The sequence below is a fragment of the Variovorax sp. W2I14 genome, from assembly GCF_050435205.1.
In the GTDB taxonomy this organism is placed as follows: domain Bacteria; phylum Pseudomonadota; class Gammaproteobacteria; order Burkholderiales; family Burkholderiaceae_C; genus Variovorax; species Variovorax paradoxus_C.
The window spans coordinates 1,862,409-1,917,097 of the sequence record NZ_JBNDJX010000001.1 but is presented as its reverse complement, the minus strand read 5'-3'; the positions used below and the strand labels follow the sequence as shown (position 1 = coordinate 1,917,097).

Sequence of the window (54,689 nt, the reverse complement as noted above, 5' to 3'; positions counted from 1 at the left end):
CTGAAGATGTCGCGGCCCAGAGGATCGACGCCGAACCAGTGCGTGGCCGAGGGGCCGCTGTTCAGCATGTCGTAGTCGAAGAAGTTCTCGGGATCGAAGGGCACGATCCACGGCGCGAACACCGCGATGAACACCAGCAGCAGCACGAAGATGGCGGCCACGATGCCCACCGGCTGCTTCTTGAAACGGCGCCAGCATTCGCCCCAGGGCGTGCGGACCTTTCCGGCGTTCTGAAGCGTGGCGACCGGGGAGGTCGGAAGAATGGTTTCGGCAGGCACGCCGGAAGCTTGCGTCATGGCTGCTTGCTCACTTGTAGCGAATGGTCGGGTTGATGTAGCCGTACAGCACATCGACCACCAGGTTGATCAAAATGAATTCGAGCGAGAACAGCAGCACCAGCGTCTGGATGACGGGGTAGTCGCGCATCTGCACGGCATCGACCAGCAGGCGGCCGAGGCCGGGCCAGTTGAAGACCGCCTCCACAAGGATGGAGCCGCCCAGCAGGAAGCCGAACTGCAGGCCCATCATCGTGACCACGGGGATCAGCGCATTGCGCAGCGTGTGCTTGAACACCACGCTGGATTCGCGCACGCCCTTGGCGCGCGCGGTGCGAACGAAGTCTTCCTGGATTACCTCGACGAACGAGGCGCGCGTGAAGCGGGCCATCACGGCCGCGACGGCTGCACCGAGCGTGATCGAGGGCAGGATGTAGTGTTTCCAGGTGCTGGCTCCCACCGTGGGCAGCCAGCCGAGTTGCACCGAGAAGATCTGCATCAGCAGCATGCCCAATGCAAATGCAGGAAAGGAGATGCCCGATACCGCCAGCGTCATGCCGATGCGGTCCGGCCATTTGTTGCGGTACACGGCAGAGACGATGCCGATGCCCATGCCGAAGATCACCGCCCACACCATGCTGGTGATGGTCAGCATCACGGTCGGGAAGAAGCGCTCCGCGATCTCGGTCGACACCGGCCGCCGGCTGCGGATCGAGGTGCCGAAGTCGCCTTGCAGCATGTGGGTGAAGAAGCTCACGAACTGCTGGGGCAGCGGCTTGTCGAGGCCGAGCTCCGTGCGCACCATGGCGATCGTCTGCTCGTCGGCATCCTGGCCGGCGGCGAGTCGCGCGGGGTCGCCGGGCAGCATGTGAACGAACAGGAAAACCAGCACCGCCACGATGAGCAGTGTGGGAATCAAGCCCAGCAGGCGTTTGAGAAGGTAATTCAGCATGGGGTGCGGATGCCGCAACGGGCGACGGCGCGCGGCCGTCGCCCGAGGGGCAGTCGATCAGGGAACGGGAAGAGAGGGCCGGCGATCAGTTCGACGTGGCGATGGCGTCGACGTTGATGTTGCCGTCAGGCATCACGAACACACCCGACAGGCGCTTGGCATGGGCCGAGAGGTTCTGCTCGGTAACCAGCGGAATGCGCGGCAGGTCCTTGTAGAGCTGCTCCTGGGCTGCCTTGTAGAGCGCGGCCTTCTCTTTGTCGTCCACCGCAACCAGCGCCTTGGCGATGTTGCCGTCGACCAGGTCGTTCTTGTAGTACGCGTAGTTGGCAAGCTTCGGCGGCCAGGCTTCCGAAGCGAACAGCGGACGCAGCGCCCAGTCGGCTTCACCGGTCGACGAGGACCAGCCCACGTAGTACATGCGCACCTTGGCGGTGGCAGGGTCGGACCAGGTCTCGACCAACTCATTGCGCTGGCCCACTTCGAGCGCCTGCACCTGCAGCTTGATGCCCACCTGTGCAAGCTGCTGCTGCACGAACTGGATCACCTTCTGCGAGGTCGTGTTGTTGTAGTGGCTCCAGAGCACCGACTCGAAACCGTTCGGGAAACCGGCTTCCGTCAGCAGCTGCTTGGCCTTCTTCACGTCGTAGGGAATGGGCGCCATCTTCTCGGCGAACTTCACGCCCTGTGGCACGAAGCCCTGCGCCGGGAAGGCATAGCCGCCGAAAGCCACCTTGGCGAGCGCTTCCTTGTTGATGGCGTAGCCGATGGCCTCGCGCACCTTCGGGTTGTCATAGGGCTTCTGCATCACGTTGAGTGTGAGGAAGCGCGTGATGATCGAAGGCGTGGCCACCACTTCGAGCTTGTCGCTCTTCTTCAGCAGCTCGGCCTGCTCATAGGGAATTGGATACGCGAAGTCGGCTTCGCCAGTCTGCAGCATTGCAGCGCGCGTGTTGTTCTCGAGCACCGGCTTCCACTGCAGGTTGTCGATCTTCGGATAGCCCTTCTTCCAGTAGCCGTCGAACTTCTTGGCCTTCACGGCTTCGGTCTGCTTCCACTCGACGAATTCGAAGGGGCCGGTGCCCACGGGGTGGAACGCGATGTCCTTGTTGCCCCACTTCTTCAACGCGGTGGGCGAAATCATCGCGGCCGAGGCGTGGGCCAGCGAGTTGATGAAGGGGCCGAAGGGCTCCTTGAGCGTGATGCGCACGGTGGTCGGGTTCAGCGCCTCGACCTTGCCCACGCGGTTGAACTGGTTGTAGCGCAGGAGCTTGTTGTCCTGGTTCAGCACGCGGTCGAGCGTGAACTTCACGGCTTCGGCGTTGAAGTCGGTGCCGTCGTGGAACTTGACGCCGCTGCGCAGCTTGATGGTGTAGACCAGGCCGTCCTTGGACACGTCGTAGCTCTCGGCGAGCACGTTCTGCACCTTCAGGTCCTTGTCGAACTGGAACAGGCCTTCATAGAAGGACTTGGTCACCGCGGTGGTGATGGTGGTGTTGGTGTTGTACGGGTCCAGCGTTTCGGGCTGGTAGCCGATCGACAGCACCACGTCTTTGGAGGCCAGGGCCGTGCCCGATGCAGCCAGTGCCGCCAGGCCCAGCAGTGCGGATGCCCATCGCAGGGAAGAAGAAGATTGCTTCATGGAAGAACTCCAGTCGGTTCGTGAGAAAAAAAGCAGGAGGGCCTGCGGGATGAAAAATCGGAAATCAGAACGCGCCGCCGATGGCGTGCCGTGCCACGAAATGCCCTGGCGCAACCTGCACTAGGGGCGGCACATCGGGCTCGTCGCCCACCGCGCGAATCGGGCTCGGGATTTCGCCTTCGAGCAGCGCGCGCGGCTTGTGGCGGCGCGATGGGTCGGCCACCGGCACCGCCGCCATCAGCTTGCGGGTGTAGGCGTGCTGCGGTGCTTCGAACACCGCGCGGCGCGGACCGATCTCCACGATCTGGCCGAGGTACATCACGGCCACGCGGTGGCTGATGCGCTCGACCACCGCCATGTCATGCGAGATGAAAAGGAACGCGACGCCCAGTTCGCGCTGCAGGTCGAGCATGAGGTTGACGATCTGCGCCTGAATGGACACGTCCAGCGCCGACACCGATTCGTCCGCCACCACCACCTTCGGATTGAGCGCGAGCGCGCGCGCAATCGCGATGCGTTGCCGCTGTCCGCCCGAGAACTCGTGCGGATAACGCTGCGCCACTTCAGGCGGCAGGCCGACCTTCTGCAGCAGCCAGTCGACGCGCTGCTGCGCCTCGGCACCCTTGGCGATGTTGTGAATGAGCAGTGGCTCCATGATCGAAAAGCCCACCGTCACGCGCGGATCGAGCGAGGCGAACGGGTCCTGGAAGATGAACTGGATGTTCCGGCGCAGCGCCTGCAGCTCGCGCGTGGGGAGCTCGCGGATGTTCTGCCCGCCGAACTCGATGGCGCCGCTCTGGCTCTCGACCAGGCGCAGCAGCGAGCGGCCCGTGGTCGACTTGCCGCAGCCCGACTCGCCGACCAGCGCCAGCGTCTCGCCGGGGTACAGGTCGAAGCTGATCTTTTCCACCGCATGAACACGGCGCTTCACGCGGCCGAAGAGGCCGCTGCGCACGTCGAAGCGCGTCACGAGGTCGCGCACGCGCAGGATCGGGCCGGCGTCGTCGCGCACGGTGGTCTGCGGCGTGGCGGGTGTGGAGGGCACCGCCTCGGGCGTGCCTTCGGTGCGCAGCAGCTCGAACTTGGCCGGCAGATCCGTGCCCTGCATCGCGCCGAGCTTGGGCACGGCCGACAGCAGCGCCTTCGTGTACGGGTGCTGCGGCGCGGCGAACACGGTTTCGGAGGCGCCCGCTTCGACCTTGTCGCCGCGGTACATCACGAGCACGCGGTCGGCAATTTCGGCCACCACGCCCATGTCGTGCGTGATGAAGAGCACGCCCATGCGCATCTCCTTCTGCAGTTCGCGGATGAGCTGAAGAATCTGCGCCTGGATCGTCACGTCGAGCGCGGTGGTGGGCTCGTCGGCGATCAGCAACTGCGGCTTGCAGGAGAGCGCCATCGCGATCATCACGCGCTGGCGCATGCCGCCCGAGAGCTGATGTGGAAAGCGGTCGAGCACGTTGCGCGCTTCGGGAATGCGCACGAGTTCGAGCATGCGCAGCGCCTCTGCGCGCGCGGCCGCGTTGCTCTTACCCTGGTGGATGCGGATGGCCTCGGCGATCTGGTCGCCCGCGGTGAACACCGGGTTCAACGAGGTCATCGGCTCCTGAAAAATCATCGCGATGTCCGCACCGCGGATGCCGCGCATCGTGCTGTCGCGTGCCTGCGCGAGGTCGAGCACTTCGCCGTTGCGGCGGCGAAACGCCATGCTGCCGCCGAGGATGCGCCCGCCGCCGTGTTCCACAAGCCGCATCAGCGCGAGCGAAGTGACCGATTTGCCCGAGCCCGATTCGCCCACCACCGCGAGCGTTTCGCCATGGTCGACGTGGAAGGACAGGTGCTTGACGGCATCGACGGTGCGCTCGGAGGTCGAGAAGCGCACGGTGAGGTCGTCGACGGCGAGAACGCGGCCGTCCGGCAGGTTGAGGGCAGGGGAGGACATGGGTGTGCGAGAGAAAGAGGGGGCGTGCAGCGTCAGGCGAAGATGGCCGTGATCGGCGCTTCGTCGCCGCGCGCGTGGCCGCGGTACATGCCTTCGGTGTTGAAGGCGAGGCTCAGGTTGCCGTGGCGGTCGACGGCGATCAGCCCGCCGGTGCCGCCGATGGCGGGAAGCGACTGGTGCACCACGGCGTGCGTGGCCGCTTCGAGCGTCGCGCCGCCGTAGGCCATGCGCGCGCAGATGTCGTGGGCCGCAGCAACGCGGATGAACATTTCGCCGCTGCCGGTGCAGGAGATGGCGGCCGTGCGGTCGTCGGCATAGGTGCCGGAGCCGATGAGCGGGGAATCGCCGATGCGGCCGACGCGCTTGTTGGTCATGCCGCCCGTCGAGGTGGCGGCGGCGAGATGGCCGTGCATGTCGAGCGCGACCGCGCCGACGGTGCCGAACTTCTTGTCTTCATCGAGCGGCGGCGTCATGGCAGCGCCTTCGTGGTCGGTGACCACTCGGCCGGTGTCGCGCACGCGGTAGAGCTGCTGGCGGCGCGCCTCGGTCGAGAAGAAGAAGGGCTCGACCATTTCGAGCCCGCGATCGCGCGCGAAGGCTTCGGCACCCGCGCCGGCCAGCAGCACGTGCGCGCCGTCTTCGAGCACGGCACGCGCGGCGCGCACCGGGCGGCGCACGTGGCACACGCCGGCGATGGCACCGGCGGCGAGCGTCGCGCCGTCCATCACGGCGGCGTCGAGTTCGTGCGTTTCCTCGTGTGTGAAGACCGCGCCGTGCCCTGCGTTGAACAGCGGGCACTCTTCGAGCAGTTCGACCGCAAGGCAGGTGGCGTCTAGCGCGGAGGCGCCCTTGAGCAGCGCCGCCTGCGCGGCGCGCACGATGTTCTGCAGCGCGTCGTGGTACGCCTGCGCCTGCGCGGTGTTGGTCGTGGCGGCGCTGATGGTGCCGGCACCGCCGTGAATGGCGATGACGGGCGTGGTGTTCTTCATCAAGGAGCTTTCTTCTTTTTCTTGGCCGTGCCCTTCAGGGCAGCAGCGTCGGATGTGGCGGCAGTGCGCGCGGCGATACCGTCGATGCGCGGGAGCCCGTTCGCGCCGTGCAGCCAGGGTCGCAGCACCTGCAGCGTGCGGCGGGCGGACTGCACCGGGTCGGGCGCCCGCAGCGCGACGGCGCTGGTCAGCGCCTCGACCAGCGCGAGCACGCTGGTCTCGCAGTTCGGGCGGTAGTTGGTTTCGGTCTGGCAATAGAGCGCCACGTCGGCCAGCGGTGCCATCGGCGAGGTTGGCCGATCGGTGAGCGCGATCACGCTGCAGCCTTGTTCGCGCGCGACCTGCGCGAGCAACACGGTGTCGGTCAGGTAGCGCGGAAAGGTGAGGCCGATGAACACGTCCTCCGGCCCTGCGTGCATCAGTGCGCGGGCCGCATGCGTGACGCCGCTCACGCCTGGCAGCAGGCGCACGTCGCGGCAACTGCTGTCCAGTCCGTGCTGCAGCAGGCCCGCGAGCCAGCCGCTCGCGCCGAAGCCCGCGATGTAGACCGACCGCGCCTTGCCGATGTGTTCCACCGCGGCTTCGCAGGCGGCGTAGTCCAGCGTCTGGCGCGTGGCTTCGATGTTGCGGCGGCTCTCGTCGAGCGCGGTCGCGAACACCTCGGCCACCGTGCTCGGATGCTCGAGATTGCCGCGCAGCCGCTCCACCGGCGCCACCAGCGACTCGAAGCCGCGCACGAGCTCGGCGCGGAAGGTGGCGTAGCCGTCGAAGTCCAGCGCGCGGGCGAACCGGTTGGCCGTGGCCACGGAGACGCCTGCGGCGGTTGCGAGTTCGTCGATGGGCAGCGTGGCGACCTGCAGCGGGTGCTCCAGCACGTAGTCGGCCACCTGCCGATGCGAACGCGTCAGCCGCGGCAAGGCCTGCGCAATGCGCTGGGCCACGGTGGTGCCTGGGGTGTCGACAGGGGTGCTCATGAAGGTGCGGAGGAGCCCGAAAGTGTGCGGATTTTGAAAACTGGTTTACAAATATAAGTCAGGACGGAAAATTTTCTGTCATTTTTGATCGAGTTTGCAAGGAACGGGCCAGCGGCGCAGAAAGCACGGAACGGTGACTGCGGCACCTTTTTCCCTCTGGGAAGGCGTGTTCGAACTTCGCCGCTCGATCGGCTTCTAGGTGTTTCCCCGGGGGTGTGCGTTGGACGGGGCAATGAAGACGCGGGGCGCCGCGCCGAGTCGGCTTACGGACCGTTCATGCGATGCGCAAAGCGCTACCGGCACATCGAATACCCGCCCGTCTCCAGATGAAAGTGGTCCCTGTGCGCCGCGTTGTAGTCCGGACCCAGCACGCCATCGAAGAACCGGCAGGCACCGCGATGCGCATCGCGCAGCAGCAGGTCTGCCGGGTCGCCGTTGCCGGACCAGTCCCGCCGCACGGTGATGCGCTGCCCGCCGGCAAGCGTCAGGCCGGCCACATCGAACGCATCCGCCGTCGCGTGCCGGCTGCGCGAAGCGCCCGGCACCGCGCCTTCGCCCCTATTCACGTTGCGGCACGCATAGCTCCCCAGATGCTCGATGGCCACCACCGGCTCGCCAAAGCGCTGCTTCGCGGCCGGCTGCAGCGCGTGCTTTTCCCACATGAAGAAGGACAGCGCTATCGGGCAGCTCAGCGAGGGCGACGTGCCCAGCCGCACACCGGCCGAGCGCAGCCGCACGGCATTCTCGAAGCCGCAGCCTTCGCCGGTCACGCGATCGGGCAGCAGGTCGTATTGCATGCCGGTTCGCGCGAGCGCCGCGAGGCAGCGCGTGGGTTCGCGGCGGGCGCGTGCGAGCTTGAAGCCGGTGAGCCAGTCGGGCTCGGCCGCCACGTCGAGTGGCGCCCATGGATTGAAGCGCTCCGGCACCTCGACGGCGCCGCTCATCACGGCCCACGTGCCCGCGGCGAGCGCGGCGCAGAACGCAAGGCCGACCCAGAGGCCGCGGCGCGACGATGAGGTGGAGCCTGAAGTCATCGCCCCGTTCGCGCCCTGGGCGTCAGGCGGCGTCCTTCTGCATGAAAACACTCAGCGGGTCTTCCGGATACCGCCCGAAGCGCTCGCGCCGCGCGTATCCCGAGCGCGCATAGAACGACAGCGCCGCAGGCTGGCTCACGCCCGTCTCCAGCCTGAACACGGCACAGCCCCGGGCCATCGCTTCCGCTTCGAGAAACGCCAGCAACTTGTCGGCGATGCCTTGCCCGCGGTTCTCCGGCCGCACGTACATCCGCTTCAACTCGCCATATTCAGGCTCGATGACGATGGCCGCGCAGCCGATGGCCGTGCCTGCTTCATCGCGTGCCACCGCGAACAGCACATTGGCTGCCGACAACGCCGCGATGTCGATGCCGTAATGGCTCTCCGGCGGATACAGCGGCTTCTGGAACGCATCGAGGTCGTCGATGAGCTGGATCACGTCGGGCTGGTCGGGGTTTTCAATGGCGATTCGCATCGGCCGATATTACTTAGCCGAATTCGGCAAGGCCCGACGCGCAAAGGGGTTCAATGCCCCGGCGAACAATGACCCAACGGCGTGCCGGTCGGCGCGTCGCTTCATTCATTCTTCGAAGGAGTAGTGCTTTGGAATACCGTCATCTGGGCAAATCGGGCCTCAAGGTCCCCGTATTGAGTTTCGGCACCGGCACGTTCGGGGGCAAGGGCGAGTTCTTCAGCGCCTGGGGCAGCACCGACGTGGCCGAGGCGCGCAAGCTCATCGACATCTGCATCGACGCGGGCGTCAGCATGTTCGACAGCGCGGACATCTATTCCGACGGCGCCGCCGAATCGGTGCTCGGCGAGGCCATCAAGGGCCGGCCGCGCGACAAGCTCATCCTCTCGACCAAGGCCACGTTCCGCAACGGCCCGGGAGCGAACGAGGCGGGGTCGTCGCGCCACCATCTCGTGCGGGCGGTCGACAGTGCGTTGAAGCGCCTGGGCACCGACTACATCGACCTGTTCCAGCTGCATGGCTTCGACGCGAGCACGCCTGTCGAAGAGACCGTGTCCACGCTCGACGACCTCGTGCGCGCGGGCAAGCTGCGCTATGTGGGCGCGTCGAATTTCTCGGGCTGGCATTTGATGAAGTCGCTGGCCGTGTCGGAGCGCTACGGCTATGCGCGGTATGTGGCGCACCAGGCGTACTACTCGTTGGTCGGCCGCGAATACGAGTGGGAGCTGATGCCACTCGCACAAGACCAGGGCGTGGGCGCTGTGGTCTGGAGCCCGCTGGGCTGGGGCCGGCTCACGGGCAAGATCCGCCGCGGCCAGCCGCTGCCCGCCAACAGCCGCCTGCACGTGACGGCCGACATGGGTCCGCCGGTGGCCGACGAGCTGCTGTACCGCGTGGTCGATGCGCTGGAAAAAGTCGCCGGGGACATCGGCAAGACGGTGCCGCAGGTCGCGCTCAACTGGCTGCTGCAGCGGCCGACGGTGTCGAGCGTGGTGGTCGGTGCGCGCGACGAAACGCAACTGCGCCAGAACCTCGGCGCGGTGGGCTGGAACCTCACGCCCGCGCAGGTCGCCGAACTCGACGCGGCCAGCGCCGTGACGCGGACTTATCCCTACTGGCACCAGCAGGGGTTTCTGGAGCGCAATCCGAATCCGGTCTAGGCAGGATTCAAACCGAGCACCCACTGCTTGAAGTGCTCGAGCGCCCCGGAGGCCGGACGGCCTTCGGGGTACGCGAAGTAATAGCCCTGCGGCACATCGAGGTGCCGGTCCACGGGAATCACCAGCTCGCCGGTGCGCAGCTCGTGCTCGATCAGGATGCGCGGCGCAAGCCCGACGCCCATGCCGGCCGCAGTCGCTGCAACCACCATCGTGAAGAGCTCATAGCGCGGCCCGCGCGACGCGTGCACCGTGTAGTCCCAGCCCTGCTGCGCATACCAGTCGCGCCACGCATGCGCGCGCGTGCTCAGGTGCACATGGCGGCAGCGCTCGAAACCCGCTTCGTCCCACGGGCCGTTGGCATCGCGAAAGGCCGGGCTGCAGATCGGCACCATCTCGCCCTCTGAAAAGATCAGCCCGCCGCGCGTGTTGGGCCAGAACTGGTCGCCGAAATAGATCGCCGCGTCGTAGGCGTTTTCTTGAAAGGAGAAGGGCTGCGAGCGCGCCGACAGGTTCACCGTGATGTTCGGATGCAGCCGGCTGAAATCGGGCAGCCGTGGAATGAGCCACTGCGTCGCGAAGGTCGGCACCACGGCCAGCTCGAGCACGAAGCCCATGTCGTGGCCCGCGCTGATCTCCAGCGTGTCGCGGCGGATCTGGTCCAGGTGCCGGCGGATGCGCGCCGCGTACTCGCGCCCCACGTCGGTGAGCGTCAGGCGCCTGCGCACGCGCGAGAAGAGCGGTACGCCCAGGCGCTGCTCCAGCATCGCCACCTGCCGCCCGACCGCGCTCTGCGTCAGCGCCAGCTCGGCCGCCGCGCGGGTGAAGCTCCCCAGCCGCGCCGAAGCCTCGAAAGCCTGCAGCGCGCCCAGGTTGGGAATGTCTTTTCTCATGGCGCTATTCTGCGGGGCGCCCGCCGCGGCCTGCGTGCGGACAGCCAGGAAAGGCATCTCATGCGTCGAGTGGTGATCATTGGCGGCGGGGCCATCGGTTCGGCCATCGCCTATTTCCTGACCAAGGACCCGGAGGCGGAGCCCTTCGAGGTCACCGTGGTCGAGCGCGACTTCTCGTACAAGCAGGCCTCGTCGGCGCTCTCGGCCAGTTCGATCCGGCAGCAATTCTCCACCGCCATCAACATCGAGATGTCGCTCTATGGCATCGACTTCTTCCGGCATCTCGGCGAGACCTTGCGCGTCGGCGACGACGTGCCGGACATCGGCCTCGTCGAGCCCGGCTATCTGTACCTGGCCTCGCCGGCCGGTGTCGATGTGCTGCGCGAGAACCATGCGATGCAGAAGGCGCATGCGGTCGATGTGGCGCTGATGACGCCCGACGAACTGAAGGCGCGCTTCCCGTGGATATCGACGGAGGGCGTCGAACTCGCATCGCTGGGCCTCTCGGGCGAAGGTTGGTACGACGGCTACAGTCTGCTGCAGGCCTTCCGCAAGAAGGCCGCTTCGCAGGGCGCGCGGTACGTGCAGGCGCATGCGACGGGGCTGCGTCGCAAGGGCAGCAGCGTGACCGGCGTGCAGCTCGACAATGGCGACACGCTCGAAACCGACATCGTCGTCAACGCCGCCGGTGCCTGGGCCGCGAAGGTGGCGGAGTGGGCCGGCATCGACTTGCCGGTGCGCGGCCGTCGCCGCAGCGTGTTCAGCTTCTCGTGCCCCGAGACGCTGCCCGGCTGCCCGCTGGTCATCGACACCTCCGGCATCTGGCTGCGCCCCGAGGGGCGCCAGTTCATCTGTGGCTTCGCACCGCCCGCAGACCAGGACCCCGACGACGCGCCGCTCGATGTCGAATACGCCGCGTTCGACGAACTCATCTGGCCCGCGCTCGCCGAGCGCATCCGGGCCTTCGAAGCCATCCGCATGACCGGCGCCTGGGCCGGCTACTACGAGATGAACCTGTTCGACCACAACGCGATCCTCGGCCTGCACCCCGACTGCGACAACTTGTTCTTCGCCAACGGCTTCTCGGGCCACGGGCTGCAGCAGTGCCCGGCGGCGGGGCGCGGCATCGCGGAGCTGATTCGCTTCGGCGAATACCGCAGCCTCGACCTCTCGCCGGTTTCGTTCGCGCGCATCCTCGGGAACAAGCCCTTGCTCGAGAAGAACGTGATCTAGCTGCGAGCGGGGCGCGGGCGTACCATGCCCGCCAGAAAGGTGCCCCAATGACTGCACAGACACTGATCGATACCGCACAGGCGCTGGTCGCCGGCGACAAGGGCCTGCTCGCAATGGACGAGAGCAACGCCACCTGCAACAAGCGCTTCGCCGCGCTCAACATCCCGCAGACCGAGAGCGCACGGCGCGACTGGCGCGAGTTGATCGTCACCGCGCCGGGCCTCGCCGACAGCATCAGCGGCGCGATCCTTTTCGACGAAACCATCCGCCAGACAACCAACGCCGGCAAGCCGTTCGCCAAGGCGCTGACCGATGCGGGAATCATCCCGGGCATCAAGGTCGACATGGGCGCGAAGCCGCTGGCGGGCCATCCGGGCGAGACGGTCACCGAAGGGCTCGACGGCCTGCGCGAGCGGCTCGCGGAGTACGTCGGCATGGGCGCCCGTTTTGCGAAGTGGCGCGGCGTGATCGCCATCGGCGACGGCCTGCCCACGCGGGCCTGCATCGACGTCAACGCCCATGCGCTCGCGCGCTATGCGGCGCTGTGCCAGGAGGCAGGCGTGGTGCCGATCGTCGAGCCCGAAGTGCTGATGGACGGCGGCCATTCGCTCGCGCGGTGCGCCGAGGTGACCGAAGAAGTCCTGCGCGAAGTGTTCGTCCAACTGAATGCACAGGGCGTGCTGCTCGAAGGCATGCTGCTCAAGCCGAACATGGTGCTGCCGGGGCAGGGCAGCCAGACGCAGGACAGCGTCGAAGCGGTGGCCGATGCCACGGTGACTTGCCTCTTGCGCACCGTGCCGGCCGCGGTGCCGGGCGTGGCGTTTCTCTCGGGCGGTCAATCGGCGCAGCTGGCTTCCGCGCGGCTCAACGCGATGAATGTGAAGTTCAAGTCGCGCATGCCCTGGGCGCTGACGTTCTCGTTCTCGCGCGCGGTGCAGCAGCCGGCGCTCGATCTCTGGAAAGGCCAGGCCGCCAACGTCGCGGAGGCGCAGAAGGCGCTCGTGTTCCGCACCGGTTGCAACAAGGCCGCGCGCGGCGGCCGCTACGACGTGCAAGCCGATGCGCCGCGATAAGCAGAAAGCCAGAAAGAGCGAATGACCGTCCAGGACCTCTACGCGAAGAAGCGCGTTTCCCCCGCCGATGCCGTGCGCCTGGTGCGCAACGGCGATCTCATCGTTGTGCCGACCGGCGTCGGCGAGCCGCCCTCGTTGCTCACGGCGCTCTCCGAGCAGCGCCGCGATTTCCGCGACGTCAAGGTCGCGCAGATCCTCGCGATGCGCAAGTACGCCTACATCGACCCTGAGACCGTGGAGCACGTACGCCATGTCGCGCTGTTCTTCGGCGGCGCCACGCGCGCGGGCGGGCAGGAGGGCTGGATCGATTTCATCCCCAACTATTTTTCGGAAATCCCCGCGCAGATCGAGCGCGGCCAGATCCCCGCCGAGGTGGTCTTCAGCATGGCCTCGCCGATGGACGCACACGGCTATTTCGCCGTGAGCCTGGGCGCCGACTACACGATGGCGGCCATCGCGAAGGCGCGCGCAGTGGTGCTGGAAGTGAACCCGAACGTGCCCTTCGCGCACGGCAACTGCCATGTGCACATCTCGCAGGTGGCGGCGTTCGTCGAAAGCGATGCACCGGTCATGGAGGTCGGCCTGCCGAAGATCGGCCCCGTGCAGGAGGCCATCGGCAAGCACGTGGCCGACCTCATCGACGACGGCTCGACGCTGCAGATCGGCTACGGCGGCATTCCCGATGCGGTGGTGATGCAGCTCACGCACAAGCACGACCTGGGCATCCACACCGAGATGATCGGCGACGGCATCCTGACACTGGTGGAGAGCGGCGCGGTCACCAACCGGCGCAAGAACTACCTGCCGGGCAAATCCGTCGCGACCTTCGCGCTGGGCTCGGCCAAGCTCTACCGCTTCATGGATCGCAACCCGTCGCTGGAGATGCATCCGGTGAACTTCACCAACGACCCGGCGCTCGCGGGGCTGAACGACAACCTCATCGCGATCAACGCGACCATGCAGATCGACCTGCTGGGCCAGTGCGGCTCCGAGAGCCTCGGGCATGCGCCGTATTCGGGCACGGGCGGGCAGTCGGACTTCGTGCGTGCCGCGAACCGGTCGCGCGGCGGCAAGGCGTTCATCGTGCTGCCTTCGACGGCGAAGGGCGACACCATCTCGCGCATCGTGCCCTCGCTCTCGCCCGGCACGCATGTGAGCACGAGCAAGAACGACATCAACTACGTGGTCACCGAGTACGGCGTGGCGCAGTTGCGCGGCAAGTCGGCCAGGCAGCGGGCGCAGGAGCTGATTGCGATCGCGCATCCGGATTTCAGGGCGGAGCTGACCGAGCAGGCCCGGCGATCGAAGTTGCTGTAACCCAGCGGCAGGCTGACCGGGGCTCGCATGCGCGAGGCGCCGACATCCGCGAGCGTCAGCGCGTCGGCGTAGCTCGACGCTTCAACCGGCGGTTTCGAGGAAGTCGCTGAGTTCCTGCCGCGTCGGCAGCGTGCTCTGCGAACCGAAGCCGCGAACCGCCAGGGCCGCCACGGCGCAGGCCCGCCGCATTGCCTCCGGGATACCGAGTGACCAATGGACGGCCAGTGCCGCGGCGAAGGCGTCGCCGGCACCGGTCGTGTCGAGAACCGGAACGTGGAAGGCCGGCTGCTCATGGAGCGTGCCGTGCGCATCGACGTGCGCCGCGCCTTCGCTGCCGCGCGTCACGACGATGCGGCCCGGCCACCTCGCCAGCAGGGCACGCCAGTCGTCGCCGCCCTCGACGTTGCCATCTCCACTGCCATCGCCATCGCCGAAGGCCGCCCTCAGTTCGTGCTGGTTGGCCAGGAAGAGATGCACGCGCCGCGCGAGTTCCGGCGGAACCGCGCCTGCCGGGGAGGGCGTCAACAGAAAGGGCTTGCCGAAGCGGTGCGCGAGTTCGGCGGCTTCCATCGCGGCCGAGCTTGGAATGCCCAGTTCGGCGAGCACCACGTCGCTCCGGGCGAACAGCGGCTCGGCGGCGCGCACATGGGCGGCAGTCAGGCGGTGGTTGGCACCCGGCACCACGGTGACGGCGCTTTCGCCCCGGCACGCGAACACGGCGGCGGCGCCGGTGGGCGCCTCGGATGTCATCGCGACGTGATCGGTGTGCACGCCCTCGGCGCGCAAATGTGCGAGCAAGTCGCGTCCTTCGGCATCGTCGCCGGCGCAGCCGACGAGCCAGGTTTCGGCGCCCAGGCGCGTGGCCGCCACTGCCTGGTCGGCGCCCTTGCCGCCGGGCGCGCGCCGAAAACTCTGCCCGCCCAGCGTTTCGCCATGGCGCGGCAGGCAGGGCGCCTCGAACACGTAGTCCATGTTGATGCCGCCTACGACCAGCAAGCGAGTCATGCCTGTCTTTTCCTTTTTTCTTTGCATCGCGGATTCGCAAGGCGCGGCAAGTATGCAGCATCCAATACGAACATAAACGGACAAATAAAGAGGAGTTTCCCTGAGGTTATTTTCGAATTTGTGCGAATTTAAATGTTCGAATGAACAATAAAATCTTGTCCGTTCAACCGAACGAACGCACGCTGGCCTTCAGCGCGCACCTTCAGCAAGAGCATTCAAAAGGAGACCGATCCATGAAGAAGTCGATGACTCGCTGCGTTGCAGCCGCCACCCTCGCACTGTTGGCAGGCCACGCGCTCGCCCAGGACAAGCCGCTCAAATCCATCGGCATCACGCTGGGCGACATGGCCAATCCGTTCTTCGTGGCCATCGGCCGCAGCGCGGAAGCCGAGGCCAAGAAGATCAACCCGGCGGTGAAGGTGACCACCGTGTCGAGCAAGTACGACCTGAACACCCAGGTCGACCAGATCGACAACTTCATCGCCAACAAGGTCGATGTGATCGTGCTGGGCGCCGCCGATTCGAAGGGCATCGCGCCGGCCGTGCGCAAGGCCCGCGCCGCGGGCGTGATCGTGGTGGCGGTGGACGTGACGGCCGAAGGGGCGGACGCCACGGTGATGTCCGACAACACGATGGCCGGCGCCGAGTCGTGCAAGTTCCTGGCCGAGCGCATCGGCGGCAAGGGCAACTTCGTGATCGTCAACGGCCCGCCGGTGTCGTCGATCATGGACCGCGTGAAGGGCTGCAAGGCGACGCTGGCCAAGTACCCGGGCATCAAGCTGGTGTCGGACAACCAGGACGCCAAGGGCAGCCGCGACGGCGGCCTCGCGGCCATGGCCAACATCCTGACGGCGCAGCCGAAGATCGATGCCGTGTTCGGGATCAACGACCCGACGGCCATCGGCGCGGAGCTCGCGATCCGCCAGGCGCGCCGCACCGACATCAAGGTGACCGGCGGCGTGGACGGCTCGCCCGACGGCGAGGCCGCGCTCAAGGCCAAGGATTCGCTGTTCGTCGTCACGCCCGCGCAGGACCCCAACGAAATGGCCGCCGAGAGCGTGCGCGTCGCCTACGGCCTGCTCAACGGCCGCAAGCCCGCCAAGACCATGAACCTCATGGCAACGCCGCTCACCACGCGCGACAACATCGCCGGCTACAAGGGCTGGGTGCGTTGAACGCGCAGGCCCTCATGAGCGAGGCCGGCGGGGTTGGCACGGCGGGGGAGTTCGTGCTGGAGATGTCCGGGATCCACAAGCGCTTCGGCGCGACCCGGGCGCTGCACGACATGCACCTGCAGGTGCGCCCCGGCGAGATCCACGCCCTCATGGGCGAGAACGGCGCGGGCAAGAGCACGCTGATGAAGATCCTCTCGGGAGTCTACCAGCCCGACGCCGGGCAGATCCGGCTGGCCGGCGAGCCCGTGGCCATCCGCAGCCCCGCCCATGGCCAGCGCGCGGGCATCAACCTGATCTACCAGGAACTGAGCATCGCGCGGCATCTCACGGTGGCCGAGAACGTGTTCATGGGCAACGAGCCGCGCGCGGCGCTCTGGCTGGTCGACCGCGCGCGGATGCTGCGCGAGACCGAGCGCGTGCTGCAGCAGCTGGGTGCGCAGTTCGGCGCCGACTGGCCGGCCGGGCGGCTGTCGATTGCCGAGCAGCAGCAGGTGGAGATCGCGCGGGCGCTGGTGCACAAGGGCCGCATCCTGATCATGGACGAGCCGACGGCCGCGCTGTCCGACCGCGAGACGGCGCACCTCTTCCGGGTGATGCGCCAGTTGCGCGACGCGGGCATCGCGATCATCTACATCAGCCACCGCATGGCCGAGGTCACGGCGCTGGCCGACCGCGTGACGGTGCTGCGCGACGGCTGCCACGTGGCCGACCTGGCGCGCGACGAAATCGACGAGCAGCGCATCGTGCAGATGATGGTCGGCCGCGCGCTCACCGACTTCTACCAGCACCGCGGCCAGCGCAAGCCCGGCCGCGTGATGCTGGAACTGCGCGATGTGAGCGGGCCGCGCAACCGGCCGAGCAGCCTCAAGGTGCATGCGGGCGAAGTGCTCGGGCTGGCCGGGCTGGTCGGGGCAGGGCGCTCCGAACTCGCGCGGCTCGCGGTGGGCGCCGATGCGCGCACCGGCGGCACGATCCTGGTCGACGGCAAGCCGGTCGACGTGCGCCGTCCGCTCGACGCCATCCGCCTCGGCCTGGGCTACGTGCCGGAAGACCGCAAGGGGCAGGGCCTGTTCCTGCAACTGAGCGCGCTGACCAACGTCGCGATCAACGTGCTGCCCAGGCACGCGGTGGCGGGCGTGCTGAACCACGGCGCGCTCGACCGCCTGACGCGCCAGGCCATCGCCCGTCTCAACGTGAAGATCTCGGGGCCGCAAGGCATCGTGGGTGCGCTGTCGGGCGGCAACCAGCAGAAGCTGCTGCTGGCGCGCTGGCTGGAGATCCAGCCGCGCGTGCTGATCCTCGATGAGCCGACGCGCGGCGTGGACGTCGGCGCCAAGAGCGAGATCTACAAGATCATCGGCGAGCTGTCCGAGGCCGGCGTCGCGGTGGTCGTGATCTCGAGCGAGCTGCCCGAGATCGTGGGCGTGTGCGACCGCGTGCTCGTGATGCGCGAAGGCGCCATCGCGGGCGAACTCGCGGGTGACCGCATCACCCAGGAAAACATCATCCAACTCGCAGTCAACGCTCCCGAACCGGAGCGGCACATCGCATGAACGCAATGAACCCTTCTCCTTCCTCTTCTTCGTCGCTCCAGGCGGTGGTCTTCGACATGGACGGCGTGCTGATCGACACCGAGATCGTCTGGCAGCGCGTGCGCGAAAGTTTCGCGGAGAGCATCGGCGCGCGCTGGACCACCGAGGACCAGGAGTCGACGATGGGCACCAACACCGCGGCCTGGTCGCGCATCATGGTCGAGCGCCTGCAACTGCGCGAGCGCAACGGCATGGACGAGGCGGCGATCGCGCGCGAGATCGTGGGGCGCATGCTGGCCCAGTACCAGCGCCATCTGCCGCTGCGTGCCGGCGCCGTCGAGGCGGTGCGCATGGCCGCGCGGTCGCATGTGGTGGCGCTGGCCACCGGCTCGCCGGCCGAGCTCGCCCGCTATGTGCTGGAAGCCAGCGGCCTCGCGTCGCTGATGCAGGCCGTGGTCTGCGGCGACGACGTCGAACACGGCAAGCCCGCGCCCGACATCTACCTGCTCGCGCTGTCGCGCATCGGCGTCGCGCCGCACGCGGCCGTGGGCATCGAGGACAGCGCCAACGGCCTGCGCTCGCTCAAGGCGGCCGGCATGGCCGCCATTGCCGCGCCCGGTGCGGACTACCCGCTGTCGGCCGAGGCGCTCGCGCTGGCCGACCTGCGCATCGACACCATGCAGGCCCTGACGCCCGAACTGCTGCGGCAAGCGCATGCGAATTCGGCGCGCACGCCGCGCTGATCCCGCGCGCCGCATCACACACCTTCACGAGACCACCATGTCCAAGACCCTCACTTCCACAGCACCCCCGGCGGCGTCCCCGCCGACCGGCGCGCCGGCCCGCACCGGCCGCGCAGCCGGCGTCCTCCAGCGCCTGGGCATGCTGCCCGCGCTGCTGATCCTCTACGTCGTCTTCTGGGGCCTCACCGTGTACGTCTCGGGCGACGGCGGCTCGAACTTCGCGACCACCGCGAACACGATGAACATCCTGCGCCAGGTGTCCATCAACCTGGTGCTCGCGGCCGGCATGACCTTCGTGATCCTCACCGCCGGCATCGACCTCTCGGTGGGCTCGATGCTGGCTGTGTCGGCGGTGCTGGGCATGCTGACCTCGCTCACTTCCCATGCGGGGCTGTCGCTGCCGGTGTTCCTTGCCGCGGGACTTGCGATGGGGCTCATCAACGGCACCACGGTGGCGCTGCTGAAGATCAACCCCTTCATCGTGACCCTGGGCACCATGACCGCGCTGCGCGGCGCCGCCTACCTGTTCGCCGACGGCACCACGGTGCTCAACAGCGAGATTCCCAGCTTCGGCTGGATCGGCAACGAGGACTTCCTGGGCCTGCCCTGGCTGGTGTGGATCGCCGCCGGCGTGACGCTGCTGTCGTGGGTCATCCTGCGCAAGACCATCCTGGGCCTGCACATCTACGCGGTGGGCGGCAACCCCGAGGCGGCGCGCCTGACGGGCATCGGCGTGGGCGGCGTGCTGCTCTTCGTCTATGCGATCAGCGGCCTGTTCTCGGGCCTGGCGGGCGCCATGTCGGCGAGCCGGCTGTTCGGCGCCAACGGCAACTGGGGCACCGGCTACGAACTCGATGCGATCGCGGCGGTGGTGCTGGGCGGCACCAGCCTCATGGGCGGCGTGGGCTCGATAGTCGGCACCGTCATCGGCGCGCTGATCATCGGCGTGATCAACAACGGCCTCACCATCATGGGCGTCTCGTCCTTCTGGCAGTACGTGGCCAAGGGCGCGGTGATCCTGCTCGCGGTGATCATCGACAGATGGCGCCAGAAGCAAGCGCAGCACTGAGGGCGATGATGACCAGAACCCATGTCATCGGCGTCGACTTCGGCTCCGACTCGTGCCGCTGCGTGATTGCGGACACCGCCACCGGCGAGGAGCTCGCCAGCGCGGTGGCGGCCTTTCCGCGCTGGGCGGCCGGCCTGTACTGCGACCCCACGCAGCGCATCTTCCGCCAGCATCCGCAGGACCATCTCGATGCGCTGACGCAGGTGGTGCGCGCCGCGCTGTCGCAGGTGTCGCCCGAGGTCCGGGCGAGCGTGCGCGGCCTGTCGATCGCAACCACCGGCTCGACCTCGGTGCCGGTCGACGAAGCAGGCTGCCCACTGGCGCTGCGGCCGGCCTTCGCCGACAACCCGAACGCGATGTTCCTGATGTGGAAGGACCACAGCGCCACGCTCGAAGCCGAGCAGATCACCGACGCCGCCCGCACCTGGGGCGGCGTCGACTACACCGCGCACATTGGCGGCGTCTATTCGGCCGAGTGGTACTGGGCCAACCTGCTGTGGGTGTTCCGGCACGATGCACAGGTGCGCGAGGCCACCGCGAGCTGGGTCGAGCATTGCGACTGGCTGCCGGCCGAACTCACCGGCACCACCGCACCAAGCAGGATGCGCCGCAGCCGCTGCGCCGCCGGCCACAAGGCGATGTGGAACGAGGGCCATGGCGGGCTGCCGTCGCAGGCTTTCCTCCGCCACATCGACCCCTTGCTCGACGGCATTCGCGACCGGCTCTACGAAGAAACCTGGACCGCCGAGACCCCCATCGGCGCACTCACGCCCGCCTGGGCCGACCGGCTGGGCCTGCCCGGCGACGTGGTGGTCGGCGTGGGCGCCTTCGATGCCCACATGGGTGCCGTCGGCGCAGGCATCAGGCACCACACGCTGGTCAAGATCATGGGCACCTCGACCTGCGACATCGTGCTGGCGCCGACCGACGAAATCGCGGACCGCGTGGTCGAGGGCATCTGCGGCCAGGTCGACGGCTCGGTGATGGCCGGGGCCATCGGCCTGGAAGCAGGGCAGTCGGCCGTTGGCGACGCCTTCGCATGGTTCGCGCGGGTGCTCGAATGGCCGTTGCCCGAGGGGCCGAATCGCGAGGCGCTGCGCGCCGAGTTGCTGCCGATGCTCGAGCGTGCCGCTGCGCTGGAGCCACCGGGCGCACATGGCGTGGCCGCGCTCGACTGGCTCAACGGACGCCGCACGCCCTATGCCGACCAGACGCTGCACGGCGCGCTGTTCGGCCTGTCGCTGGGCAGCTCGGCGCCGCAGCTCTACCGCGCGCTGGTCGAGGCCACGGCCTTCGGCGCGAAGGCGATCGTCGACCGCTTCACCGCGTCGGGCGTGCGCATCGACGAAGTGCTCGCCATTGGCGGCGTGGCGCGCAAGTCGGCGCTGCTGATGCAGATCCAGGCCGACGTGTTCGACCAGCGCATCCGCGTGGCGAAGTCGGACCAGGCGGTGGCCCTGGGCGCGGCCATGTGCGCGGCCGTCGCTTGCGGCATCCATGCCGACATTCCGGCCGCGCAGCGGGCCATGGCCTGCGGCTTCGATCTGGTCTATGAGCCGCGGCCGGTGGAGGCCGAGGCCTACCGCGCGCTGTTCCGGCGCTATATGGAAATGGGTGCCCTGGTGCAGGGCATGAAGAAAGAGAAGGCGATCCATGACGCTGCATAAAGAACTCAAGCGCGAGGCCTACGAGGCCAACCTGGAAATCCCGAAGCAGGCGCTGGCGCTGTACACCTTCGGCAACGTGAGCGCCTTCGATGCGAGGCAGGGCGTCTTCGCGATCAAGCCCAGCGGCATGCCCTACGACGAGATGACGGCCGACGACATGGTGGTGGTCGATCTCGACGCCCGCGTGGTCGAAGGCAGCCTGCGGCCCTCGAGCGACACCAAGACCCATGCGGTGCTCTACCGCGCCTTCGAAGGCATCGGCGGCGTCTGCCACACGCACTCGGTGCATGCCGTGGCGTGGGCGCAGGCGCGCCGCGCCATCCCCATCTACGGCACCACGCATGCGGACCACCTCACCGTCGCCGTGCCGGTCACCGAGGTCATCAGCGACGAGGCCGTGGCGCGCGACTACGAGGAGGAAACCGGCCACCAGATCGTGCGGCGGATGCAGGGCATCTCGCCGCAGGAGGTCGAGATGATCGTGGTGTCGTGCCACGGGCCGTTCACCTGGGGCAAGAACGCGATGAAATCCGTGTACAACGCTCGCGTGCTCGAGGAGCTGGCGCAGATGGCCTACCTCACGCAGTCGATCGACCCGCTGGCGCGCGAATTGCCGTCCGCCGTGATCCGCAAGCACTACGAACGCAAGCATGGTGCCGGCGCCTACTATGGGCAGGCCCGATAGACAAACAACCTCGCGATGACCCGAAACGCTTCCCGCCCCGCACCGATGGCCTCCGAGGCTCCCCCCGATCCGTCCCGGCAAGAAGCCTTGCAGGCGACGACGGCGGAGCATCGGCACATGCTGATCCTGAAGGTGCTCGCGCAGGAGGGCGCCTGCCGGGTCAGCGACATGGCGCGCCGCTTCACCCTGTCGGAAATGACGCTGCGGCGCGACCTGCAGGAGATGCACGATGCCGGCCTGCTCAAGCGGGTGCACGGCGGCGCGCTGCCGCTCGGCCGCGACACCGAGTTCGGCGTGCGCATCCAGGAGGGCTCCTCGCAGAAGCAGCAGATCGGCGCGGCGGCGGTCGGCCTCATCCAGGACGGCTGGTCGATCTACCTCGATGCCGGCACCACCTCGATGGAAGTGGCGCGCGCGATCCTGCAGGGCCTTGCGAGCGTGAAGCGGCTGGCCATCGTCACCAACGGCATCAACATCGCCGCCGAGCTGGTGGGCCGCACGCCCTACGACATCTACGCAATAGGCGGCGAGATCTACGCCACCGGCGTGAGCGCCGTGGGCCCGATGACGCTGGCCCAGGTCGCGAACTTCCATTTCGACCTCTTCTTCATGGGCGCGCGCGGGGTCGATGCCGAGGTGGGCTGGACCAACACCAACCATCTGGAAACGCAGGTCAAGCACGCGGTGATGGCGCGCAGCCGCCAGGTGTGCGCGATCGTGGACAGCAACAAGTGGGGCGAGCGCGCGCTGGTCTCGGTGGTTCCCTTCGGCGCGGTGACGCACTGGGTCTGCGACGCGCAACTGCCGCAGGACGCGCGGGATGCGGCGAAGGCCCAAGGGGTCGCGCTGGTCCTTGCCGGGGACTGAGCCGGCGGGCGGGCCCAGGAACACCGCATCGCGCCGAATCGACTACCCAGCCTTCGCGCCGCGCACCAGCGAAGGCGTCGCCTTGTAGCTCTCCGGGAACAGCTTCTTCAAATCGTCGATCTTGGGCATGTCGTTGATCGCGATGTAGGGCTGGCTCGGGTTGAGCGTGAGGTAGTCCTGGTGGTAGTCCTCGGCCGCATAGAAGGGCTTGGCCATTTCGATGGTGGTCGCAAGCGGCTTGCCGAAGGTCTTGGCCTGGTTCAGCTGCGCGATGTATTCCTTGGCGATGCGGGCCTGCTCGGCGTTTTCCGCAAACACGGTGGAGCGGTATTGCGTGCCGGTGTCGGGGCCCTGGCGATTCAGCTCGGTGGGGTCGTGCGCTACCGAGAAGTAGATCTGCAGCAGCTTGCCGTAGCTGATCTGTTTCGGGTCGTAGGTGATGCGCACCGATTCGGCATGGCCGGTGCGGCCCGAGCCGACTTCGTCGTAGCGCGCGGTCTTGGCATCGCCGCCCGCATAGCCCGACACCGCGTTGCTCACGCCCTTGACGCGCTGGAACACGCCCTGCACGCCCCAGAAGCAGCCGCCTGCGAACACGGCGGTTTCGGTTTTTGCAGCGGCCGGTGCGGCCAGGTCGGCGGTGGGAGCGGGTACGCGTTGGGCCGGTTCGGCGAACGAGGGCACCGCATACCAGACGAGGGCCGCGGCAGCCAGTGCGCCGGCAGTGAGTGCGAGGGATTTCATGGTTTGTCCTTGAGGGGATGCGCTGAATGCAGAAAGCCGGTGGCGGCGACATTGCCGCCGAATCCACCGGTCGTCAATGGCGCTTGCCTTACTTCTTCATTTCGTCCTTGCCCATGCTGTCCTTCTTCATGGCGTCCTTGGACATCGAGTCCTTGGCCATCGAATCCTTCTTCATGCCGTCTTTGGCCATGGAATCCTTGGCCATCGAGTCCTTCTTCATGCCGTCCTTCGACATCGAATCCTTGGCCATGCCGTCTTTCGCCATGGTGTCCGCGGCGAAGGCCGAGGCGCCGGCGAAGGCCATGCAGGTTGCGAGCAGGGTGGCGGTGAGCTTGTTCATTGGAAGTCCTTGAGTGAGTTGAGGTTGAGTTGAGGTTTTTGCTTTCGCGCTTTTCATCGGTAGTTCAGGCGTCGTGAAGACGCCTCAGCTCCCTCCGAACCAGTTGTAGCCCTGGTCTTCCCAGTAGCCACCTGTGTAGGTGTTGGTGACGAACATCGCCTTGATGTGCTTGGGGTTCTTGTAGCCAAGCTTGGTGGGCATGCGCAGCTTCATCGGGAAGCCGTACTTCGGCGGCAGCGTTTCGCCGTCGTAGGTCAGCGCCAGCAGCGTCTGCGGATGCAGCGCGGTGGGCATGTCGATGCTGGTGTAGTAGTCGTCCGCGCACTTGAAGCCGACGTACTTGGCGGTGGTGTCCGCGCCGATGTGGCGAAGGAAATCCGCGAAGCGCACGCCGCCCCATTTGCCGATGGCGCTCCAGCCTTCCACGCAGATGTGCCGCGTGACCTGGTCGTGCTGCGGCATCGCGCGCAGCTCCGGGAGCGTCCAGTTGCGCTTGTCGGCGACCATGCCGGTCACTTCGAGCTTGTAGGTGGCTTCGTCGACCTCGCGGACCTCGTCCTCGCCGTAGTAGGCGTTGAACGGAAAGGGCCGCGTGATCATCGATTCGGGGTACGTCTCCGCGAGTTGCGTGGGGCTGAAGATCAGGCCCTGCACCTTGTCGTTGAAGCGCGAGATCTTCGAGAGCGCGGCTTCGACATGGCTGTCGTCGCTGATGCTGCATCCCGTGAGCAGCGAGAGGCCGCCCAGCGTGAGCGAGCGCTGCAGGAAGGCGCGGCGCGCGGGCTGGTCGAGGTTCTTGGCGATCAGCGTGCGGGCCTCGCGCACCACGGCATCGCCGTCGACGCCGGTCATCTTGGGGGCTTTGAAGATCTTCATGATTACTTGGAGGTACGGCCGCGGATCATGGTGAGAAGGGTGCGGGGCACGAGGGCGACCATCACCAGGTGCAGGGCTACGAAGGCGACGAGCGAGGCCATGCCGAAGAAGTGGATGCGGCGTGCGAACTCGTAGCCGCCCAGCAGGTCGCGCAGCACCGCGAACTGCACCGACTTCCACAGCACCAGCCCCGAGAGCACGATGACCACGATGTCCAGCATCACGAACAGGTAGGCCAGGCGCTGCACGCTGTTGTAGCGGCGCGGGTCGGCATGCGAGAGCTTGCCCTTGAGCGCCGCGAGCGCGTCGTGCCAGATGCCGGCCGGCGTGACCGGAAAGAACTTGGCCGCGAGCCGGCCGCTGGCGATGTTGATGGCCAGGTACACGAAGCCGTTGAACACCAGCAGCCACATCGCCGCGAAGTGCCACTGCAGCGCGCCGCCGAGCCAGCCGCCGAGCGTGATGCCGTTCGGAAAGCTGAAGGGGAAGAACGGCGCCGCGTTGTAGATGCGCCAGCCGCTGGTTACCAGCACCAGGATCGCCAGGGCGTTGAGCCAGTGCGTGATGCGCATCCACAGCGGATGGATGGGCCGGGCATCGGGTGCAATGCTTGTGAGGGCGGTGCTGTTCATGGGGTGGATTCTTGGGCGCACCCCATGGCCGATTCATCACGCAAAGTTCAATTAATCGTGATAACTCGAAAATCCGTATCGCGGGACAATCGGCGCCATGGACACCCCCAAACGCGTGCTGATCGTCGAGGACGACGCCCACATCGCCGAACTGCTGCGCATGCACCTGCGCGACGAAGGCTATGCCATCGAACACGCCGCCGACGGCCATGCCGGCCTGCGCGAACTGGAGCGCGGCAACTGGGACGCGCTGGTGCTCGACCTGATGCTGCCCGGCGTCGACGGCCTCGAAATCTGCCGCCGCGCGCGGGCCATGGCGCGCTACACGCCGATCATCATCATCAGCGCGCGCTCGAGCGAAGTGCACCGCATCCTGGGCCTGGAACTGGGCGCGGACGACTACCTGGCCAAGCCCTTCTCGGTGCTGGAACTGGTGGCGCGGGTGAAGGCGCTGATGCGGCGCACCGATGCGCTCGCGCGCAATGCGCGCATGGAGTCGGGCAGCCTCACGCTGGGCAACCTGGACATCGAACCGCTGGCACGCGAGGTGCGCGTGGACGGCAAGCTCATCGAGCTCACGCCGCGCGAGTTCGACCTGCTGTACTTCTTTGCGCGCAACCCCGGCAAGGTGTTCTCGCGGCTCGATCTGCTCAACCAGGTGTGGGGCTACCAGCACGACGGCTACGAGCACACGGTCAACACGCACATCAACCGGCTGCGCACGAAGGTGGAGACTGATCCGGCGGAGCCGCGGCGCATCCTCACTGTGTGGGGGCGGGGCTACAAGCTCTCGCCCACCGGTGCAGGTGACGAGGGCGGTGCGTGATGGCTTGGGCCACGCTTTCTCGCCGTCTCTCGATGGTGTTCGCTGTGCTGCTGCTGGCTTGCTACGGCGCATCGGCGTGGCTGCAGATGCGGTCGAGCGGGCTGCATGAGCAGGAGGTGGTGCAGCGCCTGTCGGGTGGGCTCGCCGCGCACATCGCCGAGAACACCGAACTGATGCAGCCCGGTGGCCTCAACCAGGCCGCGGTGAAGGACCTCTTCGACAAGCTGATGGCCGTCAACCCCAGCGTGGAGGTCTACCTGCTGGGCCTGGACGGCCGTATCGAGGCGCAGGCCGCGCCGCCCGGGCACATGAAGCGCGAGCGCGTGACGCTGGAGCCGATCCGCAAGCTGCTCTCGGGTGCGCCGTTGCCCATCCTCGGCGACGACCCGCGCAGCGCCGACGCGGCCAAGGTGTTCAGCGCCGCGCCGCTGAAGATGGGCGGGCGCGATGCTGGTTACGTGTACGTGGTGCTGCAGGGCGAGGACTACGACGCGCTCGCGGCCAACGTCGCGACCGACAACGTGCTGCGCACCACGCTGTGGTCGATGGCGCTGGTCGCGCTGCTCGGGCTGATCGCAGGGCTGGCGGCGTTCAGGCTCATCACCCGGCCGCTGCGCGAGCTCACAAAGGCAGTCAAGCGCTTCGAGACCGAGGGCATCGCCTCGCTCGAAAGCGAAACGCCCACGCTGGAAAGGCTCTCGCACGGCACCGACGAAATCGCCCTGCTGGGCCAGGCCTTCACGCAGATGACGCGCCGCATCGCCGAGCAATGGCGCGAACTCACGCTTTCGGACCAGCAGCGCCGCGAACTCTTCGCCAACATCTCGCACGACCTGCGCACGCCGCTCACGTCGCTGCACGGTTATCTCGAAACGCTGCTGCTCAAGGCCGGCACGCTCAGCGACGAAGAGCGTCGGCGCTACCTGGAGATCGCGCTGGGGCAGAGCCGCAAGGTGGGCCGGCTCGCGCAGGAGGTGTTCGAACTCGCACGGCTCGAATACGGCGTGGTCAAGCCCGAGAAGGAGAACTTCGCGCTCGCCGACCTCGTGCAGGACGTGTTCCAGAAGTTCGAGCTCGCGGCCGAGGCCCGGCACCAGCAGCTTAGGCCCGACATCGCGCCGGGCCTGCCGGTGGTGTCGGCCGACCTCGGAATGATCGAACGCGTGCTGACCAACCTGCTGGACAACGCCATCCGCCACACACCGCCCGGCGGCGAGATCGAAGTGCAACTGCGGTCCGCGAACGCCGGCGTGGCTGTACAGGTAAGCGACACGGGCCCCGGCATTCCGGGCGAGCTGCAGAAGGGGCTGTTCGTGCGGCCCGTGTTCATGAGCGGTGCTCGCAGCGACGGCTCGGGCAGCGGCGGACTGGGGCTGGTGATCGTGCAGCGCATCCTGCAACTGCATGGCAGCGACATCCGGCTGGTGCCGCAGGCGGGCAAGGGGGCGGTGTTCCGCTTTCAGTTGGGCGGCGCCGCGGGCGCCTGACGTGATTCGGGTCTCCGGGCCGGCGTGGCGGTTCAGCCGCTCGATGCGGTCACCGCGTGGTACTCCCCTCGGACTCCCCTGGGTTTGCCTGTGCCGGCCGGCGCGGGCGCGATGCTACAAGAGCAGCGCGACACAACCCCAGGAGACACAAGACCATGCCCGCCTTCAAGACCGTCCTGATCGACAAGGACCCGCAGCATCCCCGCATCGCGCGCCTCGTGCTCAACCGCCCCGAGAAGCTCAACGCCATCGGCGACACCACGCCATCGGAAATCCGCCAGGCGGTCGAATGGGCCGAAGCCGACGACGAAGTGCACGTCATCGTGGTCGAAGGTGCGGGCCGTGCCTTCTGCGCCGGCTACGACCTCGGCGACTACGCCGAAGGGCACGGCCGCGAAGGCGAGGGCGACCACCCGTGCCGGCAGGAGAAAATGCCCTGGGACCCGATGCTCGATTACGCCGCCATGAAGCGCAACACCGACGACTTCATGGCCCTGTGGCGCTGCCGCAAACCCACCATCGCCAAGGTGCACGGCTACGCGGTGGCCGGCGGCAGCGACATCGCGCTGTGCTGCGACCTGCTGACCATGGCCGACGATGCGCGCATCGGCTACATGCCCACGCGCGTGTGGGGCTGCCCGACCACGGCGATGTGGACCTACCGGCTCGGCGCGATGCGCGCGAAGCAGTTGATGTTCACCGGCGACACCATCCCCGGCACGCAGGCGGCGAAATGGGGCCTTGCGAATTTCTCGGTGCCCGCCGACCAGCTCGACGACGCCACGCTGAAGCTCGCGCAACGCATCGCGGGCGTGCCGCGCTCGCATCTGATGATGCACAAGCTGGTGGTCAACCAGGTCTGGCATTCGATGGGGCTGGAGCAGACGCAGATGTTCGCGACCGTGTTCGACGGCATCACGCGGCACAACCCCGAGGGGATGTGGTTTCGCCGGCAGGCGGAGGCGGAAGGGTTCAAGAGCGCTGTCGCATGGCGCGACAGCGGCCGGGATATTCCGGAAGGCGACGAGGCGAGGGCGCTCGTCGCGGAGCTGGAAGCCAAGCTTGCAGCGGCGCGGGCGGCGGTACCGCCCGGCCAGTGAGTCGCTAGCTCAAACGCAAAGCCCGCTCACGGTGGCAGGCAGCTCCTGGCGACGGCCAGTTGGGCGCGCACACCCTTGATGGCGTCGCTGTCGTCAGGGCTCGAAGCATTCCGCGTGAACGCGCAACCGTAGAGCGGATTCGCCACAGTGCCTGGCGTCACCACGTCGTCGCCCGCCGGCTTCACCTTGTCCTGCTCCCACTGCACCATTGCGGCAAAAGCCTCTTCCTGCTCCTTGATGGTGAAGTCGCAGTGGGTCACACCGCGGATCGCCCGCTGCACCAGCCAGTCGCTGTTGCCCTTGGCTGCAACGCGCTTGTTGTAGATCTGCTCCATGCTGAAGGGCACGTAGAGATCGCCGAGCGTGTGGAGCGTGACCACCGGAACCTTGAACGCCCCGGCCGTCTTGGGGATCCAGCGCAAGCCGTCGGTGCGCAGGCGGTTGGCGTCTGGCACCGCCGTCAGCTTCTGTGCCGAGGCGTTCAATGCGTCCGTGCTCGCGGGGTCGCCGTTGATGAGGTAGGTGAAGCGGTTGGTGTCGAGCGTGCTCTTGTTGAGGATGCCGTTGACCGTGCCGTCGCTGCCGAAGACGCCCCATACCGCCAGGAATGAGCGACCGCCGCCGAGGCCCAGATCGAACAGCGGACGCGGGCCGCCGGTCAGGTTCATGACGACCGCGGCGTACTGCTGGCCGAGCGGAGTGGTCGGAACGATGCTGCTCGCCGTGAATGTGCCGAACAGCGCCGGTGTGACCTGGCCCACGATCTCGGCCCATTTAGGCGTCGGGTAGCTCGCCTGGCCCGCCAATGCCTGTGCTGCCACCTGGGCGCCTGCGAAGTAGTCGAACAACTCGGTGTCGCCGAGCACGCCACACATCGGTACCGCGCCGTCGTACTTCACCTTGTGGTTGGCGGTGGCGAAGGTCTCGTCCTCGATGGCCGCCGCGGTGATGTGGCCGCCCATCGAATGGCCCGTGATGAAGGTCTTGCCCGGGGCGGGCAGTTCGCGGCCGTTGGCCTTGGCGATGGCGTTGAACTGCAGCGCGAGGGCGTTGGTGTCCTCCACGCCGGCACGCACGTCGTAGAAGTTCTTGCTGTAGCTCGATGCGGCCCAGGCATAGCCGTTCTGGATCAGGTAGCGGCGGATCGACGGGTCGGTGACGCTCAGCTCGTTGGTTTCGCCCGCATAGCCGTGCGCGTACAAGACGAGCTTGCCGTTCCACTCGGCGGGCACTTCGACGTGGTACTGCGCACCACCCAGCATGCCGGCCCAGCGGCTGGTGGTGGCGTTGTCTATCTTGTCGCTGGCGTCGGCCTTGAGCGCTGCGAAGGTGGTGGCCGCAGGATCGGCAGGCGCGAAGGAATTGCGGCTGTCCTGCAGCCGGGTTTCCTCTGCAACCGGGCCGGGCGGCGGTGCGGGCGGAGGCGGCGCTGGCGGTGCGGGCGCGGGAGCCGGCGGCAGCGGCGTGAAGGAAAAACCGTTTCCACCGCCCCCACCGCCGCAGGATGCGACGGCAAGGCTGGTGGCGAGGGCAAGGAGTGTCAGGCGCGCGGAATGCATGGGATGTCTCTCTCCGTTTCTTCTGGGTTCTTGGTTGAAGATCGCCGGCGCAGCGCTGCCCGGACGGCCATGAAGAACGACCGTGCTATTTCGCTGACCGGCGGCGCAGCGTAGGGGCGATGCCGGGCGCATCGGCCCGGGCTTTCCCGTAGCTGCTATCTCCTGCGCGACACCTGTGCTGGCGTACCGCAAATTCGTGAGAGCGCCCGGATAATCGACAGCCGATAGAGGGATGCAAGAAAACCAGCACTGGGGAGGACGGCATGCGCAACAGCAACAGCTATCTGATGCGTCATTGGCGCGGCGAGATGTCGCTCGGTGTTTCCTATTGGCTCAATGCCACGGTGTTCGGCGCGGGCGGCGCGATGCTGCTGGGCTCGCTGGCGAGGGAAACGCTGCGAAATGGGCACAACCTGCGGTTGTCTTCTTCGGTGGGTGTGGTGCTCATGGTGCTCGGCACCCTGATCTGGTTCTGGGGCGCGGTTGGCATCTGGCGCTCCGCGCGCCAGCATGTGTCGCGGGGCGGTTCGGCCGCATGGGCCGCGATTGCCAAGGTCATGGTGCTGGTGGGCGCGATCTTCTGGGGGACCCAGTGGACCCAGCGGCTGGGCCCGCAGGCGTGGGAATTGGCGCAGATTGCAGCGGGCCATGATCCGCTTCCGGCCGTCAGGATCAGCATCTCGCCCGACGGCCGCTCGGCTGCATTGGACGGAACCATGGGCGAGGGCTCGGCCAAGGCACTGCGCGCGGCCCTGGCCGGCGCGCCCGAAGTGAGGCGCCTTGAACTGCACTCAGTGGGCGGACGCATGCTCGAAGGCACTGCTATTGCGCAGATGGTGCGCGAGAGGAAGCTCGACACCTATGTGCAGGTTCAATGCGAAAGTGCCTGCACCCTCATATTTCTCGCGGGGCTCGAGCGCGCGGCGACGCCCAAGGCGCGCATCGGCTTTCATCGGCCGAGCTTGGTTGCAGCCAGCCTCAGAGACGAGAGCGCGATCACGGCTGACACGGTGGCTGAGTACCGGGCCGCGGGGATGCCTGCCGATTTCATCGACAAGATTACCCGGACCTCCGCCCAGTCGATGTGGTATCCGACTCACACGGAGCTGCTGGCCGCCAATGCCGTAACCCGTACCGCGACCGGCGGCGAGACCGTCGGCCGCATCGATCGCAAGTCGCGCGACAGCTTGCGTGCCATCTATGCGGCCGACCCGTTCTGGCAGGCCGTCGATGCGCGTTTTCCCGGGTCGCTGGACATGGCCGCCGACCGGGCATGGGCCGCCAGCGGACGCGGCGCGCCGGACATCGACGTCATCAAGGCCGGCAATACGGTGGCGGATGGCCTGACGATGCGCCTGCTGCGTACCGCACAGGACGCGCAGCTCGACGAATTCCTGGCACTGTTCAACAGTCAACTCGCCGCGGCCCGGGCGACCAGCGCGCAGAATTGTTCGAACTACCTGGCCGGCGCGGCGTTGGTGCCCGGCAGCATGCCCGAGGCGCTGGAAAAACGCGAAGAGCTACTGATACGCGCGATGCTGCAGGCCGAGCCGCGCCGGGATGTCCGGCCGCCTGCGCCGGAGGCACTGCACCGCGCGTTGGGGCCGGTGCTGGCGACGGTGCCCATGGCCCAGATCCAGATCGTCCAGAAGCTGCGGGCGCATGGCCATGAACCCGACGTGCAGTGCGAGGCGGCGCGCAACTTCTTCGGGGCCGTTGCCAAGCTTGCGCTGGCCGATCGCCGCGTGGTGCTGCATTCGATGTACCAGCGTTCGTCGGCAGTGAGCGCTTCGCCGGCGCGTGGCGGATGAGGTGCGCGGACGGGCGTCAGCCCTTGCGGCGCGTCACCACCACCGTGGCGTCCAGGCCTTCGTACGCCTCGGCATCGCCATACCAACTGCCCGAGATCGGCGCGGCCTGCGCCGGGTCGCGCGTGACGCCCACGCGGATGAGCTGTCCGCTGCCCATCAGGTTGTTGGTCGGATCGAACGCCAGCCAGCCGATGCCCGGCAGGTACGCCTGCAGCCAAGCGTGCGTGGTGCCGGCGCCGGTCATCGATTCGCCGGGCGCTTGAGCCGCGCGGTCGAGCGCGGCGTCGTAGAGGTAGCCCGAGACAAAACGGGTGGCGATGCCCAGGCGGCGCGCGGCTTCCATCATGAGCAGCGCGTAGTCGCGGCAACTGCCGCTGCCGAGCGCGAGCGTGGCCAGCGGTGTCTGCGTGCCTTCCTCGTCGCGCGCCTTGTATTCGAGGCTCTGGCCGATGTGCGCGTTCATGCGCGTGAGCACTTCGCGCGTGTTGTTGGGCTTGTCGCTGTGCAGGAACTGGTGCGCCCAGCGAATCAGCGTGCCGCTGGCATCGTCTTCGTGGTGCGGGCGCAGGTAGTGTTCGAGGTCCAGGCGCTCCTGCACCGAGTAGGCGAAGGGCAGGAATTCGGCGGCCGGATCGAGCGCGAGCTGGTCTTGCTGGGCCGGCACGTGCTCGATGGTGAACGAGCACACGATGCGCAGCTCGGTCGCTTCGCCCATCGGCTGCACCAGCGCGACGGAGTTGGAATGCGGGTCTTGAATGAGCCGCGTGAAAGCCTGGGGGCTCACCTGCAGATCGGTGGCGAGCACGCGCAGGTCGTGGCTGTCGCGGGGCCGGAACATCACCCGGTGCAAACCGAAGGTGACCGGCTTGTTGTAGCGATAGATGGTGGTGTGCGTGATGTCGTACTGAATGGCCATGGGGCATTCTCGTGCGTTCGCGGCGCGCGCAGTGGCTTGTTCTTGTGGGCGAATGCCGCAGAATCGGCGCCCGCTCGATCTTCGGGCGCCTTTTCTCTTTCTTTGTCACAGGGATTCCGGCCGCCATGTACTCCGCCACCTTCATCTTCGCCAAGAAGCAGTTCGACGACGAATTCCATCGCCTCGACCAGACCATCGCCGCGGCCGCGAAGTCGCTGCCCGGCTACCTGGGCGAGGAGACGTGGGAGAACACGGGCAACGGGCTGGTGTCGAACGTCTACTACTGGGATTCGCTCGACAACCTGCAGGCGCTGATCCGTCATCCGGTGCACCAGCAAGCCAAGGCGGCGCAGGCGAACTGGCTGGATGGCTACAAGGTGGTGATCTCCGAAGTGGTGCGCACATACGGGGACAGCCGGATCGACCACTTGCTGGCGCCGCCGCCACCTGGCGCAACGCCCTCCTAGAGCCGTTGCGTGCCGAGCGCCTTGGCCAGCGTGGCGGGCAACGGCAGCGGTTCGCCATGCCACTGCGCGGCCAGCAGTTCGGCGCAGAGGGCCGCGAAGCTGAGACCGCGCGAGCCCAATGCGGTGCAGGCCCAGAGGCCATTCGCCTCCTCGGTCAGCGGACCGACCAGCGGCCGACGGTCGCCCGAGGCACAGCGCACACCGACCCAGGCGTTGATTTCTCCGCGCTCGAAGGCCGGCGCCAATGCGGCGGCGGCAGCGGGATGCAGCCGGGCGAGGCGGTCGCGGTTCGCGGCGCTGTCGTCGGAGTTCGGGGCGAGATCGGTGCTGTCGCGGTCGAAGGTGGCGCCGGCCAGCCAGAGCAGGGCGCCTTCGACATCGGGCACGTTGGCGATCAGGTGGCCGTCGCCGTTGAGTGGCGTGGCTGGAAGGGCGCGGTCGTTGACGTGACCCCACGCGACCTGTCCGCGCACCGGCTGAAGCGGCAGCCCCGGAGCGAAGCGGCCCGACTCGAAGCCGGCCGCGACGACCACGCGGTCTGCATCGATCAGCAGTTCGTCCGCTGCATCGAACAGTTGCCAGCCGTCGGCGCCTCGGGTCGCTCGCGCCACCGAAGCGTTGCCGCGGAACTCGACACCCGGCTGACGCAGCCAGGCCTCGATCAACCGCGACGGGCGCACCCAGCCGGCACGCGCATGCCAGATGGAGGGCGCATCGGCCGGCAAGCCGGCTGCGGTCAACTGATCGGCGCTTGCGGGCCACGATTCATTGGGACCGCTGTCGCTCCAGCCGGCAGGCACGCGCGTATCGCCTTCGGGCCGGCGTTCCAGCACGCCGCTGGCGCGCCAGTCGTGGCCTTCTTCAAGCAGCCGTTCCAGTTCGAGCCAGGTGGCGCGGATGCCCGCGCGCGTGAGACGCGAGAGCAGGGCGTCGTCGGGCGACACATGGGGCGCCAGCACGCCGACCGGCAGTCCCGAGGCGCCAGATGCGGGACGCGAGGCCGCATCGAGCACCGTCACCTGCCATCCACGCCGCGCGAGGCTCGCGGCCACGGCCGCGCCCGCGAGGCCGGCACCGATCAAGGCGCAGCGGCCCGGCTCGATGCGCTCGGGCGCTGGCCCGCGGCGCCGCACCGTCCAGGCCGGCGCGAAGACGCCGCCGAGGCAGTCGCGCTTGGGCGGCAGGCCGGGGCGCTTTTCGAGCTGGAAGCCGTTCTGCGAGAGCGCATCCCGCACCTCACGCGCGCAGGTCCAAGTGGCAATGCCCGTGCCTTGACGGGCGAATCGCGACACCGCCTTCAGCGTGTCGGGGGACCACATCGCCGGATTCCGCTCGGGGCTGAAGCCGTCGAGGAAGATGCTGTCGGCCTCGAAGCGCTGGCCGCGCAGCATGGCCTGCACGTCGCCGATGCAGAGCGTGAGCAGGACGCGGCCTTCGTCGAAGGCGAGGCGGTGAAAGCCTGGCAGCAGGCCGTGCCACTGCGCAACCAGCTCGCCGGCCAGCGAGGCCAGTTCCGGATACGCCTCGGCAGCCCGCAAGAGATCGCCGGCCCCAACTGAATGCGCCTCGACCGAGACGAAGTGCAGCATCCGCGGCCGGTTCGCATCCGAACGCCACGCCTGCCAAGTCGTCAGGAAATTGAGGCCCAGCCCGAAGCCGGTTTCGAGAATCCGCCATTGCGGTTGACCGGCCCATGCTTGCGGCAGGCCGCAGCCGCCCAGGAACACATGACGCGACTGCGCCAGTGCTCCGGTTTCCGTGTGATAGATGTCGTCGAAGCGTTCGCTGCGCGGGACGCCGTCGGAGCGCCAGGCCACTGGCTCAGCGGTCACGGCGGGCAGGAAAGTTCAGGCCGCTGGAGGAGGAACGTAGCCTTGCGCCACGTCGGCGCCTTCGCCGAAGAAATGCTTTTCCATCTGCCGCGCCAGGTACTGGCGGGCGCGCAGATCGGCCAGGTTCAGCCGGTTTTCATTGACCAGCATGGTTTGTTGCTTGAGCCAGGCGGCCCAGGCTTCCTTGCTGACGTTTTCCCACAGGCGCTTGCCCAGGTCGCCGGGGTAGGGCGGGAAGTCGAGCCCTTCGGCCTCTTTGCCGAGCTTGATGCACTGAACCATGCGTGCCATTTTTTTGCCTCTTGGGTGGGGTAAGCGTGTCGCTTAGTTGATTTGGCTATTTAGAACTGAAAACTTGGTCGTTCCAGTTTCTATATGTCGTATTGAGAATACGCAGCTTCATTGATATGCCTTTTTAGAGCAAGACACCATGAGCTTTCGCCGCGACTTTATCAAGCTTTCCCTGGGCGCCGGCGTGGCCGGTGCCTTGGCCCTGTCGGCGTTGCCGACGTTTGCCCAAGGAACTGCGGCCGCCAAGGGCCCCGTGACGCTGCTGAACGTCTCGTACGACCCGACGCGCGAGCTCTACGTGGACTACAACCAGGCCTTCGCCAAGTACTGGAAGGGCAAGACCGGCCAGGACGTGACGATCAAGCAATCGCACGGCGGCTCGGGCAAGCAGGCCCGCTCGATCATCGACGGCATCGATGCCGACGTGGCCACGCTGGCGCTGGGCGGCGACATCGATGCGCTCGTCACCCACGGCGGCCTGGTCAAGGCCGACTGGCAGAAGCGCCTGCCGCTCAACTCGGCCCCTTACACCTCGACCATCGTGTTCCTGGTGAAGAAGGGCAATCCCAAGGGCCTGAAGGACTGGGACGACCTGGTCAAGCCCGGGGTGCAGGTGATCACCCCCAACCCCAAGACCTCGGGCGGCGCCCGCTGGAACTACCTCGCGGCCTGGGAATTTGCCAAGCGCAAGTACGGCGGCGACGCCAAGGCCAAGGAATACATCGGCAACCTGTTCAAGAACGTGCCCGTGCTGGACACCGGCGCGCGCGGCTCGACCATCACCTTCGTGCAGCGCGGCGTGGGCGACGTGCTGCTGGCCTGGGAAAACGAAGCTTTCCTCGCGCTGAAGGAGTTCGGTCCGGACAAGTTCGAAATCGTCGTGCCGTCCATCTCCATCCTGGCCGAGCCCAGCGTGACGGTCGTCGACAAGGTCGTCGACAAGAAGGGCACGCGCGCCGTGGCCGAGGAGTACCTGAAGTACCTGTACTCCGACGAAGGCCAGGACATCGCGGGCCGCAACTTCTACCGCCCGACCGGTGAAAAGGCCAAGGCCAAGTACGACAAGCAGTTCCCCAAGCTGACGCTGGTGACCATCGACCAGGCCTTCGGCGGCTGGGCGAAGGCGGACAAGGAGCACTTCGCAGACGGTGCTTCGTTCGACCAGATCTACACAACCAAGCAGAAGTAATCCGCGCTACCGAGCCGGTTGTGATGGCGCCCGTTTCGCGAGCGCCGCGACCCGGCACGCCCTGAATTTCCGAAGAAAACCGAAAGCCTCCCGTGTCCGTTCTCCTGATTGCCGGCAGCCCCTCGGCCCCGTCCCGCTCCACCGCCTTGCTCGAGGCCGTGGGCGAGCGGCTGGCCAAACGCCATGCCCGCATCGAGCGGCTCGCGATCCGCGACCTGCCGGCACAGGCGCTGCTGCTGGCCGAGTGGAACCATCCGGCCATCGAACGCGCCATCGCCCAGGTGGCGGCGGCCCGCGTGATCGTGGTGGCCACGCCCGTCTACAAGGCGGCATACAGCGGCGTGCTGAAGGTCTTTCTCGATCTGCTCGCGCAGAACGCGCTCAAGGGCAAGACCGTGCTGCCGCTGGCCACCGGCGGCAGCCCCCATCACATGCTCGCGCTCGACTACGCACTGCGGCCCGTGCTGCAGTCGCTGGCGGCGCGCCACATCCTGCCGGGCGTCTACGCGAGCGATTCGCAGATCGTGCTGACGCCCGAGAACGCCTACCAGGTGCACAACGACCTGGCCGAGCGACTGAACGAGGCCGTCGAGGTGCTTGCGACCGAAGGCCTGAAGCTGCCCGCAACGCACGGATTCGAACCCGTTCCTTTCTCTCGCGTGCGATGTAGCGTCTGACGACCGGGCTCATCGTCGAGCCCGAGTTCAGCCAGACCCATCGCCGTCCCCGTTTTTCGAAGCCGCCTGTACGCGGCAAGGGGACAGCTTTGCCCAAAAGTTTTGCACCAAGGAATCCCCGCATGAACCCCGTCGCCACCGAAGACTCCGCGCTCGAGACGCCACCGCGTTCCTTCTGGCACGCGTTGGGCGACCTCGTCGTCAGCGCCATCGTCGTCAGCGCCATCGCGCTGATCGTGAGCTTCATTTCCGCCGCGTGACCGCGTGGCGCCCCAACACCCCAAGACAGCCATGAACCGTATTTCCATTCCTCGCCGCCGCCTGATCCAGGGCGCAGCCGCAGCCATTGCGCTGCCTTCGTTCGCCGCACTGGCCCAGGCGCCCGCGCGCCAGTTCCGCATCGGCAACCAGAAGGGCACGCTCAACATCCTGAAGGGCCGCGGCACGCTGGAGAAGCGGCTCGCGCCGCTGGGCGTCACGGTCAAGTGGACCGAGTTCACGGCCGGCCCCGTGCAGCTCGAAGCGTTGAACGTCGGTTCGATCGACTTCGGCGATGTCGGCGAAGCGCCGCCCATCTTCGCGCAGGCCGCCGGTGCACCGCTGGCCTACGTGGCCGCCACGCAGCACCGCCCGCAGACCGAAGCCGTGCTGGTGCCCAAGGGCTCGGCCATCAAGACCGTGGCCGACCTCAAGGGCAAGAAGATCGCGCTCAACAAGGGTTCGAACGTCCACTACTTCATCGTCAAGCTGTTCGAGAAGCACGGCCTCTCGTATGCCGACCTGAACCTGGCCTACCTGCCGCCGGCCGATGCGCGCGCCGCGTTCGAAAAGGGCTCGGTCGATGCGTGGGTGATCTGGGACCCGTTCCTCGCAGCCGCGGAGAAAACGCTCGACGCGCGCATCCTGGCCGACGCCACGGGCGTGGTGGGCAACCGGGCCTACTACTTCTCGTCGCTCGACTACGTGGCGAAGAACGCCGACGTGATCGCCATTGCGGTCGAAGAGATCAACAAGGTCGAAGCCTGGGGCTCCGCGAACAAGGGGCAACTCGCTGCCGAGCTGGCCGCGCTGTGGGGCCTGCCCAAGCCGGTGGCCGATGTCACGGTGAATCGCACCGCCTACGGCATCACGCCGATCACCAAGGCCATCCTCGCCGAGCAGCAGAAGATCGCCGATACCTTTTTCGAGCTCAAGCTGATCCCCAAGAAGATCAACGTGCTCGAAGCCGCCGGCGCGGGAGTCGCGTGATGCAGATCTTCTGGTTCCTTCCGACGCACGGCGACAGCCGCTATCTCGGCACGAGCGAGGGCGCGCGCCCCATCGACCTGGCCTATCTGCAGCAGATCGCGGGCGCGGCCGACAACCTCGGCTACGAAGGCGTGCTGATTCCCACCGGCCGTTCGTGCGAAGACCCGTGGGTGATCGCCTCCAGCCTGATCGGCTCGACGAAGAAGCTCAAATTCCTGGTCGCGGTGCGCCCGGGCCTGCACCAACCCAGCCTTGCCGCGCGCATGGCCGCAACCTTCGACCGGCTCTCGGGAGGGCGCCTGCTCGTGAACCTCGTGACCGGTGGCGACCAGGCCGAACTCGAAGGCGACGGCGTGTACCTGGACCACGCGTCGCGCTACGAGCAGTCGGCCGAGTTCATCCGCATCTGGCGCGAGATCCTCACGCGCAGCCATGATGGCCAGGGCTACGACTTCGAAGGCAAGCACCTGAGCGTGAAGGGCGCCAAGCTGCTGTATCCGCCGGTGCAGACGCCGTACCCGCCCGTGTGGTTCGGCGGCTCGTCGGCCGCTGCGCACGACCTCGCGGCAGAGCAGGTCGATGCGTACCTGACGTGGGGCGAGCCGCCCGCCGAAGTCGCCAGGAAGATCGCCGACGTGCGCGCCCGCGCCGAGAAGCAGGGCCGCCGTGTCGAGTTCGGCATCCGCCTGCACGTGATCGTGCGCGAGACCGAAGACGCCGCGTGGAAGGCCGCCGAAGAACTCATCAGCCGCGTGGACGACGACACCGTCATCCGCGCCCAGGCCGCCTTCGCGCGCATGGATTCGGAAGGTCAGCGCCGCATGGCCGCGCTGCATGCGGGCGGTGCGAAGCGTTCGCGCGCCGAGCTGGAGATTTCGCCGAACCTGTGGGCCGGCGTGGGGCTCGTGCGCGGCGGTGCCGGCACGGCGCTCGTGGGCGATGCGAAGACAGTCGCGGCGCGCATCGAAGAGTACGCAGCGCTCGGCCTCGACAAATTCATTCTCTCGGGCTACCCGCACCTGGAAGAGGCCTACCGCTTCGCCGAGCTGGTGTTCCCGCTGCTCTCGCGCAAGGCGCAGGCAAGGCTGGCCGGCGGTTCGCTGAGCGGGCCCTTCGGCGAAGTCGTCGCCAATCTCGACGCACCTTCGCGCCTCGTCTCCCAGAGCTGAACAAGGAATCCTCATGACTGAACAAGTGCAGGAGCTTCCGGTGGCTTCGAACGACGAAGGCGCAGGCACCGGCAATGCGTTCAAGGCCTTCGGCCTCAACGTTCTGGGCCGCCTCGTTCCCTGGCTCGTGCCGGTGGGACTCATCGTGTTCTGGCAGATCGCCTCGTCGCTCGGCTGGCTCTCGACCCGCGTGCTGCCAGCGCCGGTCGACGTGGTCAAGGCCGCATGGTCGCTCACCGTGTCCGGCGAACTCTGGACGCATGTGAAGGTCAGCGCGGGCCGTGCGCTCGCAGGCCTGGCCATCGGCGGCGGCGCCGGGCTGGCGCTGGGCCTGCTCACGGGCTCGGTGAAGTTCGCCGAGACGCTGCTCGACTCGACCATCCAGATGGTGCGCAATATCCCCGCGCTCGCGCTGATTCCGCTGGTCATCCTGTGGTTCGGCATCGACGAATCGGCCAAGCTTTTTTTGATCTCGGTGTCGGTGTTCTTTCCGATCTACCTCAACACCTTTCACGGCATCCGCAACGTCGATCCGCAGCTCATCGAAATGGGCCGCACCTACGGCCTCACGCGCTGGCAGCTTTACCGCGAGGTGATCCTGCCGGGCGCGCTGTCGTCGATCCTCGTGGGGCTGCGTTTCTCGCTCGGCCTCATGTGGGTGATCCTGATCGTGGCCGAGACCATCTCGGCGCAGGCCGGTATCGGCTATCTCACGATGAACGCCCGCGAGTTCCTGCAGACCGACATCGTGCTGGTGGGCATCCTGCTGTATGCGCTGCTCGGCAAGCTGGCCGACCTGTTCGCGCGCGGCCTGGAGCAGTGGTGGCTGCGCTGGCACCCCGGTTATCAGAAGAAGCCGAAGTGAGAGCAGGGCAGATGAACCATTCCATTTCCCGCCGCACAGCCATTGCCACGTTGGGTGCTCTGGGCGCAGGTGCCGTGCTGGCGCAAGGCGTCGCACCGAGGCCCGTTACCGTGCGCTTCGGCTACCAGAAGTCGTCGACGCTGACGGCGCTGCTCAAGGCCCAGGGCACGCTCGAAAAGCAACTTGCACCGCTCAATGCCACGCTGAGCTGGCACGAGTTCACCAGCGGCCTGCCGCTGCTCGAGGCGCTGAACCTCGACAACCTGGACATCAGCGCCGACGTGGCCGACACGGTGCCCGTGTTCGCGCAAGCCGCTGGCGCCGAGCTGACCTTCATCGCGCAGGAAGCGCCGTCGCCCGCCGCGCAGGCAATCGTCGTGCGCGAAGACTCGCCGATCACGACCGTGGCTGACCTGAAGGGCAAGAAGGTCGGCTTCGCGAAGGCGGCCGGCGCGCACTACCTGCTGATCGCCGCGCTGGAGAAAGCCGGCCTCTCGTTCAAGGACATCGTGCCCGCGTACCTCACGCCCGCTGACGGGCGCGCCGCCTTCGAGAAAGGCGCGATCGACGCGTGGGTGGTCTGGGACCCGTTCCTCGCCGCCGCGCAGCGCCAGTCGAAGGTACGCATCCTGGCCGATGGCGCGGGCATCGCGTCGTACCAGCGCTACTACCTCGCGAGCACCAAGTTCGCGAAGGCGCGGCCCGACGTGCTGCGCGTGGTCTACGCCGAACTCGAGAAGACCGGCAAGTGGGTCAAGCAGAACCCGAAGGACGCCGCCGCGCTGCTGTCGCCCGTGTGGGGCCTGGACGCCGCCACCATCGAACAAGCCAACAGCCGCCGCAGCTACGCGGTGCGCCCGGTCGTGGCCGATGGCCTCGTCGAGCAGCAGCGCATTGCCGATGCGTTCTTCGGCGAAAAGCTGCTGCCCAGAAAACTCAATGCGCTCGACGTCGCGCTGTTCAAACCCGGAGCCTGAAGCCCATGAGTGCCGTTCTGAAAGACATCCAACCCCAGGCCCAGGCCCAGGCCCAGGCCCAGGCCCAAGCCCAAGCTATTGCAGGCGGCGTGCGCCTCGAAACGCGCGGCCTGCACAAGCGCTATGGCACGCGAGACGTGCTGCGCAACACCAAGCTCACCATCGAGCCCGGCCAGTTCATCGCCATCGTGGGGCGCAGCGGCTGCGGCAAGAGCACGCTGCTGCGGCTGATCGCGGGGCTCGAAGAGGCGACCTCCGGCGGCCTGTACACCGACGGCAAGGCCGTGAACGGCCTGCACGACGACACCCGAATCATGTTTCAGGAGGCGCGCCTTCTGCCCTGGCGCCGTGTGCTCGACAACGTGACGCTGGGTTTGTCGAACGACGCCAAGCCGCGCGGCAAGGAAGTGCTCGCGCAAGTCGGCCTGGCCGACCGCGAGAACGAATGGCCGGCGCGGCTGTCGGGCGGACAGCGGCAGCGCGTGTCACTCGCACGGGCGCTGGTGCATCACCCGCGCCTGCTGCTGCTCGACGAGCCGCTGGGCGCGCTCGACGCGCTCACCCGCATCGAGATGCACCGGCTCATCGAAAACCTCTGGCAGCGCCACCGCTTCACCGCCTTGCTGGTGACGCACGACGTGCAGGAAGCGGTGGCCCTGGCGGACCGCGTGATCCTGATCGAAGACGGCCGCATCGCGCTGGACGAAAACATCGCACTGGCCCGCCCGCGCTCGCAGGGCGACCCGGCCTTCGCGGCCATCGAAAAACGCATCCTCGACAGGGTGCTGCAAAAGCCCGAAGAGGTTGAGAGCAGCACCGACGCCAGCTGGCTTGGTACCCCGGCGCATGCACTGCGCTGGGCGATCTGATGCTCGCAGCCGTTCGACGTCCACAACCGCTTGATGCCCATAACCGTTCGGGCTGAGCTTGTCGAAGCCTTGCGCAGCGCTTCGACAAGCTCAGCGTGAACGGACTGTTGTTGTTCTTCTTCCTGCTTCTTTTTCTTTTTGTTCTTTCCACCCCTGAAAGGCTCTCGCATGTCGCAGAACTGGAAATTCGAAACCCTGTCGGTCCACGCCGGCTACTCCCCAGAGCCGACCACGCGCGCCGTCGCACCGCCGATCTACCAGACGGTCGCCTACGCGTTCGACAGCGCGCAGCACGGCGCGGACCTCTTCGACCTGAAGGTGCCGGGCAACATCTACACCCGCATCAACAACCCGACGCAGGACGTGCTGGAGCAGCGCGTGGCCGCGCTCGAAGGCGGCATCGCGGCGCTCGCGCTGGCCTCGGGGCAGGCGGCCGTGACCTACGCGATCCAGACCATTGCGGAGGCAGGCGACAACATCATCAGCAGCACGGCGCTCTACGGCGGCACCTACAACCTGTTTGCGCACACGCTGCCGCAGTTCGGCATCACCACGCGCTTCGCGGACCACCGCGACCCGAGCAGTTTCGAGAAGCTGTTCGACGACAAGACCAAGGCGGTGTTCGTCGAGTCGCTGGGCAACCCGGCGGGCAACGTGACCGACATCGCGGCCATTGCCGAGATCGCGCACCGCCATGGCGTGCCGCTGATCGTGGACAACACCGTGCCTTCGCCGTACCTGAGCCGGCCCATCGAGCACGGCGCCGACATCGTGGTGCATTCGCTCACCAAGTACCTGGGCGGCCACGGCACCAGCATCGGCGGCGCGATCGTCGATTCGGGCAAGTTCCCGTGGGCCGAGCACAAGGCGCGCTTCAAGCGCCTGAACGAGCCGGACGTGAGCTACCACGGCGTGGTCTACACCGAGGCGCTGGGCCCGGCCGCCTACATCGGCCGCGCGCGTGTGGTGCCGCTGCGCAACACCGGCGCGGCCATCTCGCCGTTCAACGCCTTCCTGATCCTGCAGGGCATCGAGACGCTTGCGCTGCGCATGGACCGCATCAGCAGCAATGCGCTCAAGGTGGCGCAGCACCTGAAGACGCACAAGGCGGTGAATTGGGTCAACTACGCAGCGCTCGAAGACCACCCCGACCATGCGCTGGCGAAGAAGTACTTCGGCGGCAAGTCCAGCGGCGTGCTGACCTTCGGCATCGGCAGCGGCCGTGAAGGCGGCGCGAAATTTCTAGATGCGCTCAAGCTCTTCACGCGCCTCGTGAACATCGGCGACGTGCGCTCGCTGGCGACGCATCCGGCATCGACCACGCACCGGCAGTTGTCGCCCGAAGAACTCGCCAAGGCCGGCGTGACGGAAGACACCGTGCGCCTGTCGGTCGGCATCGAGCACATCGACGACCTGATTGCGGACCTCGATGTGGCGCTCGCGGCTGCGTCCTGACCGCTCCGATGAGCGGAAAACCATGACAACACTCAACGCCATTCCCGAAGCGGCGCTCGACCAGCTCTTTCGCAAGGCGCGCACCGTGCACGCCTTCCAGCCGGTGCCCATCACCGACGAGTTGATCCACCAGCTCTACGACATCGTGAAGTGGGGACCGACCGCCTACAACGCGCAGCCCGCGCGCTACGTGTTCGTGCGCAGCGAGGAGGGCAAGGCGAAGCTGAAGCCCGCGGTCTCGTCCGGCAACACGGCGCAGACGCTGGCCGCGGGCGTGACGGTGATCGTGGCGCAAGACACGCGCTTCTACGAGCACCTGCCCGCGCAGTTTCCCGCCTACGACGCCAAGCCTTTCTTCGAGAAGAGCGCCGAGGCTGCAGCGGCCACAGCGTTTCGCAACAGCAGCCTGCAGGGCGCCTACCTGATCCTGGCGGCGCGCTCGCTCGGCCTCGACGTGGGGCCGCAGTCGGGCTTCAACGCGGATCTGGTCGACAAGGCCTTCTTCCCCGACGGTCGCTATCGCGCCAACTTTCTCGTGAACCTTGGCGTGGCCGACCACGCCGGCACCTTCGAGCGCGGGCCGCGGCTCGCGTTCGACGAGGTGGCGGAAATCGTCTGATCTCCCCATCCCATCCATCCTTTGCTTTATTTCTTCATCCTGAAAGAGAAACCATCATGTCCATCCAAGCCATCAACGTGCGCAACCAGTTCAAGGGCAAGGTCCGCGAAATCATCCGCGGCGACGTCGTCTCCGAAGTCGATGTCGAAACCGCCTGGGGCATCGTGACCTCGGTCATCACCACGCGCTCGGTCGACGAACTGCAATTGAAGGTTGGCTCCGACGTGGTCGCGCTCGTGAAGTCGACCGAGGTTTCGATCGCGAAGCTCTGAGGCGGCAGCCACTGTATTTTTATCAAGCGGGCCGCTCGACGTTCTTCGGACTTCGGGCGGCTTTTTGCCGTGCGTGTATTTCGTTCAATTCGATCTCGACCTGGGAGGAATTCATCGAATCAAAAAATTGTTTAGGATCAACTATTGATATTCTTAGTTAACCTTTTTCTCACTCAAACTCTCTGCCATTTGTCGATAGATGGGGCACTGGGTGAGCAAGAAAATCGTGACCGAGAAAAGTGTTTCCTCAATCAGCAGCGGTCACCTCGCGATCGCCGGGGCGATGCTTCTTCCACTGGTGGGAATAGGGATGTTGGCCTTCATTCACCGCGATGACTTTCGTCGCTGGCGGTGGGATTCAGTCGAGCACTGGATGCTGTTGGCGTCGGCCATCTTCGTGACGGCTTCGCATGCCCTGATGGTGGTCTTGTTGTGCATGAAGCCCAAGGACAAAGCTGCCAGCGACGAGGACCGGGCGGGCTGAGTCTTCTTCCCGCTCACTGCAGCTTCGGCAGGAACGAAGTCTCCATGTGATAGCGCTTGGGGTTGTTCCGATCGATGTAGACCGGAATCCATTCCTGCACGTAGTCCGTCGGATCGAACCAGAGGTTGGCGCTGCGGAACACGTGCAGGCGGTTGTTCGATGTGTCGTGCCACTTGGCGACGATGCGGTAAGGGTGCTCGCCGTTCACCTCGAGGCTGCCGTTGAGTTCGACCTCCTGGAACTCGGCCTCGATGAGTTGGCCGTTCTGGCGCAGGTCGGCTTCCTTCTGTACGCTCCAGCGGCCGAAGGCGATGATGCCGCCGCCGATGCCCGCGAAGATCACGCCCATGATCGTGAGGGCGAGCTTGGCCTCGGGGTCCACGAAGATGGCGCCGACCAGGAGCAGAAACCCGATGGCCAGGAAGAGCCACTTGATGAGGGTGATGACTTTGTGATCCATCGCGCGACTGTGCCTTTGTTTCGCGCAGGTCGATATAGCCAACATGGCTTAGTCGAATGGGGCATGAGGAACTGCGAACAGCTTCCTTCCGGCCGGGGAAGGCGCCTCACAGAATCTTTGGAATCAACCCCAAAGAGGATCTTCGATGAGCGCTGTTCTTTCTTCCCCCGCCGTTGCACAAGACAACAACGAACTCGACATCGTCCGGCAGGCCGGCCACATCGGCGCCGAGGTGCGCGGCGTGCGGCTCTCGGGCGAGCTGCAGCCGGAGGTGTTCCGGTCGATCAGGGCCGCGCTCCTCAAGCACAAGGTGCTGTTCTTCCGCGGCCAGCAGCACCTGGACGACGCGCAGCAGCAAGCCTTCGGCCGCCTCTGGGGCGAGCTGGTGCCGCATCCGACCGTCCCCTCGAGGGACGGCACGAAGCTGCTGGAGCTCGATTCGCGCCACGGCGGCCGCGCCAACTCGTGGCACACCGACGTGACCTTCGAGGTGGCGTATCCGCAGGTGTCGATCCTGCGTGCGGTTGTCATTCCGGCTTACGGCGGCGATACGGTCTGGGCGAACACCGTGGCCGCCTACGAAAGCCTGTCGGACGACCTGAAGGCGCTGGCCGACCGGCTGCGCGCGGTGCATGGCAACGACTACGACTACGCCGCCTCGCGGCAGCCCGCCGACCTGGCCGACGAAGGCGTGAAGCGCTACAAGGAGGTGTTCACCCGGCGTCTCCTCGAAGCCGAGCACCCGGTGGTGCGCGTGCACCCCGAGACCGGCGAGCGCAGCCTTGTGCTGGGGCACTTCGTGAAACGTCTGGCCGGCCATTCGACTTATGACTCCCAGCATCTGCTGAGCGTGCTGCAGAGCCATGTGCACCGCCTGGAGAACACGGTGCGCTGGCGCTGGACGCAGGGCGACGTGGCGATCTGGGACAACCGGGCCACGCAGCACTACGCGATCAACGACTACGGCGACCAGCACCGGGTGGTGCGCCGGGTGACGGTCGCGGGCGATGTTCCCTATGGCGTGGACGGTGCGAAGAGCGTGGACCTGACGGCGCCCGCCGTACGCGCGGCCGAGGCGGCAGTTGCCTGACCCGGACGGCGAAGCTCGACGCGCTTCGTTCAGATGGGAAGCAGCTCGAAGAGCATCGCCGTGACGGTATGGATCGCGAGCAGGCCGGCGAAGAAGAGCAGGGCCTTCGCACTCGACCACAGTGCCTGGCCCACGGGCATGCTTCGCAGGAAGTAGAGCGGCACGCCGATCGGTGCGAGAAAGGCCGCCATGATGGCCGCCCCCGCGGGCGGATCGTTCCCGCGTGCGGCCGCATGAGCCTTGCACCAGCCGAATACCAGCGCCGCGAAGACCAACGCATAGACGACGGCGAGTGGGCTGGGGCTGCCGGGTTTCGCCATCAGGCAGTCGATGGCGCCCATTGAAGCGAAGAGAACCACGAGGTTGCGCAGGAAATGGATCGGTTTGGGCATGCGTTGTGAGTGCCGAGTAGTGCGCGGCTTCGCATTGTCTGAAGCGGCGGTGCGACGTATAGACCGATTGGTTGTTAAGAATTGACTTTTCAGTCGTTTGATGTCCGGGGCGACGCTCCTAGAGTGGTGGTCATCGCCATCAAAGGCGAATTCCAACGCACAACAGGAGCCTTACAGCATGTCAGTGGAAGTTGAAGATCTGGTCTTGCCCGAATCGCTGGAACAGGCGCGCGCCCAGGCCGCCGAAAACAACTGGTCCTACGCCGGCGGCGTCACGCCGCCGGTCGCCTGGGACCTGGTCCAGAAGGGCCAGGCCGTGCTGGTCGATGTGCGTTCCGGTGAAGAGCGCAAGTTCGTCGGCCATGTGCCCGAAAGCCTGCATGTGGCCTGGGCCACCGGCACCGCGCTCACGCGCAACCCGCGCTTCGCACGCGAGCTGGAAGCCAAGCTCGCCAAGGAGGGCGGCAAGGATGCCGTGGCACTGCTGCTGTGCCGCAGCGGCAAGCGTTCCGCGCTCGCCGCGGAGGCGGCCGCGAAGGCCGGCTTCAACAACGTGTTCAATGTGCTCGAAGGCTTCGAGGGCGAGATCGATGCGCATCAGCACCGCGGCGGTGCGGACGGCTGGCGCTTCCACAAGCTGCCCTGGGTGCAGGACTGAGTGCGCCCCCACAGAAGAACTCATACAGAACATTCAGGGAGAAAAAAACACATGGCCCATTTCGAGGTAGGCGACATCGTGCGCGCGCTGCATGGCGTGCGCGACGAGTGGCGCGATTCACAGAGGCGCTCGCGAGAGCCCGGCGCGCGGGAATTTCCATCGCGCGATGCGCTCACGCAGATCGTGGAATCGCTGAAAGGCGCGCTCTTTCCGATGCGGCTCGGCCCGCCGGACCTGCGCCACGAGAGCGAAGACTTCTACGTCGGCCACACGCTCGATGCCGCGTTGCAGGCGCTCCTGGCGCAGGCACGGCTGGAACTCAATTTCAATGCACGCCTGGAGCCGCGCGCGGTAAGCGAGATCGATGATGCGGCCACCGAAGCCGTGCGCCAGTTCGCGAATGCGCTGCCAGGCCTGCGCCGCCTGCTCGACAGTGACGTGCTCGCGGCCTATCAGGGCGACCCGGCGGCCCGCAGCGTCGACGAGGTGCTGCTGTGCTATCCGGGGGTGCTCGCGATGATTCATCACCGCCTCGCGCACCAGCTCTACAAGCTCGACCTGCCGCTGCTCGCGCGCATCGTGGCCGAACTCGCGCACGGGCAGACGGGCATCGACATCCACCCCGGCGCGCAGATCGACGCGGGCTTCTTCATCGACCACGGGACGGGCGTCGTGATCGGCGAGACGGCGGTCATCGGCAAGCGCGTGCGGCTCTACCAGGCCGTGACGCTCGGTGCCAAGCGCTTTCCCACCGACACCGAGGGCAACCTGCAGAAGGGCCTGCCGCGGCATCCGGTGGTGGAAGACGACGTGGTCATCTACGCTGGCGCGACCATCCTCGGCCGCGTGACGCTCGGCAAGGGCGCCGTCATCGGCGGCAACGTGTGGATCACCGACGACGTGAAGCCGGGCGCGAGCGTGACCCAGGCCAGTTTGCAGAACGCACCGAAAGCGAGCGCGCCATGAAAGCCTTTGTCGAAGATTTCGGCGTCACCGTGCGCCAGCTGCGCGAGGCGAATGGTTGGTCGCAGGAGCAGCTTGCAGAGCGCTCGGATCTCAATCGCTCGTATGTGGGCGAGGTGGAACGCGGCCGCGTGATCCCGTCGATCGTCACCGCGCAGAAGCTCGCGACGGCGCTCGGCATCAACATCGTGAACCTGCTCGCGCGCTGCGAGCAACTGGAGCAGTCGCGCCTTGCGAGGCGGATCAACTTGGCGGCTATAGCCTGTTGAGGGGAAACCCTTGGCGCCCGGACACTGGCAACCAATTTCTTCTTACCCCTGCCTATCTTTCACGGAGCTTTGATACATGAGCGCAACAGTCGGTGGTACCACCGCCCTTGGCGACAACGCCGCACGCCAGCTAGCCAATGCCACCAAGACAGTTCCCCAGCTCGAGACCATCAGCCCGCGCTGGCTGACGCACCTCCTGCAATGGGTGCCGGTGGAAGCGGGCATCTACCGCGTCAACAAGGTCAAGAACCCCGAGTCGATCAAGGTCACCTGCACTTCGCGCGAAGAAGAAAACCAGCTGCCGCGCACCTTCGTCGACTACGAAGAAAACCCCCGCGAGCACTACCTCAATGCCGTGAGCACCGTGCTCGACGTGCACACCCGCATCTCCGACCTCTACAGCAGCCCGCACGACCAGATCAAGGAGCAGCTGCGCCTCACGATCGAGACGATCAAGGAGAACCAGGAGAGCGAACTCATCAACAACCCCGACTACGGCCTGCTGGCTCAGGTGACCGACGAGCAGCGCATCTTTCCGTTGACCGGCGCGCCCACGCCCGACGACCTCGACGAACTGCTGACCAAAGTCTGGAAAGAGCCCGCGTTCTTCCTCACACACCCGCTCGCCATTGCAGCCTTCGGCCGCGAAGCCACGCGCCGCGGCACGCCGCCGCCGACCGTGAGCCTCTTCGGTTCGCAGTTCATCACCTGGCGCGGCATTCCGCTGATTCCGTCGAACAAGGTGCCGGTGGCCGACGGCAAGAGCAAGATCCTGCTGCTGCGCGTGGGCGACAAGCGCCAGGGCGTGGTGGGCTTGTTCCAGCCGGGCCTCTCTGGTGAGCAGAGCCCGGGGCTGTCGGTGCGCTTCATGGGCATCAACAACCATGCGATCGCGTCGTACCTGATCTCGCTGTACTGCTCGCTCGCGGTGCTGACCACCGACGCGCTGGCGGTGCTCGACGACGTCGAGATCGGCAAGTACCACGACTATCCCGACACCTACAAGTAAGCCGCGGTGAGTACACCCACGATTCCGGGCGAGGCGCCGTTCGATCCGGCCATCCTCGCGCGCATGGCGAGCGCCATGTTTTCCGCGCTGCCGGGCACGCCGCCGACCTCGTTGCCCGGCGTGGCGAGCGGGTTGGTGCCGGGCGCACAGTTTCCCGCCAACATCGCGCCGCCGGGCTCGCCCCTCGTGAGCCCCGCCGGCTTCGGGTCGAGCGTGCCGGGCACGCCGATTCCGCAAGGGCAGATTCCGGGCGCCAACGTGCTGCCTGCATCGCCGACCCAACTGCCTTCGCTCGCGAACCGCGCGCCGGCCTTGCTGCCGCATGCGGTCGCGGGCAATGGTGTGCCGGACAACGTGTTGTCCGTGGCGCCGGCTTTCGAGCCGCGCTCGGGCGGCGTGGTGCAGGGCGTGCCGCAGCAAGTTGGTGCACCTGTGGCGCCGCAGGCTGCGGCGTCGCCGTTCTACTTCCTGAGTGAGAGCCATGGCCATCCGTCGGCCGGTGCGACCTCCGCGATCTCACCGCCCGGGCAGGTCTTGCCCCCTGTCCCGCGTGCGGGAGAGGGCTGGGGTGAGGGAAGGGACGTTCAATCATTTGCTGGCGCTCCATCGCCGCAGCCCCTCACCCCAACCCTCTCCCCAGAGGGGCGAGGGAGCCAAACCCAGGTGCAGGGGAGTGAGAAGCCGCAGTTCTACTTCGTCGATGCGGTGCGCTTGCCCAACGGCTTCGTCACGCCGGCCAAGCCGGGCCCGCGCGGCCCTGACGCCGTGCCGCTCGCCGGCAGCGGCCAGCATCCGCCGTTCGATGTCAACGCCGTGCGCCGCGACTTCCCGATCCTGCAGGAGCGCGTGAACGGCAAGCAGCTCGTGTGGTTCGACAACGCAGCCACCACGCACAAGCCGCAATCGGTGATCGATCGCATTGCGTACTTCTACGAACACGAGAACTCGAACATTCATCGCGCGGCGCATGAGCTTGCTGCGCGTGCGACCGATGCGTACGAAGGCGCACGGGAGCGCGTGCGCAAGTTCATCAACGCGCCGGAAGTCGAGGAAGTGATCTTCGTGCGCGGCACCACCGAGGCCATCAACCTCGTGGCCAAGAGCTGGGGCGGGCAGCACGTGGGCGAGGGCGACGAGATCATCGTCTCGAACCTCGAGCACCACGCCAACATCGTGCCGTGGCAGCAGCTCGCCGCCGCCAAGGGCGCGAAGCTGCGCGTGATTCCGGTGGACGATTCGGGGCAGGTATTGCTCGACGAATACCGCAAGCTCCTGAACGACCGCACGAAGATCGTGGCCGTCACGCAGGTCTCGAACGCACTGGGCACCGTGGTGCCGGTGAAGGAGATCGTAGAGCTCGCGCACCGCGCCGGCGCCAAGGCGCTGGTCGACGGCGCGCAGTCGGTCTCGCACATGCGGGTGGACGTGCAGGACATCGGTGCCGACTTCTTCGTGTTCTCCGGCCACAAGGTGTTCGGCCCGACCGGCATCGGCGTGGTCTGGGGCAAGCGCGAAGTGCTCGAGGACATGCCTCCGTGGCAGGGCGGCGGCAACATGATTGCCGACGTGACCTTCGAGAAGACCGTGCTCCAGCCGATCCCGAACAAGTTCGAGGCAGGCACCGGCAACATCGCCGATGCGGTGGGGCTCGGCGCTGCGATCGACTACGTCAACAAGGTCGGCATCGAGAACATCGCGCGCTACGAACACGACCTGCTCGTGTACGGCATGCAGAAGCTCGGCGCGATCCCGGGTGTGCGGCTGATCGGCACGGCGGCCGACAAGGCGAGCGTGATGTCCTTTGTGCTCGACGGCTACACCACCGAGGATGTGGGCCATGCGTTGAACGACGAAGGCATCGCGGTGCGCACGGGCCACCACTGCGCGCAGCCGATCCTGCGACGCTTCGGTGTCGAGACGACGGTGCGGCCTTCGCTCGCGTTCTACAACACCTTCGACGAGGTGGATCGCCTGATCGCCGTGGTGCGGCGTCTCGCAGGGCAGCGACGCGCTGGCTGAGCGAAAACGCGTTCCCCCGATACGGCGGCCTTCATGGCCGCCGTTCTTTTTTGTTGCCCTGCCAACGCTGTGTCTCGTCCGGGATATCGCAAGCGCATTTGCACGGGGCCTGTGCCCGAGCGGAGGGCGTTATGCTGCTCAGCCTTGTAAAACGAGTTGTATCGCCTGAATGTCTTCGACTGAAGTCTCCTCCGCCGGCCCGCATACGGACGAATCCTGCGACGTGATCGTGATCGGCGGCGGCCCCGCCGGATCGACCGCTGCGGCGCTGCTGGCGCAGCAGGGCCGCAAGGTGGTGCTGCTGGAGAAGGCGCACCACCCGCGCTTTCACATCGGCGAATCGCTGCTGCCCGCGAACGTGGAGCTGTTCGAAAAGCTCGGCGTGCGCGACCAGGTCGAAAAAATCGGCATGCCCAAGTTCGGCATCGAGTTCGTCTCGCCGGAGCACGAGCACCGCAGCTACGTGGACTTTGCCGAGGGCTGGGACAAGTCGCTCGACTCCGCCTGGCAGGTGCGCCGCTCGGAGCTCGACGAGCTGCTGTTCCGCAATGCCGCGACGCGCGGCGCAGAAACCATCGAAGGCTGCAAGGTGCGTGACGTGGCGTTCGACGCCGACGGCGCGACCGTCAAGGCCGAGATGGACGACGGCACCAAGCGCAATTGGCGCGCGCGTTTCGTGGTCGACGCCACCGGCCGCGACACGCTCCTGGCCAACAAATTCCGCTGCAAGGAAAAGAACCCCGACCACAACAGCACGGCAGTCTTCGGCCACTTCACGAACGCCGAGCGGCTGGAGGGCAAGAAGGAAGGCAACATCAGCATCTGCTGGTTTCCGCACGGCTGGTTCTGGTTCATTCCGCTGGCCGACGGCACCACCAGCGTGGGCGCGGTCTGCTGGCCGTACTACCTGAAGACGCGCGACAAGCCGCTGAAGGATTTCTTCTACGACACCATCGCGCTGTGCCCCGTATTGGCAGACCGCCTGAAGAACGCCACGCTGGTCGACGACGCCGTGCATGCCACTGGCAACTTCTCGTACTCGAGCACGCACGCGACGGGCGACCGCTACCTCTTGCTGGGCGACGCTTTCACCTTCATCGACCCGATGTTCTCCTCGGGTGTGTACCTGGCGATGCACAGCGCCTTCGACGGCGCCGAACTTGTGGCCACCGCACTCGATCAGCCGGCCGAGCTGGCGACCGCGCGAAAGGGCTTCGAGGCCATGATGCGCAAGGGCCCGCGCGAGTATTCGTGGTTCATCTACCGCGTGACGAACCCGACTATCCGTGACATGTTCATGCACCCGGGCAATCCGTTCCGGGTGAAGGAGGCGCTGATGTCGTTATTGGCCGGCGACATCTACAAGGGCACGCCGATGTGGGGGGCGCTGCGGATGTTCAAGGTGCTGTATTACGGCATCTCGCTCGCGAACTTCCGCCGGACCTGGGCAGGGTGGAAGCGGCATCGCTTCAACACGCGGGACATGGGGACGCTGAAGGGGGAGACGATCCTCAAGTCGGAGTAGCTGCCGGCTTGCCGATTCAGGCGCCCGACATTTCACCAATGAGCCGTGCGTTCTGCCGCGCGAGCGCACGGAACGCCGCAGAGATGCGGTCATCGGTTGCAGCGGTTTGCCAAAACAAGCTTGCCAGTTGTCGAGCACGGGGCCACTCCTGCAGGGTTTCGACTGTCGGCTGCAATCCTGTGGTCGCCAGTTCGCGCGGCGGTAATTCGCCGCTCGTGGACGCATACAGCGTAGGAAGCACATCGTAGGCTGGAGCGAGCCGCCAGTCGCTGCCTTCGATGAGCAGCGAGATGTTGCCGTAGTGGCGGTCGGTGTTGCCGATGAGCCGGCCGAAGGCCTCGAGGAACCGCAAGCGCTGTGCATCGTCGGCGAGCAACAGGCCGCGCGAGGCCATCCGGTTGGCGGTGGCCGCCCAGTTGTCGATCTTGCCGACGTATTGGGAGTCGTACGCCATCAGCGACACCATGCCGATGCGGCCTCGCGCCGAGCGGTCGAAGCGTTCGACTTCCAGGAACACGCGGCCGCCCTCGATGAAAAGGCGTGTCGCAGCAGCGGCCATGCCGGCCTCGGCGAGTGCGGACAGCGCCAAGTGCTCGCAGACAAGCAAATCGCGCGAACGACGGTCGACCGGCGATGCGCCGGCCGGCGAGAACTTGACGATGACCTGCCTGCCATCGCGCACCGTGCAGAACTTCGGTTGCTCCCCGCCTGCCGACGAGCCCGGCAGCGTGCCTTGCATCGCGCTGTCTGCCATGGACGGGTAATCGGCGACGGAAACTTCGCGAGCAGGTTGCGCTGCCATGGCGTGAAAGCGGCGGAACGATTCCGCTCCGACGACCAAGTTGCCGGGCAGGTCTTCACCGCACAGGGTGAGGGCCTGAAGTACGTCGTCGTCGTTCCAGTGCT

General features: G+C 66.7%; 56 protein-coding genes (2 of these 56 cut by a window edge). 35 read left to right on the top strand and 21 right to left on the bottom strand.

Going from position 1 to position 54,689, the window contains the following annotated elements; translation table 11 throughout:
• From gsiD to QF040_RS08905, 8 genes are all read right to left on the bottom strand, one after another.
• A protein-coding gene (gene gsiD, locus QF040_RS08940) for a glutathione ABC transporter permease GsiD (RefSeq protein WP_429610739.1) crosses the window boundary here: on the bottom strand, positions 1-296 show its beginning. 631 nt of this gene lie to the left of the window's left edge; the window shows 296 of its 927 coding nt (coding positions 1-296); its start codon is at positions 294-296; its stop codon lies off the left edge, out of view.
• Between the two features lie 10 nt (positions 297-306).
• A complete protein-coding gene (gene gsiC, locus QF040_RS08935) occupies positions 307-1,227 on the bottom strand; it encodes a glutathione ABC transporter permease GsiC (protein WP_429610738.1) in 921 nt (306 codons plus the stop codon).
• A gap of 85 nt (positions 1,228-1,312) precedes the next feature.
• On the bottom strand, positions 1,313-2,866 hold the full coding sequence (gene gsiB / locus QF040_RS08930) for a glutathione ABC transporter substrate-binding protein GsiB (RefSeq protein WP_307604271.1): 1,554 nt from the start codon (positions 2,864-2,866) through the stop codon (positions 1,313-1,315).
• Positions 2,867-2,930: 64 nt separating this feature from the next.
• Complete coding sequence (locus tag QF040_RS08925; RefSeq protein WP_429610737.1) at positions 2,931-4,808, bottom strand: dipeptide ABC transporter ATP-binding protein; 1,878 nt, start codon at positions 4,806-4,808, stop codon at positions 2,931-2,933.
• Between the two features lie 32 nt (positions 4,809-4,840).
• Complete coding sequence (locus QF040_RS08920; protein WP_429610736.1) at positions 4,841-5,797, bottom strand: isoaspartyl peptidase/L-asparaginase family protein; 957 nt, start codon at positions 5,795-5,797, stop codon at positions 4,841-4,843.
• Positions 5,797-6,771, bottom strand: a complete 975-nt coding sequence (locus QF040_RS08915) for a MurR/RpiR family transcriptional regulator (RefSeq protein WP_429610735.1) — start codon at positions 6,769-6,771, stop codon at positions 5,797-5,799. Before QF040_RS08915 ends, QF040_RS08920 begins: the two co-directional genes overlap by 1 nt.
• Positions 6,772-7,064: 293 nt before the next feature.
• A complete protein-coding gene (locus tag QF040_RS08910) occupies positions 7,065-7,805 on the bottom strand; it encodes an extensin family protein (RefSeq protein ID WP_429610734.1) in 741 nt (246 codons plus the stop codon).
• 22 nt (positions 7,806-7,827) lie between these two features.
• Positions 7,828-8,280, bottom strand: a complete 453-nt coding sequence (locus QF040_RS08905) for a GNAT family N-acetyltransferase (RefSeq protein ID WP_429610733.1) — start codon at positions 8,278-8,280, stop codon at positions 7,828-7,830.
• 128 nt (positions 8,281-8,408) lie between these two features.
• On the opposite strand from QF040_RS08905, the gene QF040_RS08900 reads away from it, so the two are divergent.
• On the top strand, positions 8,409-9,437 hold the full coding sequence (locus QF040_RS08900; protein ID WP_429610732.1) for an aldo/keto reductase: 1,029 nt from the start codon (positions 8,409-8,411) through the stop codon (positions 9,435-9,437).
• Here the strand turns inward: QF040_RS08900 and QF040_RS08895 are convergent.
• Entirely contained in the window at positions 9,434-10,327 is an 894-nt protein-coding gene (locus tag QF040_RS08895; protein WP_429610731.1) for a LysR substrate-binding domain-containing protein, read from the bottom strand. The two genes, QF040_RS08900 and QF040_RS08895, sit on opposite strands and share 4 nt — an antisense overlap.
• A 60-nt stretch (positions 10,328-10,387) precedes the next feature.
• Between QF040_RS08895 and QF040_RS08890 the strand changes: the two genes are divergently transcribed.
• Genes QF040_RS08890 through QF040_RS08880 form a run of 3 tightly spaced genes read left to right on the top strand, consistent with a single transcriptional unit; the run spans position 10,388 to position 13,950 of the window.
• Positions 10,388-11,560: an NAD(P)/FAD-dependent oxidoreductase gene (locus tag QF040_RS08890; RefSeq protein ID WP_429610730.1), complete on the top strand. Its 1,173-nt coding sequence runs from the start codon at positions 10,388-10,390 to the stop codon at positions 11,558-11,560.
• 47 nt (positions 11,561-11,607) lie between these two features.
• Entirely contained in the window at positions 11,608-12,633 is a 1,026-nt protein-coding gene (locus tag QF040_RS08885) for a class I fructose-bisphosphate aldolase (protein WP_429610729.1), read from the top strand.
• Between the two features lie 21 nt (positions 12,634-12,654).
• Positions 12,655-13,950 carry an acetyl-CoA hydrolase/transferase family protein gene (locus tag QF040_RS08880; RefSeq protein ID WP_429610728.1) on the top strand — a complete coding sequence of 432 codons (1,296 nt, stop codon included), beginning with the start codon at positions 12,655-12,657 and terminating at the stop codon, positions 13,948-13,950.
• An 81-nt stretch (positions 13,951-14,031) separates the two neighbouring features.
• On the opposite strand, the gene QF040_RS08875 is transcribed toward QF040_RS08880, so the two are convergent.
• The gene (locus tag QF040_RS08875; protein WP_429610727.1) at positions 14,032-14,955 is read right to left on the bottom strand and encodes a ribokinase; all 924 of its coding nucleotides are present in this window, start codon (positions 14,953-14,955) and stop codon (positions 14,032-14,034) included.
• A gap of 233 nt (positions 14,956-15,188) precedes the next feature.
• Here QF040_RS08875 and QF040_RS08870 point away from each other — a divergent pair, with 233 nt between their 5' ends.
• The 7 genes from QF040_RS08870 to QF040_RS08840 all read left to right on the top strand — a co-directional run bounded on the left by QF040_RS08870 (position 15,189) and on the right by QF040_RS08840 (position 22,693).
• Positions 15,189-16,130 (top strand): ABC transporter substrate-binding protein, encoded by a 942-nt coding sequence (locus QF040_RS08870; RefSeq protein WP_013541077.1) that lies wholly within the window; start codon positions 15,189-15,191, stop codon positions 16,128-16,130.
• 14 nt (positions 16,131-16,144) lie between these two features.
• On the top strand, positions 16,145-17,683 hold the full coding sequence (locus tag QF040_RS08865) for a sugar ABC transporter ATP-binding protein (RefSeq protein WP_429610726.1): 1,539 nt from the start codon (positions 16,145-16,147) through the stop codon (positions 17,681-17,683).
• Positions 17,680-18,405, top strand: a complete 726-nt coding sequence (locus QF040_RS08860) for an HAD family hydrolase (protein WP_429610725.1) — start codon at positions 17,680-17,682, stop codon at positions 18,403-18,405. Before QF040_RS08865 ends, QF040_RS08860 begins: the two co-directional genes overlap by 4 nt.
• A gap of 37 nt (positions 18,406-18,442) precedes the next feature.
• Positions 18,443-19,474: an ABC transporter permease subunit gene (locus QF040_RS08855; protein ID WP_013541080.1), complete on the top strand. Its 1,032-nt coding sequence runs from the start codon at positions 18,443-18,445 to the stop codon at positions 19,472-19,474.
• 8 nt (positions 19,475-19,482) lie between these two features.
• Entirely contained in the window at positions 19,483-21,141 is a 1,659-nt protein-coding gene (locus QF040_RS08850; protein WP_429610724.1) for a ribulokinase, read from the top strand.
• Positions 21,128-21,826: an L-ribulose-5-phosphate 4-epimerase AraD gene (gene araD / locus QF040_RS08845; RefSeq protein WP_429610723.1), complete on the top strand. Its 699-nt coding sequence runs from the start codon at positions 21,128-21,130 to the stop codon at positions 21,824-21,826. The genes QF040_RS08850 and araD overlap by 14 nt, the downstream gene beginning before the upstream one ends.
• A gap of 117 nt (positions 21,827-21,943) precedes the next feature.
• Positions 21,944-22,693, top strand: a complete 750-nt coding sequence (locus QF040_RS08840) for a DeoR/GlpR family DNA-binding transcription regulator (RefSeq protein ID WP_429610722.1) — start codon at positions 21,944-21,946, stop codon at positions 22,691-22,693.
• 42 nt (positions 22,694-22,735) lie between these two features.
• On the opposite strand, the gene msrA is transcribed toward QF040_RS08840, so the two are convergent.
• The 4 genes from msrA to QF040_RS08820 all read right to left on the bottom strand — a co-directional run bounded on the left by msrA (position 22,736) and on the right by QF040_RS08820 (position 25,285).
• Positions 22,736-23,437: a peptide-methionine (S)-S-oxide reductase MsrA gene (gene msrA, locus QF040_RS08835; RefSeq protein WP_429610721.1), complete on the bottom strand. Its 702-nt coding sequence runs from the start codon at positions 23,435-23,437 to the stop codon at positions 22,736-22,738.
• A gap of 88 nt (positions 23,438-23,525) precedes the next feature.
• Positions 23,526-23,777, bottom strand: a complete 252-nt coding sequence (locus QF040_RS08830; protein ID WP_429610720.1) for a pentapeptide MXKDX repeat protein — start codon at positions 23,775-23,777, stop codon at positions 23,526-23,528.
• Between the two features lie 84 nt (positions 23,778-23,861).
• Positions 23,862-24,653 (bottom strand): molybdopterin-dependent oxidoreductase, encoded by a 792-nt coding sequence (locus QF040_RS08825; protein ID WP_429610719.1) that lies wholly within the window; start codon positions 24,651-24,653, stop codon positions 23,862-23,864.
• A gap of 2 nt (positions 24,654-24,655) precedes the next feature.
• A complete protein-coding gene (locus QF040_RS08820) occupies positions 24,656-25,285 on the bottom strand; it encodes a cytochrome b/b6 domain-containing protein (protein ID WP_429610718.1) in 630 nt (209 codons plus the stop codon).
• A 97-nt stretch (positions 25,286-25,382) separates the two neighbouring features.
• Here QF040_RS08820 and QF040_RS08815 point away from each other — a divergent pair, with 97 nt between their 5' ends.
• The 3 genes from QF040_RS08815 (at position 25,383) to QF040_RS08805 (ending at position 28,698) form a co-directional block, all read left to right on the top strand.
• Positions 25,383-26,111 carry a response regulator transcription factor gene (locus QF040_RS08815; RefSeq protein WP_013541088.1) on the top strand — a complete coding sequence of 243 codons (729 nt, stop codon included), beginning with the start codon at positions 25,383-25,385 and terminating at the stop codon, positions 26,109-26,111.
• Entirely contained in the window at positions 26,111-27,598 is a 1,488-nt protein-coding gene (locus QF040_RS08810) for an ATP-binding protein (RefSeq protein ID WP_429610717.1), read from the top strand. The genes QF040_RS08815 and QF040_RS08810 overlap by 1 nt, the downstream gene beginning before the upstream one ends.
• Before the next feature lie 155 nt (positions 27,599-27,753).
• Positions 27,754-28,698 (top strand): crotonase/enoyl-CoA hydratase family protein, encoded by a 945-nt coding sequence (locus tag QF040_RS08805; protein ID WP_429610716.1) that lies wholly within the window; start codon positions 27,754-27,756, stop codon positions 28,696-28,698.
• 26 nt (positions 28,699-28,724) lie between these two features.
• Here QF040_RS08805 and QF040_RS08800 read toward each other — a convergent pair whose 3' ends face one another.
• A complete protein-coding gene (locus QF040_RS08800) occupies positions 28,725-30,257 on the bottom strand; it encodes an alpha/beta hydrolase family protein (protein WP_429610715.1) in 1,533 nt (510 codons plus the stop codon).
• A 263-nt stretch (positions 30,258-30,520) separates the two neighbouring features.
• Between QF040_RS08800 and QF040_RS08795 the strand changes: the two genes are divergently transcribed.
• Positions 30,521-32,068 (top strand): ATP-dependent Clp protease proteolytic subunit, encoded by a 1,548-nt coding sequence (locus tag QF040_RS08795; protein ID WP_429610714.1) that lies wholly within the window; start codon positions 30,521-30,523, stop codon positions 32,066-32,068.
• 16 nt (positions 32,069-32,084) lie between these two features.
• Here the strand turns inward: QF040_RS08795 and QF040_RS08790 are convergent, their stop codons facing one another.
• Positions 32,085-32,984 carry a transglutaminase family protein gene (locus QF040_RS08790; RefSeq protein ID WP_013541092.1) on the bottom strand — a complete coding sequence of 300 codons (900 nt, stop codon included), beginning with the start codon at positions 32,982-32,984 and terminating at the stop codon, positions 32,085-32,087.
• Between the two features lie 125 nt (positions 32,985-33,109).
• Here QF040_RS08790 and QF040_RS08785 point away from each other — a divergent pair, with 125 nt between their 5' ends.
• Positions 33,110-33,451, top strand: a complete 342-nt coding sequence (locus QF040_RS08785; RefSeq protein WP_429610713.1) for an antibiotic biosynthesis monooxygenase — start codon at positions 33,110-33,112, stop codon at positions 33,449-33,451.
• Here QF040_RS08785 and mnmC read toward each other — a convergent pair.
• Together mnmC and QF040_RS08775 are read right to left on the bottom strand one after the other, a co-directional pair.
• Positions 33,448-35,283 (bottom strand): FAD-dependent 5-carboxymethylaminomethyl-2-thiouridine(34) oxidoreductase MnmC, encoded by a 1,836-nt coding sequence (gene mnmC, locus QF040_RS08780; RefSeq protein ID WP_429610712.1) that lies wholly within the window; start codon positions 35,281-35,283, stop codon positions 33,448-33,450. The genes QF040_RS08785 and mnmC overlap by 4 nt on opposite strands.
• A gap of 15 nt (positions 35,284-35,298) precedes the next feature.
• Complete coding sequence (locus QF040_RS08775) at positions 35,299-35,574, bottom strand: oxidative damage protection protein (protein WP_013541095.1); 276 nt, start codon at positions 35,572-35,574, stop codon at positions 35,299-35,301.
• 139 nt (positions 35,575-35,713) lie between these two features.
• On the opposite strand from QF040_RS08775, the gene QF040_RS08770 reads away from it, so the two are divergent.
• From QF040_RS08770 to QF040_RS08715, 12 genes are all read left to right on the top strand, one after another.
• Positions 35,714-36,763, top strand: coding sequence for a sulfate ABC transporter substrate-binding protein (locus tag QF040_RS08770; protein ID WP_429610711.1), 1,050 nt, complete (start codon positions 35,714-35,716; stop codon positions 36,761-36,763).
• Between the two features lie 92 nt (positions 36,764-36,855).
• The gene (gene ssuE / locus QF040_RS08765) at positions 36,856-37,440 is read left to right on the top strand and encodes an NADPH-dependent FMN reductase (RefSeq protein WP_176657204.1); all 585 of its coding nucleotides are present in this window, start codon (positions 36,856-36,858) and stop codon (positions 37,438-37,440) included.
• Positions 37,441-37,562: 122 nt separating this feature from the next.
• Positions 37,563-37,700, top strand: coding sequence for a hypothetical protein (locus QF040_RS08760; RefSeq protein ID WP_307505846.1), 138 nt, complete (start codon positions 37,563-37,565; stop codon positions 37,698-37,700).
• A 31-nt stretch (positions 37,701-37,731) separates the two neighbouring features.
• Positions 37,732-38,688 (top strand): sulfonate ABC transporter substrate-binding protein, encoded by a 957-nt coding sequence (locus QF040_RS08755; RefSeq protein WP_429610710.1) that lies wholly within the window; start codon positions 37,732-37,734, stop codon positions 38,686-38,688.
• The gene (gene ssuD / locus QF040_RS08750) at positions 38,688-39,857 is read left to right on the top strand and encodes an FMNH2-dependent alkanesulfonate monooxygenase (RefSeq protein WP_429610709.1); all 1,170 of its coding nucleotides are present in this window, start codon (positions 38,688-38,690) and stop codon (positions 39,855-39,857) included. Before QF040_RS08755 ends, ssuD begins: the two co-directional genes overlap by 1 nt.
• Positions 39,858-39,870: 13 nt before the next feature.
• Positions 39,871-40,722 (top strand): aliphatic sulfonate ABC transporter permease SsuC, encoded by an 852-nt coding sequence (ssuC, locus tag QF040_RS08745; protein WP_429610708.1) that lies wholly within the window; start codon positions 39,871-39,873, stop codon positions 40,720-40,722.
• An 11-nt stretch (positions 40,723-40,733) separates the two neighbouring features.
• Positions 40,734-41,699, top strand: coding sequence for an aliphatic sulfonate ABC transporter substrate-binding protein (locus QF040_RS08740; RefSeq protein WP_429610707.1), 966 nt, complete (start codon positions 40,734-40,736; stop codon positions 41,697-41,699).
• A 5-nt stretch (positions 41,700-41,704) separates the two neighbouring features.
• Positions 41,705-42,568 carry an ATP-binding cassette domain-containing protein gene (locus QF040_RS08735; RefSeq protein ID WP_429610706.1) on the top strand — a complete coding sequence of 288 codons (864 nt, stop codon included), beginning with the start codon at positions 41,705-41,707 and terminating at the stop codon, positions 42,566-42,568.
• A gap of 168 nt (positions 42,569-42,736) precedes the next feature.
• On the top strand, positions 42,737-44,023 hold the full coding sequence (locus QF040_RS08730; protein ID WP_429610705.1) for an O-acetylhomoserine aminocarboxypropyltransferase/cysteine synthase family protein: 1,287 nt from the start codon (positions 42,737-42,739) through the stop codon (positions 44,021-44,023).
• A gap of 22 nt (positions 44,024-44,045) precedes the next feature.
• The gene (locus QF040_RS08725) at positions 44,046-44,642 is read left to right on the top strand and encodes a malonic semialdehyde reductase (RefSeq protein WP_429610704.1); all 597 of its coding nucleotides are present in this window, start codon (positions 44,046-44,048) and stop codon (positions 44,640-44,642) included.
• A 56-nt stretch (positions 44,643-44,698) separates the two neighbouring features.
• Positions 44,699-44,914, top strand: a complete 216-nt coding sequence (locus tag QF040_RS08720) for a TOBE domain-containing protein (RefSeq protein ID WP_007829250.1) — start codon at positions 44,699-44,701, stop codon at positions 44,912-44,914.
• A gap of 211 nt (positions 44,915-45,125) precedes the next feature.
• Positions 45,126-45,398 carry a hypothetical protein gene (locus QF040_RS08715; protein ID WP_429610703.1) on the top strand — a complete coding sequence of 91 codons (273 nt, stop codon included), beginning with the start codon at positions 45,126-45,128 and terminating at the stop codon, positions 45,396-45,398.
• Positions 45,399-45,411: 13 nt separating this feature from the next.
• Here the strand turns inward: QF040_RS08715 and QF040_RS08710 are convergent, their stop codons facing one another.
• Positions 45,412-45,858, bottom strand: coding sequence for a hypothetical protein (locus QF040_RS08710; protein WP_429610702.1), 447 nt, complete (start codon positions 45,856-45,858; stop codon positions 45,412-45,414).
• Between the two features lie 145 nt (positions 45,859-46,003).
• On the opposite strand from QF040_RS08710, the gene QF040_RS08705 reads away from it, so the two are divergent.
• A complete protein-coding gene (locus tag QF040_RS08705) occupies positions 46,004-46,948 on the top strand; it encodes a TauD/TfdA dioxygenase family protein (protein WP_429610701.1) in 945 nt (314 codons plus the stop codon).
• A gap of 29 nt (positions 46,949-46,977) precedes the next feature.
• Here QF040_RS08705 and QF040_RS08700 read toward each other — a convergent pair whose 3' ends face one another.
• Positions 46,978-47,340, bottom strand: a complete 363-nt coding sequence (locus tag QF040_RS08700) for a hypothetical protein (protein ID WP_429610700.1) — start codon at positions 47,338-47,340, stop codon at positions 46,978-46,980.
• Positions 47,341-47,518: 178 nt separating this feature from the next.
• On the opposite strand from QF040_RS08700, the gene QF040_RS08695 reads away from it, so the two are divergent.
• From QF040_RS08695 to QF040_RS08670, 6 genes are all read left to right on the top strand, one after another.
• The gene (locus QF040_RS08695; protein WP_429610699.1) at positions 47,519-47,998 is read left to right on the top strand and encodes a rhodanese-like domain-containing protein; all 480 of its coding nucleotides are present in this window, start codon (positions 47,519-47,521) and stop codon (positions 47,996-47,998) included.
• 51 nt (positions 47,999-48,049) lie between these two features.
• The gene (epsC, locus tag QF040_RS08690) at positions 48,050-48,964 is read left to right on the top strand and encodes a serine O-acetyltransferase EpsC (RefSeq protein ID WP_429610698.1); all 915 of its coding nucleotides are present in this window, start codon (positions 48,050-48,052) and stop codon (positions 48,962-48,964) included.
• The gene (locus QF040_RS08685; RefSeq protein ID WP_013541111.1) at positions 48,961-49,230 is read left to right on the top strand and encodes a helix-turn-helix domain-containing protein; all 270 of its coding nucleotides are present in this window, start codon (positions 48,961-48,963) and stop codon (positions 49,228-49,230) included. Before epsC ends, QF040_RS08685 begins: the two co-directional genes overlap by 4 nt.
• A gap of 76 nt (positions 49,231-49,306) precedes the next feature.
• Positions 49,307-50,239, top strand: coding sequence for a family 2A encapsulin nanocompartment shell protein (locus QF040_RS08680; protein ID WP_013541112.1), 933 nt, complete (start codon positions 49,307-49,309; stop codon positions 50,237-50,239).
• A 63-nt stretch (positions 50,240-50,302) separates the two neighbouring features.
• Entirely contained in the window at positions 50,303-52,258 is a 1,956-nt protein-coding gene (locus QF040_RS08675; RefSeq protein WP_429614634.1) for a family 2A encapsulin nanocompartment cargo protein cysteine desulfurase, read from the top strand.
• Between the two features lie 169 nt (positions 52,259-52,427).
• Complete coding sequence (locus QF040_RS08670) at positions 52,428-53,783, top strand: NAD(P)/FAD-dependent oxidoreductase (RefSeq protein ID WP_429610697.1); 1,356 nt, start codon at positions 52,428-52,430, stop codon at positions 53,781-53,783.
• A gap of 16 nt (positions 53,784-53,799) precedes the next feature.
• On the opposite strand, the gene yjjJ is transcribed toward QF040_RS08670, so the two are convergent.
• A protein-coding gene (yjjJ, locus tag QF040_RS08665) for a type II toxin-antitoxin system HipA family toxin YjjJ (protein WP_429610696.1) crosses the window boundary here: on the bottom strand, positions 53,800-54,689 show its 3' portion. The gene runs 439 nt beyond the window's last position; 890 of the gene's 1,329 nt are visible here — the last part of the coding sequence; its start codon lies beyond the right edge, outside the window; the stop codon is at positions 53,800-53,802.

What these genes read in the sequence shown, in the direction of transcription:
- gsiC (WP_429610738.1), bottom strand. Translation starts at nt 1,227, where the DNA reads ATGCTGAATTACCTTCTCAAACGCCTGCTGGGCTTGATTCCCACACTG.
- gsiB (WP_307604271.1), bottom strand. Translation starts at nt 2,866, where the DNA reads ATGAAGCAATCTTCTTCTTCCCTGCGATGGGCATCCGCACTGCTGGGC.
- QF040_RS08925 (WP_429610737.1), bottom strand. Translation starts at nt 4,808, where the DNA reads ATGTCCTCCCCTGCCCTCAACCTGCCGGACGGCCGCGTTCTCGCCGTC.
- QF040_RS08920 (WP_429610736.1), bottom strand. Translation starts at nt 5,797, where the DNA reads ATGAAGAACACCACGCCCGTCATCGCCATTCACGGCGGTGCCGGCACC.
- QF040_RS08915 (WP_429610735.1), bottom strand. Translation starts at nt 6,771, where the DNA reads ATGAGCACCCCTGTCGACACCCCAGGCACCACCGTGGCCCAGCGCATT.
- QF040_RS08910 (WP_429610734.1), bottom strand. Translation starts at nt 7,805, where the DNA reads ATGACTTCAGGCTCCACCTCATCGTCGCGCCGCGGCCTCTGGGTCGGC.
- QF040_RS08905 (WP_429610733.1), bottom strand. Translation starts at nt 8,280, where the DNA reads ATGCGAATCGCCATTGAAAACCCCGACCAGCCCGACGTGATCCAGCTC.
- QF040_RS08895 (WP_429610731.1), bottom strand. Translation starts at nt 10,327, where the DNA reads ATGAGAAAAGACATTCCCAACCTGGGCGCGCTGCAGGCTTTCGAGGCT.
- QF040_RS08890 (WP_429610730.1), top strand. Translation starts at nt 10,388, where the DNA reads ATGCGTCGAGTGGTGATCATTGGCGGCGGGGCCATCGGTTCGGCCATC.
- QF040_RS08885 (WP_429610729.1), top strand. Translation starts at nt 11,608, where the DNA reads ATGACTGCACAGACACTGATCGATACCGCACAGGCGCTGGTCGCCGGC.
- QF040_RS08880 (WP_429610728.1), top strand. Translation starts at nt 12,655, where the DNA reads ATGACCGTCCAGGACCTCTACGCGAAGAAGCGCGTTTCCCCCGCCGAT.
- QF040_RS08875 (WP_429610727.1), bottom strand. Translation starts at nt 14,955, where the DNA reads ATGACTCGCTTGCTGGTCGTAGGCGGCATCAACATGGACTACGTGTTC.
- QF040_RS08870 (WP_013541077.1), top strand. Translation starts at nt 15,189, where the DNA reads ATGAAGAAGTCGATGACTCGCTGCGTTGCAGCCGCCACCCTCGCACTG.
- QF040_RS08865 (WP_429610726.1), top strand. Translation starts at nt 16,145, where the DNA reads ATGAGCGAGGCCGGCGGGGTTGGCACGGCGGGGGAGTTCGTGCTGGAG.
- QF040_RS08860 (WP_429610725.1), top strand. Translation starts at nt 17,680, where the DNA reads ATGAACGCAATGAACCCTTCTCCTTCCTCTTCTTCGTCGCTCCAGGCG.
- QF040_RS08855 (WP_013541080.1), top strand. Translation starts at nt 18,443, where the DNA reads ATGTCCAAGACCCTCACTTCCACAGCACCCCCGGCGGCGTCCCCGCCG.
- QF040_RS08850 (WP_429610724.1), top strand. Translation starts at nt 19,483, where the DNA reads ATGACCAGAACCCATGTCATCGGCGTCGACTTCGGCTCCGACTCGTGC.
- araD (WP_429610723.1), top strand. Translation starts at nt 21,128, where the DNA reads ATGACGCTGCATAAAGAACTCAAGCGCGAGGCCTACGAGGCCAACCTG.
- QF040_RS08840 (WP_429610722.1), top strand. Translation starts at nt 21,944, where the DNA reads ATGCTGATCCTGAAGGTGCTCGCGCAGGAGGGCGCCTGCCGGGTCAGC.
- msrA (WP_429610721.1), bottom strand. Translation starts at nt 23,437, where the DNA reads ATGAAATCCCTCGCACTCACTGCCGGCGCACTGGCTGCCGCGGCCCTC.
- QF040_RS08830 (WP_429610720.1), bottom strand. Translation starts at nt 23,777, where the DNA reads ATGAACAAGCTCACCGCCACCCTGCTCGCAACCTGCATGGCCTTCGCC.
- QF040_RS08825 (WP_429610719.1), bottom strand. Translation starts at nt 24,653, where the DNA reads ATGAAGATCTTCAAAGCCCCCAAGATGACCGGCGTCGACGGCGATGCC.
- QF040_RS08820 (WP_429610718.1), bottom strand. Translation starts at nt 25,285, where the DNA reads ATGAACAGCACCGCCCTCACAAGCATTGCACCCGATGCCCGGCCCATC.
- QF040_RS08815 (WP_013541088.1), top strand. Translation starts at nt 25,383, where the DNA reads ATGGACACCCCCAAACGCGTGCTGATCGTCGAGGACGACGCCCACATC.
- QF040_RS08810 (WP_429610717.1), top strand. Translation starts at nt 26,111, where the DNA reads ATGGCTTGGGCCACGCTTTCTCGCCGTCTCTCGATGGTGTTCGCTGTG.
- QF040_RS08805 (WP_429610716.1), top strand. Translation starts at nt 27,754, where the DNA reads ATGCCCGCCTTCAAGACCGTCCTGATCGACAAGGACCCGCAGCATCCC.
- QF040_RS08800 (WP_429610715.1), bottom strand. Translation starts at nt 30,257, where the DNA reads ATGCATTCCGCGCGCCTGACACTCCTTGCCCTCGCCACCAGCCTTGCC.
- QF040_RS08795 (WP_429610714.1), top strand. Translation starts at nt 30,521, where the DNA reads ATGCGCAACAGCAACAGCTATCTGATGCGTCATTGGCGCGGCGAGATG.
- QF040_RS08790 (WP_013541092.1), bottom strand. Translation starts at nt 32,984, where the DNA reads ATGGCCATTCAGTACGACATCACGCACACCACCATCTATCGCTACAAC.
- QF040_RS08785 (WP_429610713.1), top strand. Translation starts at nt 33,110, where the DNA reads ATGTACTCCGCCACCTTCATCTTCGCCAAGAAGCAGTTCGACGACGAA.
- QF040_RS08775 (WP_013541095.1), bottom strand. Translation starts at nt 35,574, where the DNA reads ATGGCACGCATGGTTCAGTGCATCAAGCTCGGCAAAGAGGCCGAAGGG.
- QF040_RS08770 (WP_429610711.1), top strand. Translation starts at nt 35,714, where the DNA reads ATGAGCTTTCGCCGCGACTTTATCAAGCTTTCCCTGGGCGCCGGCGTG.
- QF040_RS08760 (WP_307505846.1), top strand. Translation starts at nt 37,563, where the DNA reads ATGAACCCCGTCGCCACCGAAGACTCCGCGCTCGAGACGCCACCGCGT.
- QF040_RS08755 (WP_429610710.1), top strand. Translation starts at nt 37,732, where the DNA reads ATGAACCGTATTTCCATTCCTCGCCGCCGCCTGATCCAGGGCGCAGCC.
- ssuD (WP_429610709.1), top strand. Translation starts at nt 38,688, where the DNA reads ATGCAGATCTTCTGGTTCCTTCCGACGCACGGCGACAGCCGCTATCTC.
- ssuC (WP_429610708.1), top strand. Translation starts at nt 39,871, where the DNA reads ATGACTGAACAAGTGCAGGAGCTTCCGGTGGCTTCGAACGACGAAGGC.
- QF040_RS08740 (WP_429610707.1), top strand. Translation starts at nt 40,734, where the DNA reads ATGAACCATTCCATTTCCCGCCGCACAGCCATTGCCACGTTGGGTGCT.
- QF040_RS08735 (WP_429610706.1), top strand. Translation starts at nt 41,705, where the DNA reads ATGAGTGCCGTTCTGAAAGACATCCAACCCCAGGCCCAGGCCCAGGCC.
- QF040_RS08730 (WP_429610705.1), top strand. Translation starts at nt 42,737, where the DNA reads ATGTCGCAGAACTGGAAATTCGAAACCCTGTCGGTCCACGCCGGCTAC.
- QF040_RS08725 (WP_429610704.1), top strand. Translation starts at nt 44,046, where the DNA reads ATGACAACACTCAACGCCATTCCCGAAGCGGCGCTCGACCAGCTCTTT.
- QF040_RS08720 (WP_007829250.1), top strand. Translation starts at nt 44,699, where the DNA reads ATGTCCATCCAAGCCATCAACGTGCGCAACCAGTTCAAGGGCAAGGTC.
- QF040_RS08710 (WP_429610702.1), bottom strand. Translation starts at nt 45,858, where the DNA reads ATGGATCACAAAGTCATCACCCTCATCAAGTGGCTCTTCCTGGCCATC.
- QF040_RS08705 (WP_429610701.1), top strand. Translation starts at nt 46,004, where the DNA reads ATGAGCGCTGTTCTTTCTTCCCCCGCCGTTGCACAAGACAACAACGAA.
- QF040_RS08700 (WP_429610700.1), bottom strand. Translation starts at nt 47,340, where the DNA reads ATGCCCAAACCGATCCATTTCCTGCGCAACCTCGTGGTTCTCTTCGCT.
- QF040_RS08695 (WP_429610699.1), top strand. Translation starts at nt 47,519, where the DNA reads ATGTCAGTGGAAGTTGAAGATCTGGTCTTGCCCGAATCGCTGGAACAG.
- epsC (WP_429610698.1), top strand. Translation starts at nt 48,050, where the DNA reads ATGGCCCATTTCGAGGTAGGCGACATCGTGCGCGCGCTGCATGGCGTG.
- QF040_RS08685 (WP_013541111.1), top strand. Translation starts at nt 48,961, where the DNA reads ATGAAAGCCTTTGTCGAAGATTTCGGCGTCACCGTGCGCCAGCTGCGC.
- QF040_RS08680 (WP_013541112.1), top strand. Translation starts at nt 49,307, where the DNA reads ATGAGCGCAACAGTCGGTGGTACCACCGCCCTTGGCGACAACGCCGCA.
- QF040_RS08675 (WP_429614634.1), top strand. Translation starts at nt 50,303, where the DNA reads ATGGCGAGCGCCATGTTTTCCGCGCTGCCGGGCACGCCGCCGACCTCG.
- QF040_RS08670 (WP_429610697.1), top strand. Translation starts at nt 52,428, where the DNA reads ATGTCTTCGACTGAAGTCTCCTCCGCCGGCCCGCATACGGACGAATCC.